This is a genomic window from Polyangiaceae bacterium, from assembly GCA_015075635.1.
In the GTDB taxonomy this organism is placed as follows: Bacteria; Myxococcota_A; Polyangia; order Polyangiales; family Polyangiaceae; genus JADJKB01.
In genome coordinates this window covers 852,278-908,182 of record JABTUA010000002.1, presented here as the reverse complement: position 1 = coordinate 908,182, position 55,905 = coordinate 852,278, and the positions used below count along the sequence as shown (strand labels likewise).

Here is a 55,905-nt window from a genome sequence, read left to right as displayed (position 1 = left end):
GAAACAGGACGCGACCTGCTTGCTCCAGGTCTCACCTGGCGCCTTGGCACCGTGGAGCTCGACTGCATACACGGCGTTTGCGGCTCCCTCCTTCACTGGTCCGTGCAAGGCGTGTTGCGCGTCGAAGAGCATGGCGTTGTAGGACACCGAGTGAACCGCGCCCTTCAGCCGGAGCTTCTTCCCGACTAGCTTGGCCTTGTCTTCCTTGCTCGTCTTCGAGAAGGCGGCCAGGTCCAGCTTCTCGACCGGGAGCTTCGCGTCGATGGTCGGGATCGGCTCGCCGGACTCCGGCGCGGCGCTCGGTGCTGCCACGGCGGGAGGCGCGAGCGCCGCGCCGGTCGCGGTGACGGCGGGCGCGCGCGAGGCGCTCGAGGACGAACCGGCCGCCTTGCCATCGGCGGCGGCGCGCTCGCACCCACCCAGCCCGATGGGCAGCATCGCAACGAGGACGGTGAGCACGAGCTTCGGCATGATTCTCCCTTTGGCGCGGCTTGATACGCCAGGCGCGGCAGGATCTACCCCGCTGACTGGGGTACGCTCGCGCTCAGGCATGACCACTCGCCTCGAGCTCGACCTCGAGCGCCCGGCGCCCGGCGAGGACTGGGAGCTGCCGCATTGGATGCTCGCCATCCTGCCGGAGCGACGCGCTGACGCCGGCCACTACTCGGGCCAGGACTCGCTTCCGGCGACGCTCCTCTTGCGGGTGGCGGGCGAGCCCGTCGCCATCGCCGAGCCGTTCACGTACCAACTGACGAACGAGTACTGCTACGACAGCGAGTACTACCTCGTGCTGCGCGCCAGCGAGATCGTCGACGCGGCGGCATGGTCCGAGCTGCCCTTCGGGCACCTGGCAGAAGGCGACGTGTTCGCGGCCTGGGATCGCTTTCACGGCCACGAGTACCTGCGCACGCCCGAATCGGAGGAGCGCTCGATGAGCTACGGCGGCGACTGGGCCGACCTGCAGCTCCTGGTCGACGACCAGCACCCGCGCGCCGTCGGGCCGCGCCCGACGCGGCGGGTTTCGCCGGCCTCGCTGCTCAGAGCGGTGCGCGCCGGGGACGTGGAGCGCGTGCGCGCGCTCTTGACCAGAGGTGCGGACCCCAACGCGGGACGCGACGCGCCCGATGCTGCGCTGCGCGGGGTCTCGGTCGATCGCAACAGCACCGCGCTCTTTGAAGCCGTGCTCCAGGACTCGCCTCCTCTGGTCGAAGCCCTGCTCGCGGCGGGCGCGAGCGTGGCGGCGCCCTGGCCGGACGCGATGCCCCCGCTCGCGTGCGCGCTCGTGAACCGGAAGCTCGCCGTGATCCCCGTGTTGCTGGCGTTCGGAGCGGACCCGGACGAAGGCTTCCGCGGCGAGACCGCGCGCCGGCTGGCGGATGAGCTCGGCTTGTCGGAGCTCTTGAACGCGGCGCGCGCGTGACGCATGAAGCGCCGGCCGCACCGGTTCCCGCACCGCCGGTTGCACCGCTAGGCCGCTTGCGAGGCCGCGAACGCCGCGATGAACGCGTGCGCCGGCGCGAAGTAGTGGGCGAACGCTGCGAGCGATGGCGCCGGCATGACGGTGGCTCGAAACGTCATCGCGGATGAACGGCGTCTCCGAGCGTCTCGCGCATTCTCACCGCGACGACGACCCCGGACGCGAAGGTCAACGCCGCCACGAGCCACATTGCCGCAGGGAGCCCCAGCGCGTCGGCCGTCGCGCCCGCGAGCAGCGCGCCGATGGCGTAGCCGAGATCACGCCAGAGCCGGTACACCCCGACCGAGGACGCCCGCCAGGAAGGATGCGCGACGTCCCCGATCGCCGCGAGCAAGGTCGGGTAGACCATCGCGGTGCCGATGCCGAGCAGCACGGCACCTGCGGCGAAGCCGGCGAAGCCGTGGGCGAGGACGACGCACGCGATGCCCGCCGCCTGGACCCACATGCCCGAGGCGATGAGCCACTTGCGCCCGACGCGATCCGACCAGGCACCCGTGAAGAGCTGCGCCGCGCCCCAGGTCGCCGGGTAGATGGCGGCCAGCGTGCCAATCGAGCGGAGGTCCATGCGCGCGGCGGCGAAGAACAGGGGGAAGAGACCCCAGGCCATGCCGTCGTTCAGGTTGTTCACCAGTCCCGCTTGGCTGACGCTGGACAGGTTCCGGTCGAGCAGCGTCGTGTTCCAGAAGATCGCGCGCTGGGTGGGAAGCTCACCGGGCGGCAGCTCGGCGTGGAGTCGGGACTCGGCGGCGACGTGGTGCTTGGTCTCACGCACCGCGAGCGCGGAGAGCAAGAGCCCGAAGGCGACGAAGGCGACGCCGAGGTAAAACGGCTCCGGGCGCAGCCCGTAGCGCGCCGCGACGAAGCCGGTCGCGACCGCGCTCCCAGCCACCGCGAAGTAGCCGGCGAACTCGTTGAGCCCCATCGCCAGACCGCGCTTGTCGGGTCCGGCCAGGTCGATCTTCATGATGACCGTCGTCGACCAGGTCAGCCCCTGGCTCACCCCGAGCAGCGCGTTGGCGAAGAGCACCCATGACCAGCTCGGGGCCCACATCAAGAGGAACGGCACCGGGGCCGCGACGAGCCAGCCTCCGATCAGCACGTGCTTGCGCCCGAACCGATCCGAGAGGCGCCCAGCCAGGTAGTTCGTCAGCGCTTTCGTCACACCGAAGACGACGATGAACGAGAGCACCGCGGTCTTTGCGGAGAGATCGAAGTCCTGCTCGGCGATCGGCGGCAAGATGGTGCGTTCCATCCCGACCATCGCGCCGACGAAGGCGTTGACGAGCACCAGCAGCGAGAACTGCGCGAGGTTCTTGCGAATGCCGAGGCGGACGTCACTCACGGTCTTGCACCCGCCCGGCCGCGTCGATCACCGGGTCCTCCCTGCGCGCACGACCTCGACGCGCCAGCCGCGGGCGCGCCAATCGACGACCCCCTGCTCCAGGCGCCGGGCGCGGAAGCCTCTCTTGCGCAGCAGCTCGACCGCCTCCACCGCCATCACGCAGTAGGGGCCGCGGCAGTAGGCCACGATCTCGCGCCGTCGTGGCAGCTCCTTCAGGCGGGCCTCGAGCTCGCCGACGGGCACGGAGATGGCGCCGGGGATGTGCCCCGCGCGATACTCCTCGACGGGGCGCACGTCGAGCACCGTCACGCCGCCGCTCCTCACCCGCCGGAGCAGCTCGTCGCCTGCGACGGCTTCCAGGGCGCCCCGCCGCTCGAAGAAGGCGCGGGTGACCTGCTCGACCTCGGCCAGGCGCGACTCGGCGAGCCGCCTGAGCGCGAGGTAGAACTGGCAGACCTCGTCGCCCGCCAGTCGGTACTCGACGTACAGGCCCTTCTTCTCGGACTCCACCAGGCGAGAGGCGCGGAGCACCTGAAGGTGCTGCGATGCATTCGCGACGGAGATGCCCGCTTGCTCCGCCAGAACCTCGACGGTCCGCGGGCCCTGGCACAGGAGGTCGAGGAGCTCGAGCCGCTTCGGCGCCGAGATCGCCTTTCCGACACGGGAAAACTGCTCGTAGACGCTGTCCTTGAAGCGACGGTGGGGGCTCATCGACTCAATTATTCAAGCGTATACTTGATTAGTCGAGCGGCGCCAAGATCACCTCGACCGGCGGCCCGCGGTCCCGGGGCACCTTGCAGCAAGCCGTCCGGGATTCCGCTGAGACCTCCTGGAGCCAGCTTCGAGACTTGAACTCGAGACCTACGGTTTACGAAACCGTTGCCCCATTGCCCGCTCGCCGCGGACGCGGGATCCTCCGGCGGGCGCCCGGGCGTCGGCATGTCCCTTCTCACCGTCACCCTCGCTCTCGCCGCTCCGCTCCTCCTCGCGTGGGCGGTGCTGAGCCGGCGCTCGGTGCGGCGGCGGCGCGTTTGGCGGCGGCTCGTGCGGCGGGCGGACGCGCTGCGGCGGCGGCGCTTGCTCGCGGGCGTGCCGCTCAGGGGCAGCGGCGCGGAGCTCGACGTGGGCCCGGCGGTGCTGCGGGGGGTGCTGATTAGTCGGGAGCAGCGCTTCCGCGGGTGGGTGCTCACCGGCGAGGGCCGGCTGCGGCGCGCCTCGCCGCTCGCGGGGCATCCGGTCGCGGCCTCGATGGGCGAGCTCCGGGAGGACCTTCTGCTCGAGCTCGAGGACGGAACTCGAGTCGCGCTCGCTCCACCCCTGCGCACGGTGGTCGGCTCGGAGCAGACGTTCACCAGCTTGGCGCTGCGCTGGCTCTACACCGGCGACGCCGTGCTCGCGCGGGGCGTGCTCCAAGCGGAGCATCGCGCGAAGGACTACCGGAGCTCGGCCGAGCAGGCGTGGACGCTCGTCGCTTCGAGCGACGTAGTGGAGCTGGCGACGGTGGAGCCGTCCGGCGCGGAGGAAGGTCTGGACGCGACGTTGGGGCTCTCTGCGGCGTGTGCGCTGTGGGGCGCGCCGCGCTGGGTGCTCTACGGGATGCTGGTGGCCACCGCTGGCGTGGCTCTGCTCGGCGGCGTGGGGCTCCTGGAGCGCTCGCGCGAGCAGCGCTGCGCCGCAGCGGTCGAGTGCGCCAGCGCGGGACTGTGTGGTGCGGTCTGGCGGGGCGGTGTGCTCGTGTGCGGTGCCGGCGAGGACGCACACTGCGCGGCATCCGCCGTGTGTCGGGAAGAGAATCGCTGTCGCGCGCGTGACGGCGAGTGCCAGCCGTCGGATTGCACGGCGAGCTGCGCGGCGAGCGGCCAGTGTGCTCCCGCCGGCACGACGTGTCTCGCCACCTCGGACCGGGACTGCCAACAGTCCGCCGCCTGTCGCGAGCGGGGTCTGTGCACGGAGCGGCATGGTCGATGCACGCTCACGGCGGATGGCAAGCGCGATTGCTCGCGGGACGTCGCCTGCAAGAGTCACGGTCACTGCACCTCGACCCCTCGGGGTTGCCTGGCGGTGACGCACTCTGACTGCGCCGGCTCCGCCGACTGCGCGGTCCGCGGGCGCTGCGCCCCGGACGGCCAAGGGCTGTGTCGCGCTTTCGCCGACGCGCACTGCAAAGACAGCGAGGTCTGTCGCCGGTTTGGCTTCTGCACCGCGGTCGCCGGCGGCTGTGCGCTCGACCGGCAGGACACCTGTGGCGCCTTCACGGAGTGCGACTATCGGGGGAAGTGCGCCAAGCGTGGCGACTCGTGCGTGCCGACGCGAGACGAGCACTGCGCGCTCTCGCTCGCGTGTGTGACCCACGAGCAGTGCAGGGTCGAGGGGCAGGAGTGTGTGAAGTAGGGCGTCACAGGCGCGCGATGAGCGCCCGCGCGAACGCGTAAGCGTCCCCCGGCCAGCGCGCGGAGACGTAGTGGCCGTCTTGGACCACGAAGGCGCCGGTGTCGTCTTCCCGGGTCCCGCGCGTCACGAAGGTGAGAGGTCCCCTCTCGAACTGCCGCCGCGGGTCGGCGAGCGCGGCGCGCACCTCCGCTTCGACGTACTCAGGGTAGGTGCGGTAGTAGCGGCCGCGCTTCCAGAAGGTGAGCCCGTACGCCAGTCCCTCCATGTAGGCCGGCAGACACGTGGTCCGGCTCTTGTTGAGCACGCTCAGGCCGCTCTCGGGGTCCTTGGCGCGCGCCACGGCCAGCACGCCATGGCAGATGGCCGCGACCGGGACCTGGCGCTTCCAGAGTGCCGCGATCTGCCGGGCCAAGGGCTCGGAGTCCAGGTACTGGCGCATGCCCTGGGCGTGGCCCCCGGGCAGGAGCAACGCGTCGATGCCGTCGAGCGCGAGCTCGTTCCAGCGGCCGGGGCGCTTGAAGGCGCTGGACGTCTCCAGCTCGCGATAGAAACGGATGGGCTCCTCGGCGGCCCCGAGCTTGCCGAAGACCACGCCGTCGATGAGCAAGGGATCACAGCGCGGCTCGGCGCCCTGCTCCGTCGCGAACACCACGCGGTGGCCGGCTTCGGTCAGGAGCTTCCAGGGCACGGCGACCTCGGTCACGTCGAAGTCGCGGTCGGGCAGCGGGCACAGAATCGCCTTTGGGTTCATGCGCTCCTGCCTCGCCTCAAACCGCGGAGTTGCGCTTGACCTCGATCGTCCTCGCGCTGGCCAGATCGGTGTCGGCGTTGGTCCTGGGCTCGAACGCGTCGCCGTGCTCCTCCCACCAAGACCGAGCGTCGCGCTGCGTCCAGGGCGCGACGTCGCAGCGGGCGAGCGCGTCGCGGAACGCCGCGGCGCTCGCGGGCCGATCGCCGGGCGCCTTGGCCAGTCCCTGCATGATGATCGCCTCCAAGTCGGCAGGCACCGGCCGCCCCAGCCGCTCGTGAACGGGGACGGGCGGAGTGTGCAGGTGGTCGGCGCAGACCTCGATCACCGAGCTGCCGTCGAAGACGTGCTGGCCCGCCAGCATGTAGTAGCCGACGGCTGCGACCGCGTAGAGGTCGCTGGCTGGCCCGGCGCCGTCCGGCTCCGAGATCAGCTCCGGCGCCATGTACAAGGGAGTGCCGGTCAGCTCGTCGGCGCGCGACAGCGAGCTGGCCTGCACGTTCGTGACGGTCTTGACCAGGCCGAAGTCCAGCACCTTGACGTGATCGTAGGCCGCAGTGTGCCCGATGACCATGATGTTCGCGGGCTTGATGTCCCGATGCACGAGCCCCAGGGCGTGCGCCTCGTCCAGCGACGCGCAGACCTGCGAGAGAAGCCAGATCACTCGCCCGGGCGGGAGCGGGCCCTCGTGCTCGATCAGCTCGTCGATGGTCAGCCCGTCCAGGTACTCCATGGCGTAGTAGAAGACGCCCTCGGGGGTGCGACCGTAGTCGAAGATGGCCACCGTGTTCGGGTGGCGGAGGCGGGCCGTCGCCACGACCTCGCGCTCGAAGCGGCGCACCGACTGGGCGTCGATGCGGTCCGGCGGCAAGAGCTTCAGCGCGGTCTCGCGCCGGAGCATGCCGTGGGTCGCGCGGTACACGATGCCCATCCCGCCTTCGCCGATCTTCGCCCCCAGCGTGTATTGGCCGAGCTTCCGCGCCTCGCTGACCTCCCGACGCAGACCGAAGATGACCCGCGAGGCCAGGGTGGCCGTGGCCAACAGCGTGCCGAGCCACAAGACCAGGCTGATGAGCTGGAACGGCAGCGGCCAGTCCGCGGGTCCCGATTGACGCACGGGCCAGGCGGGGTGGAGCGCCGACAAGAAGAACACGATCAACGCGGACGCGCCGGCGATGGCGCCCAGCGTGAGCGTGCGACTTGCCGTGCTCGGGACGACCACGGCTCGGAGCACGGCCGCGACTCCCGTGGTCAGCGCCAGGTTGAACACGGCGACCGTTCGGATCGGGAACAGCGCGCCGTTGAAATGCAGGAGGACGGAGAGCACCAGGAGGCCAGCGGCGTCGATGGTCTCGAGCGTTCGCAGCCTGAGCGGCTTGGCGCGAAGCACGAGCCAGCAGCCTCCGGTGACCATCGTCGTCAGGATGTGGAACCAGCGCGAGGGCGAGCGGAGCTCGGTCAAGATTGTCCCGCCGATCAGCCCACGCACCACGACGACGCCGAGCAGGAACGCGACGCACAGCGCGAAGCCCACGCGGTACATCAGCGCCAGACGCTTCTGAAGGAAGCTCCGAGCGTGTGTGGAATGAGCGGCCGAGCTCACCGCCGCCCCATAGCACGGGGCGGGAGGGCCCGAGTTGATGCCTCGCGCGTCGAGGCCTACCATTCGGAGATGACCTCCTCTGCGCGCACGGCCGGCGCCTCGGTGCTGGCGCTCGGTCTGTCTTGGCTCGCGTGGTCTTGCGGCGCCGACGACGGAACGGCGGGACCCACCGGCAACGTGCTGGGCAACCCGGACGCGTCCACGGGAGGCAAGCCGGGCACCGGGGGCGCCGGTGGAACCGGGGGCTCGCTGATCGTCGACTCCGGGCCGCCGAGCGACGGCCCGGCGCCCGACGGCAAGCCCGTGGCGGTGAACCTGATCCCGAACGGTGACTTCTCTCAGGGCAACACGCTCTTCGGATCCGACTACGCGTACGCCACGAACAACACGGGCGAGGGACAGTACACCGTCGGGACGAACGCTCAGGCGTTCAACGGCCTGTTGATCACCAACGGGGATCACACCGCGGGCAACGGGCTCATGTTCATCGGCAACGGCAAGTCCACGCCCGATCGCGTCTGGTTCACGACGGCACCGATTCCCGTGCAGCCGAACACCAACTACTACTTCGAGGCCTTCGTGATGAACCTGTGCTGCGCCTCCGGGCTCGGCAACGGCATCGACCCGGTGGGCCCGTCCGAGCTCTCGTTCTACGCGAACAAGCAGCTCCTCGGCACGCGCACGTCGTCGAAGCTCGGTGTCTGGGAGGGCCTCAGCACGACCTGGAGCTCCGGGTCCGCCACCTCGGTCTCGCTCGAGCTCGTGAACGCGAACACCGTGGCCGCGGGCAACGACTTCGCGGCCGACGACATCTACCTGGGCATCGTGTCGACGGTTCAGCCGCCGAAGTGAGGTTGGCGCCACGTAGGCTCAACGCCAACTACCGCGACGACTGGAGCGAGGCTTCCATCGAGTCGCTGCGCGGGGGCCTGGCTGCTGCGGCCCGGGTCTGGGCCGATCGCGTGCGCGACGGCGCTGTCGTTCCGGTCGAGCCGTTCCACACCAAGATCCTGTCGCACCTGAAAGGCGGCACACCGTGCGGGAGCCGCTGCGTGCTAGGCAACGGCGAGCTCACGGTCACGCCGAGAGGTCGTCTGTATCCGTGCCCGCAGATGGTGGGTGAGGACGACTCCGACGAGCACGTCATCGGCGACCTCGACGACGGCGTCGATTTCGCGCGAGCCGCTGAGCTCCGCGCGCAGAAGGAGCGGAACCTGGAGACCTGCGCGTCGTGCGAGCTCCTCGAGCGCTGCCAGAACCAGTGCGGCTGCCGCCACGTCGCGGCGGGCGGGGAGCTCGGGAAGATAACGGCCGTCCTGTGTGAGCTGGAGGCCGCCAGCATCGAGGCGGCGGATCGCGTCGCGGAGGCGCTGGTCGAAGAGCGGGTCCCGGCCTTCGTCGACTACTACTACCGACGACCGTGGAGGCCTGCGCCGGGCGCCGCGCTGGTGCAGCTCTCACGACGCTCGTCCTGACTCGTCCCGTCCGGCCCGCCGGCTACTTCATGTTGCAGGTGGACACGCCGGGTGCGCGCCGGGTCCGAGGTGCTAGTCCGGCGTGCAAAGCCCGGGCGCCCCGCCGAGGCCTTGCGGCTTGCACTTGGCGGCGAAGGGCCCCCATCCGCCGAGGGCGCAGGCGGTCGGCGGGCATCCCAGCGTTTGCCATTCGGCGCTCAATTTGGCTAGCTCCGCGACCTCGGCGGTGTTGCTGCCTTCAGCGTAGGCGTAGTAGCCGCAGCCGGCGATGCTGGTGTCCACGGATTGGGTGCAGGTCGGCGACGTCGAGTCGAGCGAGCACTTCTTCGCGGCATTGAGCGAAGCCTTGAACTGCCCCTCGATGTTCGCGCACGCCGCGCCACCCGTCGCCCAACCGCCGGTTCCCCCCGAAGCGCCGGTCCCTGCGACACCCCCGCTCGCGGTTCCGGCCGCACCTCCGGTGCTGCTCCCTGCTGTGCCCCCGGTCACGCCCGGCATCCCCGCCGTGCCCCCGGTCGCCGACCCCTGGTCGGTGCGGCCTGCGCAGGAGAGAAGGAGCAGCAACGTCACGAACAAGGGCTTGGTCACGGTTCGCCTCCAAGGTCAAAGCGCGGCGTAGCACGGACCGTGCCCAGGCCGCTCCGCCCCTCCTGGCATGCGCCCGTCGTCTCGGCGCTGCCGGGCGCCCAGGCGGAGCGTGATCAGCTCACGGTGCCTCGACGACGTAGCGCAGCCATTCCCCTCTGTAGGTCGCGGTGATCTCCCAACACCCCGAGGGGAGATGGGTCGGGAAGTTGGCGATCATGAACCACCCGTCCGTCTCGGTGTGAGCGTTCGTGCCCGGCCCCGCTGAGATGATGGGAGCCTGCTCGGCGTCGAGTCGACGGGCGACGACGCGCACGTCGGGCCGCTGCTCGACCTGTCCGCCGCCGAAGCGGACGCTCCACCACACGCTCTTCCTCGGCCGGTACTCCCCCGTCGCGGGCAATACGGTCCAGAGCTCAGGTGTGCCGTACCACACGCCGGCGGGGTGCTCCTGGGGGCGGTCGCCCGGGACGCGCAGACCAGGCTTGGGTGGCACCGTCGGCGTGCAGCTTGGCGTCGACGTCGGCTTGGGCGTCGGCGTCGGCGTCGGAGGCCCGGGCGCCGTCGCCTCCTTCGCAGGTCGAGGCGTTGCGCCGCAGCCGGACGAGATGGCGCAGGCCAGCGCGAGGCACAGTGCCCGACAACTCCCGCAAAGGCCCAACCCCACCATCATCCGAGTATACCCCCGCTTCACCACCGGTCAGCCGTCGAGCTAGACGTTCCACCCGGCGAGCGTGTGCGCGTGCGCGGGCGAGGGCGTGAGCGTGAGCGTGAGCCCGGGCGCGGTCGAGCGCACCCAACCGTCACCCCCGAACTCTCCGGTGTCTCCGTGTGCGCGAAGTGCTACTCTCCAGAATGGCCGATTAGCGCGGGTGAGGCTGGGCGATGTCGAGGTTCTCGAGACGCTTGCTGCGGGCCGTGGAGTGGGGAGCCGTCCTTGCTCTGAGCTCGAGCTGTGGGCAAGCGGAGAGGGAGGGTGAGTCGGGTTCCGGCGGGTCGGGCGGCGCGACCGGCCTGCCCACCGAGCCGTATCCGACTCCGGCGGGCTGTTTCGGTCCTGTCTACGATGGTGGCTACTACGGCCAGTGTTGCGAGAAGGTGATCTGTACCCCCGCGACCGACGGCGCTTGCCCGCCGGTGCCGGACCCCAAGCCCGACGGCTGGCCCACGGGCTCAGGCGTGTGCAGCTGTTCTTCGACGGCCATGGGCCCGTATGCCCCGCAGAAGCCCACCGCTGGCCCGCCGTGTTGCTACATCTGGAGCACGATCGGGTGCGATGGGCGCCCGCTCATCGTTCGAGGTGAGCCGCGGCTCGCTCCGCTTCGGCGGAGAGCGGACTGGGCGTGCCCGCCGAGGGTGGGCTGACGAAACATGGGCGCGTTCGACTTCGCCCAGCTCGAAGTCTCGCTCCGCGGGCTCGACCGGTCGGCGTTCGACGCCTCCCTGCTGGCTCGCGCCGCGGAGGTCTGGGCCGTCCGCGCGCAGAACGAGCATGCGTCGGTGGCTTCGTTCGACCGCTTCAGCTTGGGCCTGCTCGCGGTGGCGGCGCCGCCGGAGCTGTTGGTGCTCGCCCACGAGGCGGCTCTGGACGAGATCGTGCACGCGCGCATGAGCTTCGCCATCGCGGGCGCCTACGCCGCGGACGCCATCGGACCTGGCCCGCTCGACCTTCGCGACGTGCCCGCAGCGAGCACGTCCCTGCCCGAGCTCGTCGAGTCGACGGTGATCGAGGGCTGCGTCGGCGAGACCCTGTCCGCGCTCGAGGCGCGCCTGGCCGCGGGCCTCGCCACCGAGCCCGCGGCGCGCCTGGCCTTGGACCGCATCGCCGAGGACGAGGCGCGCCACGCCGAGCTCGCGTGGGCCTTCGTGCGCTGGGCCTTCTGCGTCGATCGCGGCCTCGGCCCGCAAGTCCGTCGCGCGTTCGACGAGGCCGTGCCGCGAGCGCTCGCGCTCGACGCGCAGGCGCGCTGTGCGGACCCCGACCTGAACGCCTTCGGGATCCCGAGCATCGAGCAAGTCCGCGAGGAGCGGCGGCGAGGGGTGACGGAGATCGTGGAGGCAGCCGAGGCCACGCTCCGGGCTTGAGCGCGTGCGTGCCCGTGGTTTGCCGATCGCGGATTCGATCGTAGCCTTGTCGTCATGTGGGGTTGCTCGAGGACGGGAGCAGGGGTCATTTTCGCGCTGGCCGTGAGCGCTTGCGGCAGCGACGAGAAGAGCACGCGCGCAGCAGCCACCGGCGGCAGCGCGGGAACGGACGGTGGCGCGGGAAGCGGGGGAAGCGGGGGAAGCGCCGGCGAACCGGCGGCGCCGACGTTCGAGAAATTCGAGCTGACCAGCGAATTCCATTCCGAAGGTGCGTCCTACGGCGACTTCGACGGCGACGGGATCGGCGACGTGGTCGCCGGGCCGTTCGTCTACCGCGGACCGGATTTCAAGGCGACAATCCAGATTTATCCGCCGGTGTTCTTCGACCGCATCGGTTACTCGGACAACTTCTTCGCGTTTCCGCGCGATCTCGACGGGAACGGGACGCTCGACGTCTTGTTCGTGAACTTTCCCGGCAAGGACGCGTACTGGTACGAAAATCCCAAACAGGTCGGCGCCGCTTGGGTGCGGCATTCGGTGCTCGACGAAGTGAGCACCGAGTCCCCGAGGTTCACGGATCTGACCGGGGACGGCCTTCCGGAGCTCGTGTGCGCGAACGGCGGAAAGCTCGGCTGGGCCGAGCCCGGCGCCGATCCCGCCCAGCCGTGGCCGTTCCACCCCGCGAGCGAATTCAAAGACTACAAACCCTTCACGCACGGGCTCGGCGTCGGAGACATCGACGGCGACGGGAGGAAGGAGATCCTCGAGGCGCCGGGTTTCTGGACCCCACCGGCGTCACTCATCGGCGATCCGGTTTGGAGCTTCGAGGCCCATCAATTCGGCGGCGGAGGCGCCGACATGTTTGCCACCGATGTCGATGGTGATGGTGACGCCGACGTGATTGCCAGCTTGGCCGCGCACGGCTACGGCATCTCGTGGTTCGAGCAGGTAAAAGGCGCCAGCGGACGCGAGTTCGTCGAGCACCCAATCGCTGCGAAGGATCCGGCCAACCCCGGAGACCTCGAGGTGATTCACGAGCCGCACGCGCTCGCGCTGGCCGACGTGAACGGCGACGGTCTCTTGGACATCGTCACCGGCGAACGCTTCTGGGGTCACTACGACGGGTGGCCGAGCGAGCTCGCCAGTCCCGCCAAGCTCTACTGGTTCGAGCTCCGGCGCGACGCCGGCGGCACCCGTTACATCCCGCACTTGATCGACGACGCGTCGGGAGTCGGGACCCAAGTCGTCGCCGGCGACGTCAACGCTGATGGTCGCATCGACGTGGTGCTTTCGAACAAGAAGGGCGCCTTCGTATTCCTGCAACGAGCGCCGTGACGACGGCCCGTTCGGTAGTGCCCCGCCGCTCTTCCTTGGCTCGTTCCCGCGGAAGCAGCCGGTGCCGAAGTTCTGCTGACTCGGAAGGCACATCTTGAAGGAGGTGGCGCGGCACGCGAGCGGCTCGCCGCAGTCTTCGTCCGAATGGCAATGCAGCGGCACGTCCGCGTGCACCACGGGAAAAAACGCCGCGGCCACTCCGAGGCCCGCCGAGGCGGGATCAGCGAGGAAGTCCGCGAGCGCGTCCCGCACGGCCTGAGCCTTGCTCTCGCCTTCGGCGGTCTTCCAATCCATCGAGCCGGAAGTATCGAGCATGAGGAACACGACCAACGACGACTGCTCGGCCACCGCGTCGAGATCCACGCACTGCTCCGAGCGCAACCCGGTGCGAGCGCCGCAAGCTCCGGCGCCCACGATCAGCACCGCGGGGACGCCAGCAGCCGCTCGTGCGAACGCCCGCCACCTCCGCCCGGGACTCCCCACGCATCGAGTGTCCGCAGAACCCGCCCGGGCAAGGCTGTGTCTCGGCCCGCCCTGGAGCGGGAGTGTCTCCAATCCGGTCAGGCGACGCACGGGCGCCACAGCCGGCCTGTGACTGAACGGCGTCTCACGGCGAGAGCGTCTGGAAGATGGCCTTCAGATCCGCGACGGACTTCAGCGCCTCCGCCTGCGTGGGCGCGAAGGACGCCGAGCTCGGCCAGCCCGTGCCGAAGCACCAGGGCTTGGTGGCGACGAAGCACTCGCTGTGGACCGGCGGGTACTGCGCTTCGAAGCCGATGGGGCCGTTGCGCAGGAGCCAGGACAGGCGCAAGCGATCGCCCGAGCCCGTGATGGCTTTCCCCAGGGACGTGTTGGCGCCGAAGCCCGCCGTGACGGCGGCCTCGGTCAGCATCGCGGTGAGCGTCTTGCCCGGGAACACCTGGAGCGAGAGCTTCTCGACGCTCTCCAGCGTGCGATACGCCGCTTGCACGCCCGAGAGGCCGACCTGCCAGGCGTTGCCGGGGTCGGGACACACCTCGATGGGGCCGATGTGCTTGTCCGGCGGGATGCTGCAGTTGGAGTACGAGAGCGGGTTGTTGACGTCGAGCACGCCTTCCTTGAGCGCCCACCAGGTCACGTAGGCGCTCTTGTCGATGCGCTGCGCTGGGCTGCCCGGGACGAACGGCACCACGTGCTCCGCGATGTAGCGGACCCACAGCTCCTGCTCGGCGTCGAGCTGCACGCCGCGCACCGTCAGCGGGCTGGGCTTGGTGCAGCCCAGCGCGGCGTCGAGCGTGTACTTGGCGTCGGTGGGCAGGCCATCGGAGAAGCCGCTGGCGACCACGTTCGCGCCGGTAGCGTACAGCGCCAGGTGCTGGCGCTTCGAGGCCTGGAGGTACACTCCCACCGAGTCGGGCGAGCCGGGCGAGAGCGCGGAGACCGACAAGAGCGCGGTCGAGTGAGACTTCGTCCCGTCGTACACCGTCGTGCCCTGCTCGTCGTGCACGACGAGCACGGGGGTCCACGAGCCGGCGGTGCGCGTCAGCGTGAGATCGATGCCCACCCCCGCGGGCGCCATCAGCAGGTAGCGGTGGACGCCGTAGAGCCCGCTGGTGAAGGTCTCCTTGACGCTGGTCGCGCCGCACGCGCCCAGGGTCGGCGCAGTCCAGCAGCTCGCCTTCGCGCAGGGATCGTGTTGCTCGGTCGTCGGCCCCGGTTCGGAGTCCGCGCCGGCGTCGGGGATCGGGCTCGTGCCCGCCGAGCCTGCGGCGCCGCCGGTGCTCGAGCCGCCGCTGCTGGTCGCGCCACCACTGTTGTTCGCGCCGCCGCTGCTGGTCTCGCCGGGGTCGTCGTCGCTCGCACCGCAGCCGACCGCCCACGCCGTGCCGAGGAGCAGGCAGGTCGCGAGGAGCCGCATTCGGACAAGCTATCCGATTTCGAGCTCTGCGTCAGAAGCGCCCGCTCAGGCTGGCCGCGCCGCCTTGCCTCCGCGCGGAGAAGCCGAGCTGCCACGAGGCTCGTTCCGGAGCGCGCTCGCTCGGCGCGCCGAAGTGTAGGTATGCGGCGGCGCCCAGCGCGATCAGCCCGACGCCGAGAGACACGTCCGCGACGAGCTGCTCGCGTCGCACGGCGTCCACTTCGGCCTCGGGGCAGTGCCCTTTGCACGACTCCAGGTCATCGCGCTTCGCGTGACTGCTCAGCGCGAAGTAGGTGAAGCTGCCGAGCGCGACGGCGCCGACACCGAGGAGCGCGTAGACCGGGAGCCGGCTCGGCGCCGCCTGCGCGGGCGCGGGTGCGGGCTCGGCGTCGAAGTCCAGCTCGAGCAGGCGGTTCTTCTCGCCCGCGCGGATCACGACCTTCTGCTCGAGCGTGGCGCCGTCCGCGCGCTCGAAGCGAAACGTGCGTTGCCCCGGGTCCACCGGCAGCGCCGCCCCGTCCAGGGAGCTCGCGAGCTCCCGATCGTCGACCAGCACGCGCACGTCGGTCACCTCGGTCGCGCCGGCCCGGGCGGCCACCACCACGCTGGGCATCGCGGCATCCACTTCCCCCAGCCAGGTCGAGCAGTCGCGCCGCAGCACCTCGGGGCACTCCGCGCGGGCGCACACCAAGAGCTGGCGCTTCGCCTCGATGAGCTTGGACTCCAGGCGCAGGCGCTGAGCGCTCTCGTAGGGGCGCAGGCAAGCGTCGTCCGCAGCCGCGGGGGCGGCCCAGAACAGACCGAGCGCGAGCAGCCCGAGGCGAGACATCGCCAGCATGTTACGCGGAAAACCCGGCGGCGCGCTAAGATGGGGCGGCTTGTCCGACGTCACCGAGACCCGGCACGGTCCCCGCGAAAAGCACGAGAACCCGAGCGTGCTCGGGCTCGTGGTCGTCTTCACCGAGGGGCTGCCGCCCGCGCTCGTGCCCGTCGCGGTGCCCGGACCCTTGCGCATCGGGCGCGACGCGAGCGCGGACTTCCAGCTCCAGGACGGCCAGGCCTCGCGCATCCACGCCGAGATCTCGCCGTCGCTCGGGGGCGTCCTGGTCACCGATCTCGGGAGCCGCAACGGCACCTTCATCGACGGGCGCCGGGTCGTCGAGCCCAACGCGCCCGCACCTTTCGGGTCGGTCGTGCGCTGCGGCAAGAGCCTGCTCCGAGTCGTCGCCGACATCACGCCGTACACGGCGCTGGCGCGCACGCCCGCCGACCCGCTGGTGGGCGGCCCGCGCATCGCGGCGATCCGCCGCTTGGTCGAGAGCGTCGGTCCCTTGCCGGATGCGGTGTTGATCGAGGGCGAGACCGGCACCGGCAAGGAGAAGATCGCGGAGGCGCTCCACCGGCAGAGCGGGCGCCGGGGCGAGCTGGTTCCGGTCAACTGCGCCGCCATCCCGGCAGAGCTGGTGGAGTCCGAGCTGTTCGGTCACACCCGCGGTGCGTTCTCGGGATCGGAGCGCGTGCGTCAGGGACTGTTCCGGGCGGCGGAGGCCGGCACGCTCTTCCTCGACGAGATCGGCGATCTTCCGTTGGCGGTGCAGGCCAAGCTGTTGCGCGTGCTGGAGGGCGGAGAGGTGCGACCGGTGGGCGAAGATCGGCCCCAGCGCATCGACGTGCGCGTGGTCGCCGCCACCAACCTGAGCCTCGACGAGCTGGTGGCCGAAGGGCGCTTTCGCGCCGATCTCCTGCACCGCATCGCCGCCTGGCGCATCCGCGTGCCGCCGCTGCGCGAGCGACTGGACGACGTGCCGCTCCTGACGGAGCACTTCTACCCGAGCCAGACCACCAGCTTCAGCGTGGAAGCCATGGAGCGCCTGATGATTGCGGGCTGGCCGGGCAACGTGCGAGAGCTTCGCAACGTGGTGCGCACCGCGGCCGCCCGCGCCGTGAGCGCCGGCTCGCCTCGGGTGCTCTTGGAGCACCTGCCGCCGGAGCTGGGGCCGCCCGCGGCTCAGCCTGCGGCCGGGGAGGCCCGGGTCAGCGACGTCGAGGAGGCCGTGCTGCGCGCGCGAATCGAGACGGCGCTGGCGCTGCGCGAGGGGAACGTCGCGCAAGTTGCGCGGGACCTGGGCTTCGGTCGTCCCTGGCTCTACCAGACACTGCGGCGCTTCGGCATCGATCCCGACTCCTACCGGAAGCGCTAGATGACCCCCCGCCCGCGCCGCATCGGTCGCTACCTTCTGTTCGAGTCGTTCGCGCGCGGGGGCATGGCGACGGTGTGCTTCGGGCGGGCCACCGGCGCGGTGGGCTTCTCGCGCGTGGTCGCAATCAAGCGCATGCACGAGCCGATGGCGAAGGACCCCGACTTCGTCTCGATGATGGTGGACGAAGGGCGGCTCGCGGGGCGGGTCCGTCACCCGAGCGTGGTCCCGGTCATCGACGTCGTGCAGCAGCCGGGCGAGCTGCTCTTGGTGATGGAGTACGTGGACGGGCTGAGCCTGGCGAAGCTCTGGCGGCGCGCGCTGGATCAGGGCGAGCGGATCCCGCCCAGCGTCGCCGTCGCGATCATCGGCAACGTGCTCCAAGGCCTGCACGCCGCGCACGAGGTACGGGACGAGCGCGGCGAGCTGTGCGGGCTGGTGCACCGGGACGTGTCGCCGCAGAACGTCATCGTCGGGCGGGACGGCCTGGGAAGGGTGACGGACTTCGGCATCGCACTGGCCCGCGAGCGCCTTCAGTTCACGCGCACCGAGGAGATCAAGGGCAAGCTCGAGTACATGGCGCGGGAGCAGATCCGGCGCGAGCGCGTGGACCGGCGCACCGACGTGTACGCCGCTTCGCTGGTGCTGTGGGAGCTCGTCACCGGGACGCGGCCGTTCGCCGGCGACACGGACCAGAGCGTGATGCGGCGCATCTCGACGGCGGAGCTGCCGCGGGCGAGCACGCTCGCCCCGGAGGTGCCAACCGAGCTGGACGCGCTGATCGCACGGGGGCTGTCGCCGCACGCCTCCGAACGCTTCCCCACCGCCATCGACATGGCGGCCGAGCTGGAGCGCGCCGTGCCCCCGGCGTCTCAGATGGAGGTTGCCCGCTTCGTCGAGCGCGTCGCTGGCGACGAGCTGGGGGAACGCGCACGACGCGTCGCGGAGATTGAGGCATGGCGCGAGGAGACGGCGCCCGTCTCCAGTGAGGAGACGCTGGTCGGCGAGGTGGGCGACGACGGGGAGGGGCCCACGCTGGTCGTGCCGGAGCCGGTCGAGCCCGCGCTGCCTCCGCCGAGCGAACGCCTCGCGGGTGAGACGCGCACGAACGCGGTCAAGAACGTCGAGGACGGGCCGAAGCGCCGCGACAGGCTGGTGTGGGGGCTCCCGCTCCTGGCGTTCGCGCTCGGTGCGCTGCTCCTGGGTGTGGTCGCGGTGACCCGGCTCGGGCGTGAGCCGGACGCGATCGCGCCGGCACCGCCGAGCCCGAGCGCGCCGAACGCGCCGACCGCGAGCGCGCCCCCGCTGTCTCCGGAGGCGCCGGAGCTCCCGCCGAGCGCTGCGCCGGAGGGCTCCGCGCTGCCGTTGCCGCGCGCGCCCCGGGCGCCCAGGCCGAAGCCTCCCAAGCCGGCCTGCGACCCGCCCTACACGGTGGACGCTCACGGCGTGCGCGTGCCGAAGCGCGAGTGCTTCGCGAAGTAGTTCAGGCTGCGTCGCCGCCCTTCACCCACAGGGCCAGCACGCCGGAGTGGCGTCGCTCCTCGAGCTCCAGGCGGTACGAGCTCGGCATCACCCCGCCGAAGCCGTGGTAGGTGGCCACCCGTGTGCCCGCGCGGGCCCGGTGCAAGAGGCGCTCGGCCCGCGCGATGTCCGTCAGGTAGCGATCCTCCGACAGCTCCACGGAGTGATCGATCTGATCGTGCGGGTACCAGATGTTCTCTTCGAACGGGTTGAAGAAGTAGAGCGCGTCGAAGGCGGAGACGTCCACGCGATCGAAGTTGTCGTGGATGAAGCTCACGCTTTCGAGGCCGAGCGCGCGCGCCGAGGCGCTGGCCGCGCGCACGAAGCGCTCGCGGTGCTCGACCCCGGTGAAGCTGGCGCCGGTCGCCGCGGCGCCGACCAGGCAGAACTTGCCCGCGCCCGAGCCGACGTCGAGCACGCGTGTCGAGGGCCCCTGGACCAAGAGCTCCGCCGCGCGCACCGCCACGGAGACCGGCGTCCAGAAGAAGGCGGACACGCGCTGGAGCTCCTCGGAGTAGACGCGGTCGAACTCGAAGTCGTAGACCCCGCGTCGTTCGCGCAGTCGCGTGAGCACGTCCGAGTACAACGCGCCCCGATCAAAGCACGTCTTCGCCCTCGCTTCGAGGGCGTGGCGGCGGCAGCGGCCGGCTGGGCGCCGGCTCGTCGGGCTCCGGCGCGCTGACGGTCACGTCCCGGAGCGGCGCGTCGCTCGACGCATCGACCTCCATCACGCGCGCCCCGCCCGGGCCCACGCCCGCGAAGACCGGGCGGTAGACCCGCCCTGGTTCGGCCACGAAGCGCGCTCGCCCGAGCGGCCGCGCGCTGTCGGCGAGGTCGGCGATCGCCAGACTGTGCGGACCGGGCAGCATCTCCACGTGCAAGCGGGCGTCCTCCGCCACGCGCGTGCGCACGGGCTCGCCGTCCAGGCTGATGAGCACGACGTTCCCGTCGCCGTTCACCCGCAAGACGGCGATGCTGTCCGGGTCGCGCACCGGTCCGGAGTATTGCTGCACGATGAAGGTGGGGCCTCCGCAGGCCGCGAGCGCGCACGCGAACGCGAGGCTCGCTCCCCGTGCGAGGCGGCCGACGCTGGTCATGCCGGGCATCATGCGCCGCGGGGCGGGTCCGAGCCAGTCAGTCGTCGCCGCTGATCTCGAACCTGCGGAACTTGCCGGTGTCCGGCGAGAACTCGACGTTGAAGAAGCAGTCGCCGCCGTGGTCGGGCAAGACGACCTTGTTGCGCCACTTGTCACTCCCGGGGCGGCCGGGGTTCGCGCACATGAAGTTGCCCCAGATGAAGCGCGCTCCGCCCGCTTCGACGAAGGGCACGTACTGGCGCTTGTAGTCCTTGACCCGCTCCCAGAGCGGCGGGGAAATCGCGGCCTGACCGCGCAGCTCTTCGCGGATCATCCCGGGCAGCGCGCTCTCGAGCTTCTCGATCTCGGCCCGTGTCGGCTCGAAGTACGAGCCGGGCTTGTCCGCTCCCTTCTTCACGCGGAAGTACTCGGCGACCTGATCCTTGGGCAAGAGAACGCGAAGCTCGTCGTTCTCCATCGGCGGTGATTCTGGTCTGGACTCGCTCGCTGAGCCCTCCGGAGCCGCGGAGGACGAGACACTCGGCGCCGCAGCGGGTGGGCTCTTGCCTCCGCAGGCGACCACGAGGAGCGAGACCCAGGCGAGTGACGCGGCGCGCATGTCCGTTCCAGGCTACTACAGCTCGGCGCACGCCCCGCGAAGGCTCCGGTTCGAACCCGCGGCGTTCGGGAGTATGCTGGCCGCCGGAGGGCTCCCATGAGGCTTCGTCCATTCGCAGCGCCGATCGTCGTTCTGGCTGTGTCTTGTGGTGGCGACGACGACTCGGGAGGTGGCGGCGGAGCGGGCGGCTCGGCCGGCTCGGGCGCTCAGTCGAGCGGCGGCGCGCCGAGCGGAGGCGGCGCGCCGAGCGGAGGCGGCGCGCCGAGCGGAGGCGGCGCGCCGAGCGGAGGCGGCGCGCCGAGCGGAGGCGGCGCTGGAGGCACTGGCGGGTCCTCGCCGGGGAGCCCCGTGCTCGGCGGCTGCGCGATGTTCCCGCCCGGCGACGAGTGGAACCTGGACGTCTCGGGCGCCACGGTCGATGCCGCATGGACGCAGAAGCTGATGACCTTCGTGAACGGGAGCACGCTCAAGCTGCACCCCGACTTCGGCGGAGCGCAGTACGGTATCCCCATCAACATCGTGCCGGCGAACCAGGCCATGGTGCCGGTCTCGTTCGACTCGTACCCGACGGAGAGCGACCCGGGCCCTTACCCGTTTCCGGGCCCGGGGACCGCGAAGATCGAAGGCGGTACGCCGACGTCGTGCAGCGGGGACTGCCACCTGCTCACGCTGCTCCAGGGTACCTGCAAGCTGTACGAAGGCTTCGCCTGCCACTACACCACGAGCTGGCACTGCGCGAACGGCGCGGTGTGGGATCTGACGAAGCTCTCGTACGGCCAGCGCCCGAAGGGCTGGACCAGCGCCGATGCGGCGGGGCTCTCCGTCACTGCGGGCCTCTTGCGCTACGACGAGGTCATGGCACCACTCGGTGCAGCACGCGATTCGCTTCACCACTGCCTGCACCATCAACAAGTTCGTCAAACCCGCGACGCACAAAGCGGTGCCCGGCAGCTGCAACCCGAACGACCCGAACGCACCGCCCATGGGCCTGCGCGTGCGCATGAAGGCCAGCTTCAACGACGCCGCGCTCTCCGCCGAGGCCAAGGCGGTGACGGCGGCGTTCAAGAAGTACGGCATGATCATCGCGGACAACGGCTCGAACTTCTACTTCCAGGGCGAGCTCAACGCGGCGTGGCCGAATTCGTTGATCAGCGAGCTCAAGTCGCTGCCTGCGAACGCCTTCGAGGTGGTGGCGGTGCCGCCGCTGGAGTGACGGGCAGTGCGGTTCTCGCGACTTGGCACGCCACGACGGCTGGACGGGGTCGGGGACAAGTGCCGAGTAGGCGCGGCCGCCGCGCGCGACGCGAGGACCTCCGCGAGTAGTAGCCGGTTGGGCCGTCACAGCCGCGGCCGTCAAGCGCATCATCCCTCACGGTGCGAGATGCCGAGTCGTGGGTACGCTGGCCTCGCACCCCAACAGGCGAGCCAATTCGACTTGCGTTCCGAGGCCAAGCTTCTTCATGGAGCGGGCGATGTCGCGAGACACGGTGGCCGGGCTCACGCCGAGCTCGAAGGCGATGACCTTCAGCGCGACGCCAGCCGCTCGGAGCTCCAACGCGCGACGCGATCGGTGTGAAAGCCGCTCGGTCGTGTCACGGCGTCGAGCCAGCACGAAGCTGCGCCCCTCGAGCTCGAAGCGGTCCACGACCGCGTACTCGCCGCGCTGGAAGGCGCGCCATGCACCCTCCGGGTTGGGCACACCGAGGTCAGCCACGAGGGCAGCCGCGATGGCTTGCAGGTTCAGCGCCGCGGACATGGCGTGCCTCCGACGACGACGTGGTGAACGAGCTCGGCGCGTGAGCTGACTCCGAGCTTCTTGAACAGCGCCGCGAGCTGATTGGCCACGGTGCGCACCGAGGTGCCGCGGCGCGCAGCGATCGCCGCGTTCGACTCCTCCGCCAACACTCCGCGCACGACGTCCGCCTCGGCGGGGGTGAAACCTTCCAGTAGGTCCAGCTCCCGTGTTTCGAAGCTCAACACCAGCCAGTCGACCGCTTCGAAGCGGAAGTTCATCGCGAGCAAGCCTCGCGGAGTGAGCCCATCCATCGCGTCCTCCTCGATGCGCGACGATGCAAGCGGGGTGCCACGGTAGCCATCGCGGCGGCCCTGGGCCTTGGTGCGCTTCCGCCCTGTGGAACCCGCCCGAGGAGTGAGCGGAGTCGGTCCCAATGCGGACACTGTGGACGAGACCGCGTGCCTCGCGGCGCGCGCGAGCCGTGTCCACGATGTCCGCAGTGTCACTTTCGTCGATCCGTGACACCGAGCTCGATGGTAGTCTCGGGAGCGATCGGGAGGATGGAGAGGCTGCGACCTGGGGACACCACAGCCCCGTCACGTGACCTGCGTGTCGGGGCGTCGGGCGTGGGCTCACTGGGCGTATGTTGGGTGTTTCCCACGGTGCAGCTGACACCGCTGGGGCGGAAGGCCGATCTCACCCTGGGCCGAGGGGAAGAGTGCGATGTCGTCCTGCCTGGCGTCGAGACCTCGCGCCAGCACGCACGCCTACGGCGCGATGGCCCCATATGGATTCTCCAGGATCTGGGGAGTACGAACGGCGTCTTCGTCGACGGGGAGCGCGTCAGCGAGGCTCCACTCGAGATCGGCAGCGTGCTCAGAGTGGGCGAATGGGTCGGGGTGCTCGAGTCCGCCGCGGACGCGAAGGACCTCGAGTCTCCGCGCGAGATTCGCCCCGGCTTGATCGCCGGCCCTGGCCTCGCGCCCGCCCTCGCCTCCGTGCGCCGCGCAGCCAAGACGGAGCTGTCGATCATCCTCGAAGGCGAGACCGGCACGGGGAAGGAGCACATCGCGAATGCGCTTCACGCGTTCAGCGCACGCACCGGAGCCTTCGTGGCGGTCAACTGCGCGGCGCTGCCGGAGTCCCTGGCCGAGGCCGAGCTCTTCGGCTACCGGCGCGGCGCGTTCACCGGCGCGTCGCGGGAGAGCGCGGGCTACTTCCGAGCCGCCCACTCGGGCACGCTGTTTCTGGACGAAGTCATCGAGCTGCCGCTGCCGATCCAAGCCAAGCTGCTCAGGGCCATCGAGCAGCGAGAGGTGACACCCCTCGGGGAGACCCGCCCCGTGCCGGTGGACGTGCGCTTGGTCGTCGCTGCGCAGGAACCGCTGCCTGCTGCGGTCGAGGCGGGCCGCTTCCGCCGCGACCTGTATGCTCGGCTGGATGGCGTGACGATCGACCTGCCGCCCTTGCGCCAGCGGCGCAGCGACGCCGCTGCGATCTTCCAGGCGGTGCTCCGTGCCCAGTCCGGGGGCTCGCCGCCGAAGCTGGACCCGAAGCTCGTTGAGCGCGTGTGCACGCACGAATGGCCCTACAACGTGAGGGAGCTGGTTCAGACGACTCGCCGCCTTTTGGCCCTGCACGGGAGCGAGCCCCGGCTCGGGCTGGAGCACCTGCCTGCCAGGATGCAGCACCGGAGCGCGCCCCGCGCGGTACCACGGGCGCCCGCGCAGAAGCTCGCGACGAGTCGCCGCGAGCGGCGCGCCAACGAGCTGTTCGGCCGCCTCGCCTCCGCTCTCCAAGCCAACAAGGGCAACGTGTCGAAGGCCTGTGCGTCGGTGGGGATCTCGCGGCAACAGGCCTACCGGGTGCTCGAGAAGCGTAACTTCGATCTGGACGCGCTGCGCTTTCCGGAAGACCCGGATGACCGGTCCGACGCATGAAGCCCGCAGCCGACGCCACCACCAGGCTCGACGACCCTGATGCGCGGCACGACGCGCGCGTCGGGCGCACGGTGCTCGGTCAATACGAGGTGGTCCGGGTGCTCGGCCAGGGCGGCATGGGCACGGTGTACGAGGCCCGACACACCCGCCTCGGGCGTCGGGTCGCGGTGAAGTTCGTCAGAGCAGGGACGGTCGCGAGCGCGAAGCTGTTGGCACGCTTCGAGCAAGAGGCGCTCAGCGCGGGAGCGCTCGAGAGCGAGCACATTCCGACCGTGATCGACTTCGCCCCCGACGAAGACGGAACCCCGTGCCTGGTCATGGAATTCCTCGACGGTCAAAACCTGGCGGCGCTGCTCGACGCAGAAGGGCCGCTTCCGGTGGCGCGCGCCGTGGGGATCGTGCAGCAGGCGTGCCGCGGCCTGGCCGTGGCGCACCACGCAGGCGTCGTGCACCGCGACATCAAGCCGTCGAATCTGATCGTGTGCCGGAGCAGCGACGGCCGCGATCTGGTCAAGATCGTCGATTTCGGGATCGCGAAGGTCATCAAGCCCCGAGCCGAGAACGGCGGAACGACTACCGGCTCCGCCGTCGGCACTCCGTATTACATGTCGCCGGAGCAGGCTCGCGGCGAGAGGCGCATCGACACCCGCGCGGATCTCTATGCGCTCGGTGTGATCCTGTACGAGCTCCTGACGGCACAGAAACCTCACCCCGGCGACACCTACAACGCCATCATCTATCACATCCTCTCCAAGGCCCCGGTCCCGATCCGAGAGCTCCGCGCCGAGGTTCCGGAAGGCCTCGCGAGGATCATCCACGACGCGATGGACCCCGATCCCGAAGTACGACCGGCGTCGGCCGAGCGGATGGAGCGAGCGCTCGCCGCCTACGGTCCTTTCGGCACGCAACAGCTGGGCGCAGCGGACGACACCGTGCGCTCCGGCGCCGCTGCCGCCATCGGCCTCGCGCCGGCGCGAGCGGGCTGGCGCCCCGCGCTTTTGGCGTTCGTCGCGGGAAGCACGCTGGCGGGCGGTCTCGCCTGGTCGCTGCGCCCGAGTCCAGTGGTGGCGGGACCGGAGCCTGCGCCTCCGGTTGCGGGCCGGCCCGAGCAGCTTCCAGTGTTGGAAGCGCCGAGCTCGGCGGCGGCGTCGCAAGCACCCCTGACGGAGTCGGCTCCGCCGCCAAGCGCCGCCGCGCCACCGCGCCGCCGCCCGCCGCGTCCGACGGCGACGCCCGCCGCCGCCGCGCGCGCTGCCCCGAGCGCGAGCCAACGCTTCGACCTGCAGAACCCCTACCAATGAGCCGACCCGCAACAGCGACCGTGGGCGTGCGACTGGCGTGGGCCGTGGGCCTGTGCGCAATGCTGGCAACCAGCGCGGCGCGCGGCGACACACAGCGGCACGAGGCGCGAGCGCACTTCGACCGCGCCGTAGTCTTGCTCGAGCAGAAGAAGTACCCGGGTGCGCTCGAGGAGCTCGAAGCAGCCTACGCGCTGCATCCCCACCCGGCGGTTCTCTACAACATCGGCATGGCTCACGTCGCCATGGGCAGCTCGGTAGCGGCCGCGAAGAGCCTGGAGCGCTATCTGAGGGAAGCAGGTAGCTCCGTGACACCCGAACGCCGCGCCGAGACGCAGCGCGTCCTCGACGAGCTCGCGCCGCGCCTGGCGACGTTGGTGCTCGACCTGGAGCCCAGGGGGGCGCGTGTGACCCTGAACGGTGTCGTCGTCGCCGCCGCGGAGCCGATCACCGTGGCGGCGGGCAAGCACGAGCTCGTGATCACGCACGCCGGTCATCGTACGGATCGCCGGTCGCTCGAGCTGAAGGGTCGCACCGTGACGTCACTGCAAGTCAGGCTCGACCCGGCGAAGTCGGCCAGCCGCGAGCGCGTGCATCTAGGCATCGACTGCCCAGTTCCCGACGCCACCGTATACCTCGACGACGTGGCGGTGGCGCGCACTCCACTGAGCTCGATGCTGATCTCTCCGGGTCCCCATCGCGTCGCGTTTCGGCGAGCGGGGTACGCCGCGTCCGAGCACTCGGTGCTCGCGGCGAAAGGCGTGGAGTCGGTGGCGCGCTGTCAGCTCGTGGCCAAGGGCTCGGGGAAGATGGGCCGCGTCGTGCTCGTCGGTCCGGCGGCCTCAGGGCGAGCCTGGGTGGACGGAAGGGAGCTACCCGCCGGCGGACGCGTCGCGCCCGGGCGGCACCGAGTGAAGCTGACGGCAGCCGGGCACAGGCCCTGGGAAGGCGACGTGTCGGTCGCCGCCGGGAGGACGCTGACGCTCGGCGAGGGACTCGTCCCGACCGAAGAGACGTTGCGCGCGCGTGCGACCCAACGAACCTGGGCCTGGGCGCTCGGGGCGCAGGGGCTCGGGCTGGCGGTCGCAGGAGCGAGCATCTACTACTGGAACAGCAACCGGTATCAGACCTGGAAGGAGAGGCAGGCGCGCATGGACGAAGCCTGGGCCAAGCCACCGTACCGCGATCCGGCGCTCATGAAGCGACAGGTCCAGAACGACGACTTGCGCGACTCCATCAAGCAATTCGACCTACTCAGCGCCGTCTTGGCCGTGGGCGGAGCGGTGCTGCTCACGACCGGCACCGCGCTGTACCTCACCGGTGAGAGCCCGCACGCGACGACCGAGCCGGCGATCACGGCAACCCCAAGCGGGATACGAGGGCAGTGGTCCGCGCGCTGGTGAGCGGGGTCCTCGCCGCCTCATTGGGGGCAGCGCTCCTGTTCAGCTGCAGGGCGGGTGACGCGCGGGGCACAGCGGCCCTGGAGGACGCCCTCCTCACCTGCTGGTACAGCGGCGACGAGAAGCTCTGCTTCTACGTCTACAAAGGGGGGAATCAACGCTGCGCAGGCGATGGCTGCTACTCAGGAACCCTGTTCGGCGAAGGGACATTCTCGAGAGAGACGGCCTCGCTGATTTCGCTGGCCAGCGATGATGGAGGCACCCCCGAAACCGTTCAGACCGAGCGCACGGAGGACGGCGGGCTCGTCCTGCACTGGCGGCAGGACGGTGTCTGTCACTCGCTCGAGCTCACGGCGGGGCCATGACGGCTCGTCGTGCATTCCTCGTGCTGCTTGCCGCCGCGCTCTCGCTCGGTTGCCACTCGGGTGAGCCAAGAGGCGACGATCCCGTAGTGGGTGCTTGGGTCCGGCGGGGGGATGCCGAACCGAGCGAGCGCACCTACTTTCACCTGTCTGGAGCGCTCGATGACCAGGAGACGTGCCTGTTCCCGATCGACCCGCACGCCTGGAGCCGCTTGTCGGACACGACCCTCCGGCTCGGGCCGCGCGCAGGAGGCGAAGGACCAACCCTCGACGTCTCAGTGCGCGAGGTGTCCGCCGAGGAGATCGAGCTCTCCTGGACCGGCGGGGAGGTCACGCTGAAGCGCGTGCCTTATCGCGTCGTGCCGGGAGGCGATGCCGGCTCCTGCTTCTGACCTGTGACGCATCACTGCGCGATGAGCATTCGCAACAAGTGACCAAGCGCTTTGGAAGCGGTGACCATTCTCCACCTCGCGGCCGCTCCGTACGCTCGCTGGAATGGGAACCGTACGATCGACACACGTCGTCGCGTGGACACGCGCCGGCGTCGTTGGCGCGCTCGGCGCGCTCGCCGGGGCGTTCGTGGGCATGGACCTCTGGGCGCGGGGCGCGAGCGGTCCGCCCGAGCCAGGCGCGCTCGCGGCGCGACTGGCCGTAGGCGCCGCCCTGGGCGCCGCGTCGTTGGTCGCGCTGCGATTCGTCGCGCGGACCCTGGTCGGGCGGCTCTCGCCCGGCGCGCTCCTTCCGGACTCGCCTTACCAACGACTCGAGGTCGCCAGCTACTCCCCGTTCCTCCTGCCGCTGGCCGGTGTCGCCGGCGTCCACGTCTCGATCCCGGTGGCCTACGCGATGCTGCTCGCGTTCGCGGCGGGCCAAGTGGCACTGGTGCTGCGAGCTCGGCCTCGCGCACATCATGTGGCGACAGCGGACACGCACCTGGCGTTGCTCTTCGCGCTCTCGGGGATGGCGGCCCTCGTCTACGAGATCGTGTGGCAGCGTGTCTTGTTCGCAGCCTACGGCGTCAACATCGAGTCCGTGACGCTCGTCGTGGCCGTGTTCATGCTCGGGCTCGGATTGGGCGCGCTCGTGGGAGCGCGGGTCTCGGAGCGCTTCCCGAAGCGACTGCCGGAGCTGTTCGCGGGGGCCGAGCTCGCCATTGGCGTGTTCGGCGCCGTCAGCATCCCTCTGATCGAGGCGATCGCGGCGCGGACGCTCCACCTGTCCATGGCGGGCGTCGCAGCGGCGGTGTTTGGCTCGCTGCTTCTGCCGACGCTGCTCATGGGAGCCACGCTTCCCGTTCTGGTCGCCCACGTCACGCGGCACGACGCGCACGTCGGCGCTACCGTCGGGCGGCTCTATGGGCTCAACACGCTGGGTGCGGCGCTCGCGAGCCTCCTGACGGTCGACGTTCTGTTCGTGATGCTCGGCCGCCAGGCCGTCGTCTGGGTCGCGGTGCTCCTGAACTGCGCGGTCGCGGTGCTCGTCCTGCGCATCGCGGCGCGGGTCCGGGCCCTGCGCGGCACCGAGCGCCAGCGCGAAGCGGAGCTCACGGACGAGCGCGAGAAGTCGCCCCGGCCCGCCCGCTCTTTGCCACCCGCGTGGGTGCTCGTCGTGGCGGCCCTGGTGGGCTTCGTCTCGCTCAGCCAGGAGATCCTGTGGGTACGAGTCATCGGCTTCGCCATGCTCGGCATCCCGCAGGTGTTCGGCCACGTGCTCGGCGTCTTCCTGATCGGTGTTGCGCTCGGGGCGCGTGACGCGAAAGCCCTCTGTGGTCTGCCGGGAGCTGACGTCGTTCGAGCGCTCGCGCGTCGCCTGCTCGTGGCGGGGGTGGCGGCCTACGTGGCGATCCCGCTCGTCGGTCAGGTCATGTCATGGAGCAAGTCCGCCGGCCTGCCGGTCGCGTACCTCGCGGTCGGGGCCGGGGCGTACCTGCTCGGAGCAGTGCTCCCTGTCCTCTCGCACGTGGCGGCCGCACGCGGCGCCGCGGCCGGCGTCTCGGTCGCCTGGATCTACGTCGCGAACGTCGCCGGCTGCACCGCAGGCCCGCTCGTCACCGCGTTCGTGCTATTCGACCACTTCACCCTGGAGCAGTGCTCGCTGGGTCTCTCGCTCGCGACCCTCGCCGGCGCGGGGACCCTGTCGATCACGGCCGCTCGGCCCGGTCGCGACCCGGCGCGGGCGGCGGTCCTGTATGCCGCTGCGGTGCTGGCGTTGGCGATCCCGTTGGTCCACGACCGCCTGTACGCGGAACTCTTCGAGAAGCTGCTGTACGGGGCCAGCTTCGAATCGAGGAAGCCCTTCCGGCGCGTGGTGCAGAACCGCAGCGGGGTGCTCGCTGTGGAAGCACACCCGGCGGGGGACGTGATCTACGGCGGCGGGAACTACGACGGGCGCTTCACCATCGACCCAGTCACGGGCGCCAACGCCATCGAGCGCGCCTACATGCTCGCCAGCCTGCACCGCAAGCCGCGACGAGTTCTGGTCATCGGTCTGTCTAGTGGCTCGTGGGTGCGTGTGGTTGCGTCGCACCGGAGCGTCGAACAGATCACGGTGGTCGAGCTCAACCCGGGTTACTCGAGGCTCATCCGCGAGTACGCCGGGCAAGCTGGGATACTCGACGACTCGCGCATCGAATACGCGTGGGACGACGGTCGCCGGTGGCTGCGCCGAAACCCTGATGCGCGCTTCGACTTCATCCTCATGAACACTGTGCAGCACTATCGAAGCAACGCGACGAATCTGTTGTCGCGGGAGTTCCTCGAGCTCTGCCGGAGTCATCTCGAGCCAGGCGGGGTGATTTACTACAACACGACTGGCTCGCCCGATGCCGCGTACACCGCTGCGACAGCCTTCAGGTACGTCGTGAGGTTCTCGAACTTCGTGGCCGCCAGCGCGTCGCCGATCGATCTGACCCGGGACGAGCGACGCAAGAACCTGGAGCTCTTCCTCGAGGGCGGGCGCCGCTTGCTGAATGCCGAGACCACGGAGCGCCTGGCGTCGTCGTCGCTGCACGACCGCGGTGAGGAGCTGAGGGCCAGCGCCGACCTTCAGACAATCACGGACGACAACATGCTGACCGAGTTCAAGCGCGCACACACGGACCTCCTGATCCCACGCCTGTACGGCTGGCACGATCCGTCGCGGGCTTGGGGACGGGTGATGGCGAGGTAGGCCCCGGGGACTACCGGCTCGAGCGTCGCCTCTCCCGCGTCGCCGATCCCCGCGACGACGGTCGCGCGGGGGTGTGCGCCCGGGTGTCCCGCGCGGTCGCCCGGGTCTCGCCGGCGGAGTCGCCCGCGGGCTCGTCGCTCGAGTCGGGCTCGCGGTCGGCCAGCGCCTCGTCGAGCGCGGCCTCGAAGACGGCGCTCCAGAACGCCTCGCTCGGGACGAGGCGATCCTCTACGGTGACGCACAACGTCCCGGGCGCTTCGCCGCCGGGTGTGCAGCGGTCCCCGCGGCGCGACGAGAACCCCGGACAGGCCGCCAGGCAGAGGTGAGGGTTGTCGCCGTCGTAGCTGGACTGCCGGCAAGCGTCGACGCAGGCACGCACGCCCTCCGCCTCGGTCTCCGAGGCGAAGTGGGCGCGGTACGCGGTCGGACCCGTGGCACAACCGCTCGTGATCAGGAACAGGAGCATTCCCCAGTGCTTCATGCGCCGGACGCCAGCAACCTCCATGCCGGCCAGAACTTCCGAGAATTCAGCGAGGCGTGCGGACCACGGACGTCGGGTGTGGTGGAGCGGGCACGCCCGGCGGTTCACGGTTGGTGAGTAATTCCACCGCGCTCGCCTCACCCTCCCGCCGGAGCGCCGCTGCCGCCAGGAGGCAGAGCACCGGCGTCACCACCAGGTGATAGCGGTCGTCGCCGAAGAACACGGCGTGGGTGAGCGCGGTGGCGGCGAGCAGGCAGTAGAGGTAGCGCCCGACCGGGCCGTGGCGCGGGCGACCCGGCAGCGGCAGGAGCGCGGCGAGCGGCAGGAGCGCGGGCAGCCAGAAGAACGGGTGGCGGATGTCGGCGAAGCCGTAGGTCGTGCCGGCGACGACCAGCAGGAACAGACCCCACTGCGCGTATTGCTTCTTGCTCTCGCGGCTCCTGACGCTGACGTTGGTCACGACCGAGAGGGCGGCGGCCACCAAGAGCAAGCGGTGGAACAGGGTGAGCAAACCTCGGCCCGCGACGCGACGCGCCTCGGGCCAGGACGCCGGGTCCGCCTCGCGCAGGTACTCGATGGCGAAGGACTCGTGGTCGAAGGTGTGGCCGAGCTTCTTGGGAATGAGCCCCAGCCAGCGCACGGGATCGGCCTTGATGCGCGCGCGGCCGACGGCGGCCCAGCAGCGATCTTGCTGCACCTGGCCCGTCACGATGGGGCAGCCGTCGCTGGCGCGCAGCGTGTCGAAGCGTCCCGTGTCGCTGATGGCGCCGATGGCCAGGTTCCAGCCGCCGTTGGTGCTGACCAGGGCGCAGCCGTCCATGACCCGGCAGTTGCGCAGCGTCCACGGCGAGACGACCACGAGCGCCAAGCCGGTGGCGATGGCCGCACGAGCGAGCGCCTTCCACCACGGGCGCGGCCCCATCACCGCGATGAGCGGCGCCGCGAGCAAGGTCGAGGGCCGGACCAGGGTGGCGAGCCCGAGCACGAGCCCCGCGGCCACCGCGCCGAGCCAACGCGGTCCGAACAGCGCGGCGACCAGCGCGGCGCTGGCCAGAAGGAGCGCGGCCAAGGGCTCCGTCATCACCACCGCGGAGTAGGCGATGAGACCGGGGTGGAGCGCGGCCAGGGTGGCGGCGACGCGCGCGCGGCGCTCGCTCAGGTACTGGCGCGCGAGGCGGTGCACCACGGCGACGAGCAGCGCGCCGAGCACGGCGTTGACGACCGGCGCGACGCCGATGCCGGTGCCGAAGACCTTGTAGACGAGGCCGAGAAAGCCGGAGAGGCCCACCGGGTAGTGACACCAGGGCTTCCACACGGCCTGACCCGCGATCAGCACGTCTTCGGAGTAGCCCAGGCCAGACGCGATGCGCGTGGCGCCGAAGTGGTAGTAGTGACCGTCCCAGACCGGCTCCCGCGCCCACGCGATGGCGACGAACAGCCGCGGCAGGAGCGCGACCAAGGCCACGGCGAGCGTGAAGATCAGGTCGCCGCGGTCGGCACGGGAAGAGCGCATCGGTCGGTCGCCGGGATGCTAGGCGTTGGTCTCGCCGCCGCTCGTCGCGCCCCACTGGCGCATGCGGCGGAGGTAGGTGCGGCAGACCTGGGCCGGGTCGAGCTTCAGGTACTTGGCCACTTGTTGCACGAAGCCCCGGGTGTAGACCAGCGCCGGCAGATCCGCGAAGGCCTCGGCCTCGATGGCGCGCAGGTGGGCGGCGCTGATCTTGGTGTGATCGGCGATCTCCTCGATCTCGACCCCCTGCGACTCGCGCACCTTGGCGATCAGGCGTCCGGTGAACTCGGTCTCGGCGTTGATCTCGCGGCCCAGCTCCTGGCGCAGCATCGCGCGCTCGGCCTCGAGGGCGCTGTCGAGGATCGCGGGCCGCGCCACGCGCTCCTCGCTGGACTCCGGGAAGACCGACACGTCGTAGGCGCGACGTCGGATGGGATCGAGCAGCGTGTCGTGCGCCTCCTCGATTCGCGCTTGCTCCACGCGGAGCGCCGCCTCGTTCAAGAGCGAGGTCAGGGGCAGGCTGCCGGGCTGGTACAGCTCGCGCTGCCGCTTGTACGCCCGGCGTACCTCTTCGTCCGTCGCACCTCGGTGCGTCCAGAGCACGTCGTACAGGCTCGGCTCCTTGGGCACCAGCGGGATCGGCGTGGCTTCCCGGACCTGCTCGCGCGTCGTGGAGACGGCCAGCACGCGGCGCGCGATGCGCTCGATGTTGCGCGCGCTCTTGCTGGTGGGGCTGTCGATGAGCACCGGGCGGCGTCGCACCACGGAGAGCCAGACGCCGTCGTCCTGCTCGATGTGGCCGACGTAGTCGAAGTGTACGCCCAGGTAGCGCTCGGCCATGTCGCACATGGCCTGGCCCAGGTCGGAGTCGGTGCGCAGGCGGACGCCGTTCACCGCGATGCGCAGCTGGAGCTTCGCCAACTCGCTCGCCGCCAGCTCCCCCACGCCGACGTCGTAGCGGGCGATGTTGCGCACCAGATCCTGCGGCGCCGGCAGCGGGGGCAGCTCGGACTGCGCGCGCTCGACCAGCCGCATCTTGAAGCGGTCCTTGATCAGCGTGCGGCGGATCTGGCGCTGGAACAGCGCGCGCGCGAAGCGGTAGGTCGCCTCGACGCTGGGCGGCTCCGGCGCGGTGACGCACAGGCCGGTGTCGGCGCCCAGGAACAGATCCAGCGTGGCCGGCCCGGTGCCGGCGCCGAGATCGAGCAGCACGTAGTCCACGTCGAGCTGGCGCAGGCGGCGCGCCCAGCGCGGCTTGCGCCCCGGGCGGATCGGCACGGTCGAGCCGGGGGTGTAGAGCTGCGGCAGGAGCAAGAGCCCCGGCACCGGCGTCGGGACCGGAGTGAGATCGTCGTCGGCAGACTCCTCGCGCGTGCTCGGGAACCCGAGCGGGACGTCCACCCCCAGCATGGTGTGCAGCTCCGCGCCCGCCGGGTCGGCGTCCACCAGGAGCACCGAGCGGCCCAGCTGCGCCAGGTACACGCCGAGGTTCACGGCGAGCACGCTCTTGCCCACGCCGCCACGTCCCCCGCCCACCGCGATCACGTGGCGGACGTTGCGTGGGGGAGGCACGCTCGGCGGGATGCTGTCGGGCGGGATGGAATCCGCCATGGCCAGGGATCTACCTCACTTTGGGCCGGGAGCGGCGTTCTGCCGTCGATCTAGAGCCGGCTCGCGACCGATGATATAGCCCCGCCATGCTGAGCCTGCGCCTGCTGGGAGCCGTCATGGTGCTCTCGCTGCTCCAATTCAAGCTGAGCACCTGCCGCTCGCCGGGCGAGGGGGGCAAGGGACCGGGCAGCGGGGACTCCGGCAGCTTGGTCGAGCTGCCGGGCGTGGACACCGCTCAGCTGACCTCCCGCGAGAAGCACGACTGGTCGAGCGCGGTGAGCGAGCTTCTGGCCCCGTGCGCGGATCAGGCCGTCAGCCTCGCGCAGTGCGTGAAGGAGGCGCGCCCCTGCAAGGCCTGCACGCCGGGCGCGCAGTTTCTGGCCAGGCACGTGCGCAAAGGCAAGACGCGAGCGCAGCTCGACGCGGCGTACAAGAAGCGCTTCGCCGCCGATCAGGTCAAGGAGATCCCGATCGCCGGCTCGCCCACCAAGGGGCCCGACGACGCGGTCGTCACCATCATCGAGTTCGCGGACTTCGAGTGCCCCGGCTGCGGCAAGGCCCATCCGGTGATCGCCAAGCTCCTGGCGAAGTACCCGTCGCACATTCGCCTGGTGTTCAAGAACTACCCGCTCAGCATCCACAAGCACGCGGAGAAGGCCGCGCGCGCCGCCTTGGCCGCTGGCCGTCAAGGAAAGTTCTGGGAGATGCACGCGCGGCTGTTCGAGATGCAGCCGAACCCGCCGGACGACGCGGCGCTGGAGAAGCTGGCCAAAGAGCTCGGCCTCGACATGAAGAAGTTCGCCGACGACGTCGCGAGCGAGGCCATCGCCGACGAGGTGTCGCGCGACCGCAAGCACGGCGACGCGGTGGACCTGGAGTCCACGCCGCTGCTCTTCATCAACGGCCGCCATTACGACCTGGATCACTTCGACTTCGCCGAAGACCTCGACGACTGGATCGCGCTCGAGCTCGAGCTCAAGACCGGCAAGAAGGTCGAGCCGAAGGCCGTGAAGGACGACGGCCCGGGCGAAAAGCCGGTGGTCGAGAAGGACATCAAGCCGCCGGCCTCGGCCGTGCCCGCTCCGTCGGCGGCGCCGCCGCCCAGCGGCAACGCCACCCGCGCCAAGACCGACCCGAGCGCCAAGGGCAAATGAAGCAGGGCGCAGACGGCGGCGGCTGCTTCCCCACCGGGCGTCACTACCCCGGCATCGCACACCTCTTGCGCGCCGTGGCGGTGGGCGTCGCCGAGGAGCTCGGCGCGGAGCGCGCGATCGCGGAGCTGCCGCTGGTGGCCATCGACACGGAGACGACCGGGCGCGACGCCGCGCTCGACCGCATCGTCGAGATCGCCTGCGTGCGCTTCGAACGCGGCGCCGTCGCCTGGCGCAAGAGCTGGCTGGTGAACCCGGGCATCCCGATCCCGAAGGAGGCCTTCGACGTGCACGGCATCGGGGACGACGACGTGCGTGACAAGCCGCGCTTCTCGGAGATCGCCCGGGAGGTCCTCGACGCCCTCGCCGGGGCGGTGCCCCTTGCGTACAACGCCGAGTTCGATCGGGCCTTCCTCCTGGCCGAGCTCGAGCGCGCAGGCGCCAGCGACGGCTCCGCGCCCGCCTGTCGGCGCGGCGTGGACTGGATCGATCCGCTGGTCTGGGCCCGCGAGCTGCAGAAGTTCGAGAAGGGCAAGACGCTGGGCGAGGTGGCGGGCCGGCTCGGCATCGAGATCAGCCAGGCTCACCGCGCCAGCGACGACGCCGAGGCGGCGGTGCGGGTCTTGCACGCCTTCTCGAGCGACGCGCGGGTGCCCAAGAGCTACGCGGCGTTCGTGCAGGAGCAACGCCGTCTGGCGCGCATCTTCGAGGAAGAGCGCGCCAAGTGGCGGGGCGCGCGGAGCTGAGGGAGGGCGCGGGGGTCGCGCGGCTCAGCGGCGGTTCGTGCGCGGACGGGTGCCGGAGCCGAAGCGGACGACTCTCTGGGGACCTCGGTGCCGCGGCGGTGAGGACCCGCCGCCCAGTCCTCGACGAAGGCGCCAGCTCAGGACGCAGCAATCGGGAGCGCGCCGTGCGGCACTCCAGCGGTTCGAGCCGCCTTGCATAGAAGCACAGTCGAGAATATGTTTTAGCATAATGCGTACCTCGATCGACATCCCCGACGGCCTCTTTCAGCGCGCCAAGAAGCTCGCGCGCGAGCGCAAGACCTCGCTCCGAGCGCTCTTGCTCGAGGGCCTGAGCGAGGTGCTCCGGCGCGAGCGGCCGGGTCGCGAGCGCTACCAGATGAAGGACTGCTCGTTCGGAAGCGGGGGGCTGGTCGAGGGGCTCGAGTGGACCGACGGCGATCGACTGCGCGATCTGACCTACGAAGGCCGCGGCGGGTGATCGCCCTCGACACGAACATCCTGGTGTACTCGCACCGGAGCGACTCCCCCTTCCACGCTCGCGCGCAGCGTGTCGTCCGCCAGCTGGTCGAGGGCGGGACGCGCTGGGCGCTGCCCTGGCCGTGCGTCCACGAGTTCGTGGCCAACGTCACCAACGCCAGGATCTACAGGTCCCCGACGCCGCTCGCCCTCGCGATCGAGCAAGCGAGTCAGTGGCTCGGTTCGCCCGCCGTCCGACTTCTTGCCGAAGAGGACGGATACTGGGACGTCCTGGCGGGGCTGCTCCATTCGTCGCAGGTCACCGGAGCCAAGGTCCATGATGCCCGCATCGCGGCGCTGTGCATCCTGCATGGGGTGACCGAGCTCTGGACCGCGGACCGCGACTTCAACCGCTTCGCCGCGCTCGCGACGAAGAACCCGCTCGTCGAAAGCACCGAGCGCTGATCCGTCGCTCACGGCGTCTCGATACCGGCGTCCACCGCCGGCGGCAGCTCGCCGGCGTCCACCAGCGCTCTGCCTTCGATCCGCATCTTCACGTCGAGCAGCACGGTCTCTCCCGGGACGAGCGTGATGGTGCGCCGCTCGGTGGGCGCGTTCGGGTGCTCGAGCCGCACGTAGTGGGTGCCCGCGCCGAGCGGGATGGCGCGCGCGAAGGGTGTGGTGTCCACGCGCTGCCCGTCCACGACCACGTGGGCCCAGGGATCCGCGACGACGCGCAGGAACGCCGGCCGTTTCGGCGAGAGCGCCAGCTCCGCCGGCCCGCCGCGGGCCGCCGTGCGGCCCTCCTGCCGGGAGGCGAGCCAGTGCAGGCCCGCGCCAACGACGACGATGGCCGCGAGGCAGGCCAAAAAGCCCTTCAGCGCCCAGCTCACCGGCGGCGCCTCGGCTGGTTCGGCGAGCACCGCCGAGGTGTCGAGCACCGAGCGCGGTGCCTCTTCGGTGAGGCCCGACTGCACCAGCGCACGCGCGATCTCTCGGTGCGACGAGGTCACGCCGGCCTCGCCGAGAAAGCGCTCGAGCGCCAGGACCATCTCCTCCGTGCTCGCGAAGCGATCGCTCGGCATCTTCTCCAGGCAGCGCTGCGCGATGCGCTCCAGCGTCGCCGGCACCCCGGAGACGGAGCGCCCGAGCGGCGGAGCGGCGTCGTGTCGGATGCGCTGCGCCGCGGTGCGATCGTCCGGCGCGTCGAAGGGGCGCGCACCCGCGAGGAGCTCGTACAGCACCACGCCGAGCGAGAACAGATCGCTGCGCGGATCCGCCGGCTCGCCCAGGATTTGCTCCGGCGACAGATACAGCGGGCCGCCGAAGCTGGTCGCGCCATCGAGCAGCTCCGGCGCCGTTGGCAGCCGCCCATCCACCGCGACCGAGAAATTCAAGAGCTTCACGTGGCCCCGCTTCGAGACCATGACGTTCTTGGGCTGCACGTCCCGGTGTACGACGCCGTGCCGGTGGGCGTGCTCGAGCGCGCGGCCGACCTCCAGCACGATGGCCGCCGCGGTCAACGGCGGGAGCTTCTTCACCACGCGGAGCAGCTCGTCCAGGGCCCAGCCGTCCACGTATTCGAGCACCAGCCACATGCGGTCCTCGCGCCGCACGAAGTCGTGGACGTGCAGGATGTTCGGGTGGTGGAGCTCAGCGAGCACGCGCGCCTCGCGCTCCAGCGACGCGGCGAACGGGCTCGACGGCAAGATGCTCGACGACAACGCCTTCACCAGCACCGGCCGGCCGAGCGGCTGCTGGACCGCGTGATAAAGGTCCGCGACGGGTCCCGAGCGGAGCTTCTCGAGCACCTGGCAGCCGTCGAAGACCGGGAGGTCCGGCATCGCGAGCGACTCTACTCAGTTGCCGGCGCGCACACACGCGCTACCGTCCGGGAATGGCGAAGCGCTCGACTTGGGTTCTCGGGGTTCTGATCTCGCTCGGTCTCACGCTGTCCGCGTGCGGCGAAGACGGCGAGGATGGGGGCGGGACCGGAGGTGCCACGACCGGTGGTACGGGTGGGGGCGGAACTGGCGGTGGGACGAGCGGTGGCGCCGGCGGCGGCGCGGGCAGTGGGGGTGGCTCCGCGGGCGCGGGTGGCTCCGCGGGCGCGGGTGGCTCCGCGGGTGCAGGTGGAAGCTCGGGTGCAGGTGGAACCTCGGGTGCAGGTGGCTCCGCGGGTGCAGGTGGCTCCGCGGGTGCAGGTGGCTCCGCGGGCAGCGGCGGCACCGACGGTGGCGCCGGCACGGGTGGAGCGGACGCCGGGGGTGACGCTGGCGCGGCCAAGATCGTGCCGACCATCACGGGCAGCCAGCTCTACATCAACTGCATGCCCATCGTCGGGCCCGATCCGGTCAACGGCTCGTTCCAGGTCTCCTATGACAACACCGCCGGGACCGCGGCGGGACAGACCAAGGTCACGAGCGTCGTCCTGTCGCTGAGCAAGGGGCCGAGCAACCTCGACTGGACCTTCAAGGTCACGCCGGACGGCAGCGGCACCGTCAACGCCGGGGCCACGTCCGTGGTGCAGCACCAAAAGACCGCCGGGAGCGGCACCGGCAGCGGGGGCAGCGGAGCTCCCTGCACTTTCTGCGGTGGTTCCGCGACGCTGAAGGTGCAGTGGGACAATGGCACCTCGGACAGCGAGAAGCTGGCAAACATCACCTGCGCGATGTGAGCGCCTCGAGACCAAGCTATAGTCTTCACCTTGCTGCGGAGGTGAGCCGATGGCGCTCGTCGTACGAAAACGCTTGTTCTTGGGCATCGGTGTCGCGGCCTTCGCGCTCGCGCAGGCGTGCAGCTGCAGCGACGAAGGCGAAGAAGCCTCGAACGTGCCCGGCACCGGCGGTACCGGTGGCGGCGCCGGCGACTCCAGCAGCGACTCGCTGATCTTCCCCGACGGCAACGGCGGCGAGACCAGCAACACCTGTCCGGGCGGCTGCCCTGAAGGGCAGATCTGCATCAACGGCTTCTGTGTCACGCAGACCGCGTGCAACACCGACGACGACTGCCAGAACGACACGTACTGCGAGCCGGGCACTGGCTGCGTGCCCTGGGGCACCCCGCCGGGCAAGAACAACGATCCGAACTGCCAGGTCGGTCTGCCTCCCGGCAACTTCGCGCCCGCCATCAAGTGCGAGTTCTCGACGGCCCCCGCGGGCGATCCGTTCCCCAATCACCTCGATGTGCAGGCCACGCCGGTAGTGGTGAACTTCAACAAGCCGGGTCAAGGCGTGCCCAGCATCGTGGCGCCGTTCACGGCGACGGTGCCGGCGAGCTACACCGAGAACCAGGGCGTGATCCGCGTGCTGCGCGGCGACACCTGCCAGCTCGAGGCGAACCTCGGTGGTGGCCAGTCCGGCTACAGCGGCTGGCTCATCTCGTCAGCGTCGGTGGCGGCCGGCGATCTCGACGGCGACGGCTCGCCGGAGATCGTCGCCAAGGGTGCAGACGGGCTGCTCGTCGCCTTCACGCGCAAGGCCGGCAACTGGGGCGTGCTCTGGCAGTCGGCGGCGGCCATCGCCGGCGGCAACTGGGCGGGGCCGAGCATCCACGATCTGGACGACGACGGCGTGCCGGAGGTGATCCGCGAGGGCACCGTGGTGGACGGCTTGACCGGCGCGATCAAGGGCGCTTCACCGGCGGGCTACGCGAGCTACAGCCAGGGGCTCGATCCGGTGCTGGCCGATCTCGACCAAGATCCCGCCATCGAGCTGACCAACGGCCAGACCGTGTGGCAGTGGACGAGCGGGGGCTGGCAGGTGGAGACGTATTTCGCCGGGCCCGGCCCGGGCTTCCCTGCGGTGGCCGATTTTGGCGCGTACGGCGCCAGCCTGCCGGCGACGAACCCCGAGCTGGCGGTGATCCGCGGTGGCACCGCGGCCATCTACGCCATGGACGGCACGGCCGTGCTCGGACCGCTTGCCGTGCCGGGCGGTGGCGGCGGCGCGCCGACCATCGCGGACTACGACGGTGACGGGCTGCCCGAGCTGGGAGTCGCGGGCCAGGCGTTCCTGACCGTCTACGACATCGACTGCACGACGTCGCCGCGGCCGAACGGCAAGTGCCAGAACACGAACGGCTGCGACGACGCGAACGCGGTTCCGGGTGCCTGCCCGGCGGGCATCCTGTGGTCGCGCCGCACGCAGGACATCTCCAGCAACATCACCGGCTCCAGCGTGTTCGACTTCGAGGACGACGGAAAAGCCGAGGTGGTCTACGCCGACGAGTGCTTCGTGCGCGTGTACGACGGTCAGACCGGCAAGGTGCTGTTCAGCCAGTTCCGCTCGAGCTGCACCTGGTACGAGAACCCGGTCGTCGCCGACACCGACGGGAACTTCCGCGCGGATCTGGTCACGCCGTCGAACCTGGCCTGCTCCGCCGGCGGCGCGGGCATCGCCTGCAACGCGCCGCTGATCAACGCCGACGGCGTGGACGCGACCTTCGCCGGCTCCGGCTGCCTGGTGAACGCCGACTGCGCCAGCAACAACTGCGATCAGGGCTACTGCCGCTGCACCACGACCGGGCAGTGCTGCGCCGCCGGGACGGATCAAGCCTGCACGGATCAGGGCTACAAGTGTGCTGCGCCGCCGGCCGGAACCCCCGGCACCGGCAACACCTGCCGCGCCGCCCACCCGAAGGGCGTGCAAGGCATCCGCGTCTACCAGGACGCGACCGATCGCTGGGTGCGCTCCCGCACCATCTGGAACCAGCACGCCTATGCCGTGACCCACGTGAACGAAGACGGCACCGTGCCCAAGACCAGCGCCTGGAAGAAGAACTGGCTCGACCCCACGCTGAACAACTTCCGCCAGAACGTGCCCGGCGACGCCAGCGGCCAGGACATCCCGGACATGACCACCGGCATTGCCGGCTTCCAGTGCGGCTCCAGCGGCGCGCTGCTCTCGGCGCCGGTCTGCAACCGCGGCACCGCGCCCATCGGCTCCGGCGTGAAGGTCGGCTTCTACGACGGCACCACCAAGGTGTGCGAGACGGCGACCACCAAGGCGCTGAACCCCGGCGAGTGCGAGACCGTGAGCTGCGTCTGGGCCACGCCCCCCACCTCGGTCGGCACGGACATCAAGGTCATCTCCGACGACGACGGCAGCAAGACCGAGTGCAAAGAGAAGAACAACGAGGGCAGTGTGCTCGGCGTGAAGTGCAAGCCGCCGGCATGACGTGGTAGGAGGGGGCGTGCGTCTCCTCCACCTCGCTCTCGTCTCGCTCTCCCTCGCGCTCACCGGCTGCGGCAACAGCACCGCCAAGCCCGGGGAGTCGCCCCGCGGCGGCTGCCAGAACGGGGTGCTCCCGGCCGGCCACTGGATCGGCGAGTGGCAGACCTACGCGCTCGCGCGCCCGGAGCTGGTGCGCTCCGGTACGCTGGACGTGGTGATCGCCGCGAGCGGCAAGCTCACCGGCCAGAGCGCGGAGTCCGACAATCCGGACCTCGGCACGCTCTCCGGCACGGTGAAGGCCACGGGCGAGTTCAGCGTCGACAGCGTGGTGATGCGCGGCGAGCACCAGCGCAAGTACCAGCTCAGCGGCACGCTCGCCTGCGCGGGCAGCGCGCTTGACGGGGCCGGCACCAGCAGCTGGGGCCCGGGCGAAGGCGACAAGGGCAACCTGAAGTTCCGTTTGCAGCGCGCGGATTGAGCGAGCTCACTCCGCGCACGGTACGACCGTCGAGCCGACGTCGTCGGCGACCTCCCGCACGAGGAGCACGAAGGCGTCCGTCAGATCTCGCTTCGCCTTCAGGGCGATCTGATCGATGCGCGGCATTGGCCGGCGGCTGAGCTCGCCGTTCAGGGTGACGACCTTGCCGTGCAGCACACTGAATTTGGCTCGTCGTCGGCCAGGATGCAGGCGCCTGCCGCGGGCGGTGGGCGCGCTCACGCCCCGTCCTTCCAGGCGAAGTACATCCCCTGCGACACGATGCGCGCGAGGTTCTCGCTCGACACCCAGGGGAGCTGCTCTGCCACCAGCGCCTTTGCCTCGGCGGGGACGCTCGGATCGTTCAGGCCGCGCTCGAGGGCGAGGTTCTGCACGATGGAGTGCCCCGTGTTCATCGCGTCCCGAGCGATGTCGTCGTAGCGGTCGAGCTCGTCCTGGCAGAGCTCGGGGCGCAGCAGGGCGAGGCGACCCTGGGTGGGCTGGAGGAAGTCCGGGCCCCAGGCCAGCGCGAGATCGAGCGCCAGGTTCATGAGCTCGGGGTCCACTTCACCCCCCGCCCAGCACCTTCGCCAAATACCTCCCCGTCGCCGAGCCCTTCACCTTCGCCACCTGCTCCGGCGTCCCTTGTGCGATGAGCCTGCCCCCACCGGGGCCGCCCTCTGGGCCCAGGTCGATGACGTGATCGGCGGTCTTGATCACGTCCAGGTTGTGCTCGATGACGATGACCGTGTTGCCCGACTCGACCAGGCGCGAGAGCACGCCGAGCAGCTTCTTCACGTCGTCGAAGTGCAGGCCCGTGGTGGGCTCGTCCAGGATGTAGACGGTCTTGCCGGTGGCGCGGCGCGAGAGCTCTCGGGCCAGCTTGATGCGCTGCGCTTCACCGCCGGAGAGCGTGGGTGACGACTGGCCGAGGTGCAGGTAGTCCACGCCCACCTCCGCCAGGAGCTTCAGCGGCTCGCGGACCTTCGGGTGCGCCGCGAACAGCTCGATGGCCTCGCTGACGGTGAGCTCGAGCACGTCGGCGATGCTCTTGCCTTTGTAGCGCACGGCGAGCGTGGCGGCGTTGAAGCGCCGGCCCTCGCACTCCTCGCACTTCACGTAGACGTCGGCGAGGAAGTGCATTTCGATCTGGCGCACGCCGTCGCCTTCGCAGGCCTCGCAGCGCCCGCCCTTCACGTTGAACGAGAAGCGCCCGGGCTCGAAGCCGTGCATGCGGGCCTCGGGCAGCTCGGCGAAGAAGCCGCGGATCTCGTCGAAGACCTTGATGTACGTCGCTGGGTTGCTGCGCGGTGTGCGACCGATGGGCTTCTGGTCGATGTCGATGACCTTGTCGATCGGCTCGACGCCCTCCAGCGCGCGGAACGCGCCGGGCTTCTGCTCTGCCCCGTGCAGGCGCTCGGCCAGGGCGGGGTAGAGGATGTCGGTGACCAAGGAGCTCTTGCCGGCGCCGCTCACGCCGGTGACGCAGGTGAGGACGCCGAGCGGGAACTCGACGTCGAGCTCTTTCAGGTTGTTGGCGCTCGCGCCGCGGAGCGTGAGAGTGCCGGTCGGTTTGCGGCGTGCCTGTGGGACCTCGATGCGCGCGCGGCCGGACAGGTACGCGCCGGTCAGCGACGCCTTGCTCTTCTCGAGCGCCTTCGGCGTGCCGGAGAACACCACCTTGCCGCCGCGCACGCCGGCGCCGGGGCCGAAGTCGATGACGTGGTCGGCGGCGCGGATGGTGTCCTCGTCGTGCTCGACCACGACCACCGTGTTGCCGATGTCGCGCAGCCGTTCGAGTGTGTCGAGCAGGCGGCGGTTGTCGCGCTGGTGCAGGCCGATGCTGGGCTCGTCCAGGATGTAGATCACGCCGGTCAGGTCGCTGCCGACCTGGCTGGCCAGTCGGATGCGCTGCGACTCGCCGCCGCTCAGCGTGGGGCCGGCGCGGTCGAGGGACAGGTAGCCCAGCCCAACCGACTCGAGGAACCCGAGGCGGCTCCGGATCTCCTTGAGCACCTCGGCGGCGATCTCGGCGGCGGCGCCGCGCAGGTCCAACGCTTCGAAGAAGCGCGCCGCGTCGGCGACGGTCTTGGCGGAGACGTCCACGATGCTCTGCCCGGCCACGCGCACCGCGGCGCTCTCCGCGCGCACGCGGGCGCCCTGGCAGGAGGGGCACACGGCGTCGCCCATGAACTGCGCGTACCAGCGCTTCGACCAGTCGCTCTGGGTGCTGGAGAAGCGGCGCATCATGCGCGGGATCACGCCCTCCCAGCTGACGTCCAGTGTGCCCTTGCCGGAGCGGCTCTTCCAGCCGACGCGGTACTTGGCCTCTCCGCTGCCGAAGAGGACCATCTGGCGCTGTTTCGGCGTGAGCTTCTTCCACGGCTTGTCGCAGTCGATGCCGATGGCCTTCAAGATCTGCGCGATGAAGCCGTGGGACCAGCCGGTCTTCTGCGAGACGCCGGCGCCCCAGGGCACCACTGCGCCGTCGTCGATGCTCTTCGACTCGTCCGGGACGATGCGCGCGGGATCGATGGCGACCCGGGTGCCGAGGCCGTTGCAGTCGGGGCACATGCCTTGCGGGCTGTTGAAGCTGAAGGCCTGCGGCGTGAGCTCGGGGAACGAGATGCCGCACTTCGGGCAGGCGGCCTTCTCCGAAAAGGTGTGATCGCCGTCGGGCAAGAGCGCGATAAGCGTGCCTTCGCCGACCCGGAGTGCCTGCTCGACCGAGCCGGTGAGCCGGCTCTCCAGGCCGGGGCCCACGACCACGCGGTCCACCACCGCCTCGACGTCGTGTTTCTTGCGCTTCTCGAGGTGCGTCAGCTTCTCGCTCTCGACGACCTCGCCGTCCACGCGCAGGCGTACGTAACCCGAGCGGCGCGCGTCCTCGAGCAGCTCGCGGTGCTCGCCTTTGCGGTTCGTCAGCAGCGGCGCGAGCAGCACGATGCGGGTGCCCTTGGGCCGCGCGAGCAAGGACTTGGCGATGCGCTCGGGGGTCTGCGCCTGCACCGTGGAGCCGCAGCGGTGGCAGTGCTGCACCCCGACTCGGGCGTAGAGCACGCGCAAGTAGTCGGAGATCTCCGTGATGGTGCCGACCGTGGAGCGCGGGTTCGTGTTGGTCGTCTTCTGCTCGATGCTGACCGCCGGCGACAGCCCGCGGATCGAGTCGAAGCGCGGCTTCTCCATGCGGCCCAGGAACTGCCGCGCGTAGGCCGAGAGCGACTCGACGTAGCGACGCTGACCTTCGGCGTACAAGGTGTCGAAGGCCAGGCTGGACTTCCCTGAGCCCGAGACGCCGGTGAGCACCACCAGCTTCTTCTTGGGGATGCGGACGTCCACGTGCTGCAGGTTGTGCTCCCGCGCACCAGTGATCTGGATGTGGTCGAGCTCCATTTGGGCTCAGCTCTTCTTCTGGTGGAGCCCGCACTCCTTGTCGCTCGCGCGCTCCCACCACCAGCGCCCCTCGCGCTCGTGCTGGCCGGGCAGGATCGGGCGGGTACAGGGCTCGCAGCCGATGCTCACCATCCCTCGGGCGTGGAGCTCGTTGTGGGGCACCCCGAAGCCCTGGATGCTCGCCCACACGTAGTCGAGCGTCACGTCCGCGAGGGGGTTGTACTTGACGAGCGGGGCGCCGCCCTTGCCGCGGAAGGTCGGATCGGTCTGCACCACCGGCAGGTCGGCGCGGGTCGGGCTCTGGTCCTTGCGCTGGCCGGTGATCCAGGCCCCCAGCGTGGCGAGCTGCCGCCGGAGCGGCTCGACCTTGCGCAGGTTGCAGCACTCGGTGTGGCCGTCCTCGTAGAACGAGAAGAGGCCTCTCTTGCGGACCAGCTCCTGGATCAGGGCGCCCTCCGGGAAGCAGTACTCGATGCGGAGGCCGTAGTGCTTCTCGACTTGGTCGAAGAAGCGGTAGGTCTCCGGGTGCAGCCTCCCCGTGTCCAGGCTGAACACCCGGAACGGGAGCTCCGCCTGCTTGGCGAGCTCGATCAGGAGCACGTCCTCCGCGCCGCTGAAACTGATGGCGACGTCCGCACCATGCTCTTCGAGCGCTCGCTTCACGATGGCCCCCGGCGAGGCACCGGAAACGGCGTTCAGGAGCGCGGCGACGTCGACCATGGCCATGGGGCGAATTCGTAGCACCGGGGGGTCCCCGTCGCGAGCCCCCGCCGTTCTGTGTATGCTCGATGCTGGTGGACTCCCGGAACGCGACCACGCGCATCGAAGAGCTCGAGGAGCAGGTGCGCCGCCTGGAGGCACGCCGAGCCGAGCTGGAGGCTCAGATCTCCGCGACGCGCTTCGCCGAGGTCCTCTTGCGCTCGATCCTGGACACCGTCCCCGACTTCGTCGTCAAGCTCAGCCCCGACGGCATCATCCACTTCATCAACCGCGTCGCCCCTGGCCTCGGAGTGACGGATGTCGCCGGCGAGAGCATCTACTCGTTCATCGCCCCGGCCTACCAGGAGACCGCCCGCGCGACCATCGAGCGCGTGGTGAAGACGGGTCAGCCGGACTCCTACGAGACGGTTGCCGTGGGCGCCTACGAGAAACCGGCGCGCTACCTGACGCGCCTCGCCCCGCTCAAGCGCGGTGACGAGGTCGAGTCGCTGGTGATGATCGCCACGGACATCACGGCGCTGATGGACGCGCAGGAGGGGCTGCTCGAAAACCGCGAGAAGCTCGAGCTCGCCATCTCGGCCTCCGGTGTGGGGCTCTGGAGCTGGCAGCGCGAGGGCGACGCCCTGCACTGGGACGCGGCGACCTGCGCCATCTTCGGCGTGGACCAGCCTCCGGCGTCCTTCGGCGCCTACCTCGAGCTGATCCATCCCGCCGACCGCGAGCGGGTCGAGGCGACCGTTGGCCGCGCCGTCGGCGGCGGTCAGTTCGACGACATGGAGCATCGGCTGGTGCGGCCGAGCGGCGAGGTGCGCTGGGTCATGTGCAAGGGCCGCGTGGAGCTCGACATCCACGGCCAGCCGGCGAGGCTCCAAGGCGGCGTGCTCGACGTCACCGACCGGCACCTGTTGCAGGAACAGCTCCTTCAGGCGCAGAAGATGGAGGCGGTCGGCCAGCTCGCCGCAGGCATCGCCCACAACTTCAACAACATGCTGACGGTGATGCTGTCCAGCATGGAGCTCGCGGCCAAGAAGAGCAGCGGAGACATCGAGACCGTGCTGCGCGACGGGCAGCAGTCGGCGCTCAAAGCCGCGCAAATGGTGCGACAGCTCATGGTCTTCTCCGGGCGCACCCGGGACACCAGCCGCCACATCGAGGACGTCGGCGGCGTCGTGCAGCGCACCGTGGAGATGAGCCGCACGACCTTCGGCAACGAGCTCACCCTCGAGGTGCACATCGAGCCGGATCTGCCGGCCGTCCGCTGCGACGCCGGGCAGATCGAGCAGGCAGTGCTCAACGTCCTGATCAACTCGAGGGATGCCTTCGAGTCGGTCGAGGGACGGTCCGCCGAGATCCACGTCGCCGTGGAGAGCTCGCGAGGCGACACTGAAGGCCGGCGTGAGGTGCGCATCTCGATCGCCGACAACGGCTGCGGTATGACGGAAGAGGTTCGGCGCCGGGTGTTCGAGCCGTTCTTCACGACGAAAGAGCCCGGCAAGGGCACGGGTCTCGGCCTCGCCACCACCTACGCCATCGTGCGCGAGCACGGCGGCAGAGTGGAGGTGCAGTCCACCTCTGGCATGGGCACGCGCGTCCACCTGTTCTTGCCCGCCGAGCCGGAGACCAGGCCGAGCCGCGGCTCGGCGCTCAGCGTGCCGCCGCGCAGCGGGCGTGGCGAGCGTGTGCTGGTCGTGGACGACGAGCCCATGATCCGCGAGCTGATGACGCACATGCTGGGCGCCGCGGGGTACCTCGTGGACACGGCGGCCGACGGCATCGACGCCATCGAGCGCGTGCGCGAGGACATCGGTCGCTATCGCGTGGTGCTGCTCGACCAGTCCATGCCGAGGCTCGCGGGCCGCGCTGCGCTGCGGGCGCTCCGGGGGCTCGCCCCCGAGCTCAAGATCATCTGCTTCAGCGGCTACCCGTCGAACCTCGAAGGAGCGGACGCGGTGCTCGAGAAGCCGGTGCCCGAGCAGCGCCTGCTCGAGACCCTCGACGCGGTGCTCGGGCGCTGACGATTTCCGCGGGCCCCTGCCCGTGCTCGCTGTGGCGTCCGAGCGCGGTTCGGTGTAATCGATGCGGCCGTGATCGCGAGCCGAAGCATCTTCGCGCCGGGCCTGTTCGCGGGCCAGGTCGCCATCGTCACCGGCGGCGGCACCGGCATCGGGCTCGAGGTCGCCAAGGAGCTCGCCTACCTGGGCGCCAAGGTCGCCATCGGCAGCCGCAAGCAGGACAACCTGGACGCGGGCCTCGCCGAGCTCCGCGACGCTGGGGCGGAGGCCATCGGCTTCCCCCTCGACGTGCGCGATGCGGAGGCCTGCGAGGCGTTCGTGAAGAACGTGCTCGACGCCTTCGGTCGAGTGGACGTCCTGGTCAACAACGCCGGCGGTCAGTTCCCGAGCCCGGCGCAGAATCTGAGCGCCCGCGGCTTCGAGGCCGTGATCAAGAACAACCTGAACGGCCTATTCTACATGACGCTGGCCACGGCGAACGCCGCGATGATTCCCAAGGAGCGCGGGCGCATCGTCAACGTCATCGCCAACATCGCCCGGGGCTTCCCCGGCATGGTGCACACCGGCGCCGCCCGGGCCGGCGTCGAGAACATGACCAAGACCCTGGCCGTGGAGTGGGCGCGCTTCGGCATCCGGGTGAATGCTTGCGCGCCGGGCACCATCCGCTCGAGCGGCACGCGCCAGTACGGGGAAGAGACCCTCGAGCTCGCGCGCCGCGCCACGCCGCTCAAGCGCCTCGGCACCGTCGAGGAGGTGAGCCGCGTGGTGGTGTTCCTGGCGAGCGACGCCAACGACTTCGTTACCGGCTCCACGTACTACATCGACGGCGGGAGCTCGCTCTGGGGCGACGTGTGGCCGATCGAGGACCCGAAGAAATCCTGAGCGAGGCCTCGCCCGTGGAGCCGCCCGCGGCTCCGCCGGCCCTCGCGCCCGAGCCGCGACCAGCCTGGTGGCGGCGCGCGCCCGCGTGGATCGTTCGCTACTTCCGCGAGCAAGATCCGACCTTCTGGATCGCGTTCACGCCGGCGCTCGCGGTGTCGGCGCTCCTGTTCGTGCGCAGCCCCGCTTCGAACTACATCTTCGACGAACAAGAGGCGCTGCTCGCCAACCCCTACGTCAACGGCAACAAGATCCCGTTCTGGGACGTGTGGAAGCGCGACTTCTGGGGCCTGACGCCGGAGCGCACGATCGGCTCGTATCGACCCATCCCCAACATCATCTGGCGGCTGCTCTGGCACCTGAGCAAGCTGCCGTGGCTGCACCACTGGGTGAACGTGGTCTTGCACGCCGTCAACGGCGCCGTGCTCGCGAGCCTGTGCTTCGCCCTGACGCGCAAGCGCGACGTTTCGTGGCTCGTGGGCGGAGCCTTCGTGGCGAGCGCCGTGATCACCGAGGCGGTGACCGGCGTGGTCGGCATCGCGGACGTGCTCGGGGGTCTCGGTGTGCTGCTCGCGCTCGCCGCGTTGCGCTTGCCGCTCTGGCTGATGCCACTCGGGGTGTTCGGCGCGGTGAGCCTGGGCTTGTTCAGCAAGGAGAGCGTGATCGTCGCGGTGCCGCTGGTCGCGTTCGCAGCGCTGGTCTGGGCGCCGGCGTTCCACCCGGGGCGCCCGTGGCGCTTCGCGCGCGGTCTCGGCGCGCTCGCCGCCGCCGCCGGGGCGCTGGTCGCGTATACCTATTTCCGTCGCAAGTTCTTCCCGATCACCCTGCCGGCGGATCTGGCCGAGCCGTTGGCCGCCACGGAGCCCTTCGGGAAACGCGCGCTCCACGGCTTCATGCGCTGGTTCCAGCAACCGCGCATGCCGAAGGATCCCATCAACAATCCGCTGGTGAACGCCGACTTCCCGCACCGCGTCGCCGGCGCGTTGCGCGTGTACTTCCGCGGGCTCGGGCAGGTCGTCTTCCCTTGGACGCTCTCCGGCGACTACTCGTTCCCGCAGGAGCCGGTGCCGCCCAAGGTGGTGTTTCCCCAGAGCGTGCTGGGAGGGCTCGGGATGGTGGCTCCGCCCCTCGCCGCGGCGGTGCTGTGGCTCCGCGCGTGGTGGAAGGAGCGGCGCGCGCGGCGCGAAGGCGCCGAGCTCCCCACCGCGGCGCTCTGGCCCAGCCTGCTCCTCGCCGTCGGCCTGATGTGGGTGCCGATCGCCTATTTCCCGCACTCCAACATCCCCGTGCTCCTGCCGACGGTGCGCGCGGAGCGCTTCTGGTACTTGCCGGTGGTCGGCACGTCGCTGGTCATCGGCGCGACGTTCGCGCTCGCGCTCGCCCGACCCGCCTGGCGCCGCGCGGTCGTCATCTTCATCGCGTGCTTCTTCGGCTTCCAGGCGGTCAAGGCCCGCTGGCACGCCCTCGACTACACCAGCGATCTGACCTTCTGGCGCGCGACTCAGCGCTCCGTTCCGAACAGCGCCAAGGCGCACCTGAACTACTCCGTCATGGTCGGCGCTCACAATGGTGACTTGCCGAAGCGCCTGGCCATCAACAGCGAGGCCAAGCGCCTGGCTCCGCAGTGGCCGATGGCCCACGTGTACTACGGCGACACGCTGTGCCGGATGAACCGGGCCGAAGAGGCCTGGCCGCACTACAAGGTCGGCTTCGAGCTCGGGCCCAACGATCCGAACCTGCTCGCGCTCGGCTTGCAGTGCCTCTGGGACCACAAGGCGATCGAGAGCCGCCACGACGAGCTGCTGGAAATGGCCGAGGCGCACCCGGGCTCGTGGCTCGCCTACTTCGCCACCGAGATCGTGCAGCGCGGCGCCGAGCACGGCGGCATCGAGAAGAAGTACCGCCCGCGCGGCTACGACGAAGGGCCGAAGAAGGACTGACTCGGCCTTCGCTGCTCCGCCACACTCGCGGGTCAACGACAGCAGAGCACGCCGCCGGACGCCGCACCGGCCTTCGTCACCGTGATGCTCTCCATGACCGCCCCGTTGCATACCCACGGGGCGGGCAGCGAAGCGCAGTCGTTGTTGGAGAACCGATTGAGTCCGGCGCAGTTCGCCGCCGCCCCGACCGTGCCGCAGCCGAAGAAGTCGTTGTTCAACGTCGGGTCCTCCAGGCAATTTCCCGTGCAGGTGTTCGGTCCGCACCCGGTCGTGACCGTGCCGGAGAGCAGCGCACACTGGCCGCATCCGGTGCCAGACACCGAGGCGGCGAAGAAGGAGCCCGCCGGCAAGCCGCCGGACGCGCACCCGGCGTTGTTCGTGCGCGGCAGGATGTCGCCGCCGCGGCACACGTGCCAGCCCGGAGCGCAGAGATCCACGGAGGAGCAGCCGGTCCCACCGGGGTTGCTCGTGGAGTCGTCGCCGTTTCCGACGCAGGCCGAGGCACCCGAGTGCAGTGGGGGCGGGAAAATCCCAGGGAGCGTCCACCCACCCGCGCAGGCTGCGATGTCAGGGTAAGCCGTGGTGTCGGTGAATCCCTCGCGCTGTCCGTCCGCGCAACCGGCGTTCGAAGTGCCGACCAACGGCACGCACGCACCGCCGCTGCAAGCCGTCTCGGCAGCGCAAGCGTTGTTGCAGGCGCCGCAGTGCGCGTTGTCGATGCCTAGCAGCACGCACTTTCCAGCGCACAGCGTGGTGCCCGTGGGGCAAGACGTCTTGCACGCGCCGGCGACGCAGACGTTACCGCTCGGACAAGCGTTGCCGCAGGCGCCGCAGTTCGCGGGGTCCGAGTTGAGCGACACGCACGCGCCGGAGCACAACGCGGTCCCGAGGGGACACGCGCACGTGCCATTGGCACAAACGCCTCCCGCCATGCACGCAGTGCCACAGGAGCCGCAGTTCGCGACGTTCACCGACGGATTGGTCTCGCAGCCGTTGGATGCCGTCTGGTCGCAGTCGAGGTGGGTCGAATCGCACGAGAAGCCGCACTGGCCCGCGGCGCAGGTAGGGGACGCGGCGTTGGCCGGAACCGAGCAGGCGTTCCCGCAAGCGCCACAGTTGGCGGTGTCGTCGGCCGGCTGGACCTCACAGCCGTTGGATGCGGTCTGGTCGCAGTCGAGGTGGGTCGAATCGCACAGGAAGCCGCACTGGCCCGCGGCGCAGGTGGCGGAGGCGGCGTTGGCCGGAACCGAGCAGGCGTTCCCACAAGCGCCGCAGTGCGCGACGTCGGTCTGTGGGTCGGCGCAGACGCCGCCGCAGCACGTGAGCCCGTTGCTGCACGCGCCCCCGTCGCCGCAGGTCTCGACGCACTTGTTCGCCGTGCACTTCTGGCCTGCGCTGCAGTGCGAGTCGGCCGTACACTCGACGCAGGCGTGGGCCGAGACGTCGCAGTGCTTGCCCGTCTGGCCAGCGCAGCCCTCGTCGCTCTTGCAGCCCGACACGCACTTCGAGGTCGCGGAGTCGCAGTGCTCGGAGGCGGGGCAGACGTCGTTGCCGGGGAGGCACTCCACGCACTTGCCGGTCGCGACGTCGCAGATCGTCGTGCCGGCGTTTCCCGCGCAATCCTGGTTGCCCGTACAGCCCTGCGGCGCGTCGCTGCCGGTGTCCGACGTCGAGGCATCCGGCCCCGGGGGCTTGTTCGAGCCCTCGCCCGAGTCGCTCGAGCCGCAGCTCGTCAGCCAGCACCAGCCCACCAGCAACGAAGCAATGGTCCACCGCGAAACCTGCATGTCGTTCCCTTTCACTCGCGACCCGACACGCCAGAGTGCCAAACGGACGACTGAATTGTCAATCGCGTGATGCTCGACCGACGCCGCGACGAGGTGCTCGGAGCCCAGCTCTCGGAGCTGATGGTCTGACGCCGGACTCTCTGCGCAACGCCGACCTCTTGGACCTGCGGCACGAGTGCCGGATCCGCTCTCGACGCGGCGAGCTGCACAGCGCGGGCTACGCCGCCGCACCTGGTCGTGGCGTCGGCGCCGCTCTCACCCGAGGCCCGCCGGGAGGTCGAGCGTGCGCTGGTCACCAAGCTCGGCGCGGGCTAACCCGCCTTCTCGCCCACCATCAGCTGCTGTCGAGCAGCGGCTCTGGCGCATGATGGGGCTCCTGCCGTGGCTCCCGGCGCGGGTCGGGCGAAGACCGAAGGCGCGCGTCGAGAGGGGCTCGTTGCGCATACGTTACGAGTGTATCCTGACGGACATGGGGCTCAGGGCGTCGGGTCGGGGTCTCGCGGCGGCCGCGGTCGCGGTTGCGGTCGCGGTCGCCTGTGACAGCGACGACTCGTCGGCGGGCGGCGGCGCGGGAGGTGCGGGCGGCGGAGACGCAGCCGTCGAGGCTGGATGGGGCACCAGCGCGTGCGGCACCTGCGTGGCGAGCTCGTGCAGCAGCGAGCGCACCACTTGCATGAGCGAGCCGACGTGCGCGACCTATCTCTCCTGTCTCGATGCGTGCCCCGCGGACGCGTCGGGCAACCTGGACTCGACCTGCGTTTCCGCCTGTCCGGCGCCCGCGGACTCCGCCGCGGCGAAGGCCAAGGACGCCTTCGAGGCGTGCCGCCAGTTCGGTCCGGGCGCGAGCTGTGCGGGCTGCGGCGCGAGCGACGCTGGCTCCGGCAACCCCTTCGAAGGGCAGGTCTGCGCGCCGTCCACGGATCCCAACCCCTGCCACCAGTGCTACGACGAACACTGCTGCGACGCGGACCAGGGCTGCTACGGGAGCGCCGAGTGCATGAAGTACGTGGACTGCATCGGCCCGTGCGGCGGCGCCCCAGCCTGCCTGGCACAATGCGCGATCGACTTCCGAGACGGAGCCGAGGAATTCCTCTGGAGCATCACCTGCGACACGGTCTACTGCCCCAACTGCCCGAGCCCCGACCCGTGCGCGGAGTGCGAGGTCACCAAGTGCCAGAGCACGTACATCGCGTGCACGGCCGACGTGGACTGCTTCCTGTTCAAGGCGTGCCAATACGGGTGCAAGATCGGCGACACCGCTTGCACGAGCGCTTGCGAGGCCTCGGTCCCCGCGGCCGCGGTGGCCAAGGCCAATGCCTACACCTTCTGTCGCCAGTACTACTGTGGCCCGGAGTGTTGAGCTCGGCGTGGCTCTGGCGACCGTCGTCGGAGCGATGAGCGGCGGTTGCTCGACCGACGCTCCGGCGCGCGGGCAGTGGGTCGTGGAGGTCGACACCAACGCGCCTCTGGTGGGTCAGCTCGCCGGCGAGCCGCACTGGTCGGACGTCGCCGTGGACACGCTGCGGGTGGACATCGACGGCGTCGAGTCCGAGGAGTTCGTGCTACCCGACACGCCGAACTGGCCGGTCAGCTTCGGCGTGCTTCCCCCGAGCGACGGCACGCGGCCGACCGTTCGCCTGCGCGCGTTCAGGGCGGCGCGGGCGACTCCAGAACCCGGCCAGTCCGTGTCGAATCCGATTCGGAGCTTGGCCATCGATCGGCTGCTGGAGTTGCCCCCGATCGACGCCGTGACCCGGGTGCGCGTCGTGCTCGACCTTGGGTGCATCGGAGTGCTCAGCCAGTTCGGCAGCGCGCCGGCGACCTGCTTGGATGCCGAGCACCCGAGCGTGAGCCCAGCCGCCAGCGGGCAGATCGTGGATGGACCGCGGCAGGGCACACTGGCTGGGACGTCTCCCTTTCTGGAGGTCGCCCCGTGCCAGAAGGCAGCGTCGCCCGACCGCGTGTGTATTCCTGGAGGGCTCAGCGTCGTCGGCGACCCAGCCCTGTCGGGCGTCGGCAACGCCACGATCCTGGCGTCCCCCGCGCCGCCGCGGGCCCTGCGCTTTCGTCCGTTCTGGATCGATCGAACCGAAGTCACGGTTGGACGCTTCAAGACCATCGCGGGGAAGGTCTCAGAGCTGCCAGATACTCCGGGTGGCGGCCTCTTGAAGCACTGCACCTGGCTCGGGTCGAGCGACGCCTCGCACGACGATTGGCCATTGAACTGCGTTTCCCGCGCGGTCGCCGCCGAGGCGTGCGCGCTCTTTGGGGGCAAGCTACCGACGGAAGCCCAGTGGGAGCACGCTGCGCGGGGTCGCGGGCGGGGGTACCGGTACCCTTGGGGTGACGCTCAGCCGCTGTGTTGCCGCGCCAGCATGGACCGCTTGCAGGGAAACTGCGCGTCCGACGCCGGACCCGAGCCCGTCGGCTCTCACACCGGTGCCGATTGTGGTGGGCTAGGTGACGTGAGCGACGACGGCGTGCTCGATCTCGCGGGCAGTCTCACCGAGTTCGTGTTGGGGGACTTGCTGCCCTACGACGACGCCTGCTGGCCTTCGGGCACGCTGCCCCTCGATCCCGAGTGCAACACGGGTCTCGTGCCCGGCACCCGCGGCGGGGTGTGGTCTTCCAGGCTACAGTCCGCAGCGCTTGCTTTGCGCCTGATCGGTCAGGGCGGCGCCGTCACCGACGGGTTCCGCTGCGTGTACGAGGACGTGCCGTGAAGCGCTCGCCAGCGCTCGGCGCGGGCGCGCTGCTCGCCCTGGCCTGTGGCAGCACGGCGGAGCCGAGGCCCCAGTGGCTTGTGGAGGTCGTCACCGACGCTCCGCTCCCGCACTTCGCCGATCGGGTTCGGGTGGATCTCGTCGCGGAGTCCGGAGCCCCCGCCTGTGCCGGCTGCACGCGCCTGTTCGACGCAAGCCCCGGCAAGTTCCCACTGAGCTTCGGCGTGGCTCCGCCCGAGCTGCGCGTCCCGCTCTGGGTGCGCGCGCGCCTGTTCCGAGGCGCGACCATAGGGTCCGACGGTGCGCCTTCCGGTGGCGCGTTCATCGACATGACTGGGAAGCTTCCGAGCGACCCTGGAGAGGTCGGGCTCGAGCTCCCGATGGACTGCTTCGGCGTGATCGACGACGAACCGCTGACGAGCTGCGCCCCGACGACCCAGACGCTGGTGCCGGCGCCGGAGCTCGGCCCGCCTGCGGCCCCGGCGCTCGAGCCCGGAGCGTGGGCGGCGGCTTCAACCGTCCCGTGTGGGAGCGTTCCGGCGGACATGGTGTGCGTGCCGGGCGGTGCGTTCATCCTGGGCGAACCCAGCGG

The 55,905-nt window shown here is 70.3% G+C and carries 52 protein-coding genes (2 of these 52 only partly in view); 28 read left to right on the top strand and 24 right to left on the bottom strand.

Annotated elements, in window-relative coordinates:
* Positions 1–471 carry the 5' portion of a hypothetical protein gene (locus HS104_20440; GenBank protein ID MBE7482336.1) on the bottom strand. 141 nt of this gene lie to the left of the window's left edge, so 471 of the gene's 612 nt are visible here — the first part of the coding sequence; its start codon is at positions 469–471; its stop codon lies off the left edge, out of view.
* 79 nt (positions 472–550) lie between these two features.
* Here HS104_20440 and HS104_20435 point away from each other — a divergent pair, with 79 nt between their 5' ends.
* Entirely contained in the window at positions 551–1,420 is an 870-nt protein-coding gene (locus tag HS104_20435; protein MBE7482335.1) for an ankyrin repeat domain-containing protein, read from the top strand.
* A gap of 154 nt (positions 1,421–1,574) precedes the next feature.
* Here the strand turns inward: HS104_20435 and HS104_20430 are convergent, their stop codons facing one another.
* Complete coding sequence (locus tag HS104_20430) at positions 1,575–2,738, bottom strand: MFS transporter (protein MBE7482334.1); 1,164 nt, start codon at positions 2,736–2,738, stop codon at positions 1,575–1,577.
* Between the two features lie 108 nt (positions 2,739–2,846).
* Complete coding sequence (locus tag HS104_20425; protein MBE7482333.1) at positions 2,847–3,530, bottom strand: metalloregulator ArsR/SmtB family transcription factor; 684 nt, start codon at positions 3,528–3,530, stop codon at positions 2,847–2,849.
* Positions 3,531–3,758: 228 nt separating this feature from the next.
* Here HS104_20425 and HS104_20420 point away from each other — a divergent pair, with 228 nt between their 5' ends.
* Positions 3,759–5,210, top strand: coding sequence for a hypothetical protein (locus tag HS104_20420; GenBank protein ID MBE7482332.1), 1,452 nt, complete (start codon positions 3,759–3,761; stop codon positions 5,208–5,210).
* Between the two features lie 4 nt (positions 5,211–5,214).
* On the opposite strand, the gene HS104_20415 is transcribed toward HS104_20420, so the two are convergent.
* Together HS104_20415 and HS104_20410 are read right to left on the bottom strand one after the other, a co-directional pair.
* Positions 5,215–5,961 (bottom strand): DJ-1/PfpI family protein, encoded by a 747-nt coding sequence (locus tag HS104_20415; protein ID MBE7482331.1) that lies wholly within the window; start codon positions 5,959–5,961, stop codon positions 5,215–5,217.
* Between the two features lie 16 nt (positions 5,962–5,977).
* Positions 5,978–7,561, bottom strand: coding sequence for a serine/threonine protein kinase (locus HS104_20410; protein MBE7482330.1), 1,584 nt, complete (start codon positions 7,559–7,561; stop codon positions 5,978–5,980).
* A gap of 69 nt (positions 7,562–7,630) precedes the next feature.
* Between HS104_20410 and HS104_20405 the strand changes: the two genes are divergently transcribed.
* Positions 7,631–8,413 (top strand): hypothetical protein, encoded by a 783-nt coding sequence (locus HS104_20405; GenBank protein MBE7482329.1) that lies wholly within the window; start codon positions 7,631–7,633, stop codon positions 8,411–8,413.
* Positions 8,410–9,036, top strand: a complete 627-nt coding sequence (locus HS104_20400) for an SPASM domain-containing protein (GenBank protein ID MBE7482328.1) — start codon at positions 8,410–8,412, stop codon at positions 9,034–9,036. Before HS104_20405 ends, HS104_20400 begins: the two co-directional genes overlap by 4 nt.
* A gap of 72 nt (positions 9,037–9,108) precedes the next feature.
* Here the strand turns inward: HS104_20400 and HS104_20395 are convergent, their stop codons facing one another.
* Positions 9,109–9,624: a hypothetical protein gene (locus tag HS104_20395; GenBank protein MBE7482327.1), complete on the bottom strand. Its 516-nt coding sequence runs from the start codon at positions 9,622–9,624 to the stop codon at positions 9,109–9,111.
* Between the two features lie 118 nt (positions 9,625–9,742).
* The gene (locus HS104_20390; GenBank protein ID MBE7482326.1) at positions 9,743–10,117 is read right to left on the bottom strand and encodes a hypothetical protein; all 375 of its coding nucleotides are present in this window, start codon (positions 10,115–10,117) and stop codon (positions 9,743–9,745) included.
* An 875-nt stretch (positions 10,118–10,992) separates the two neighbouring features.
* On the opposite strand from HS104_20390, the gene HS104_20385 reads away from it, so the two are divergent.
* Complete coding sequence (locus HS104_20385) at positions 10,993–11,706, top strand: hypothetical protein (protein ID MBE7482325.1); 714 nt, start codon at positions 10,993–10,995, stop codon at positions 11,704–11,706.
* A gap of 54 nt (positions 11,707–11,760) precedes the next feature.
* A complete protein-coding gene (locus tag HS104_20380; GenBank protein ID MBE7482324.1) occupies positions 11,761–13,041 on the top strand; it encodes a VCBS repeat-containing protein in 1,281 nt (426 codons plus the stop codon).
* A 607-nt stretch (positions 13,042–13,648) separates the two neighbouring features.
* Here the strand turns inward: HS104_20380 and HS104_20375 are convergent.
* Entirely contained in the window at positions 13,649–14,938 is a 1,290-nt protein-coding gene (locus HS104_20375; GenBank protein ID MBE7482323.1) for a hypothetical protein, read from the bottom strand.
* A 31-nt stretch (positions 14,939–14,969) separates the two neighbouring features.
* Positions 14,970–15,767, bottom strand: coding sequence for a hypothetical protein (locus tag HS104_20370; GenBank protein ID MBE7482322.1), 798 nt, complete (start codon positions 15,765–15,767; stop codon positions 14,970–14,972).
* Positions 15,768–15,816: 49 nt separating this feature from the next.
* Here HS104_20370 and HS104_20365 point away from each other — a divergent pair, with 49 nt between their 5' ends.
* Positions 15,817–17,139, top strand: a complete 1,323-nt coding sequence (locus HS104_20365; GenBank protein ID MBE7482321.1) for a sigma 54-interacting transcriptional regulator — start codon at positions 15,817–15,819, stop codon at positions 17,137–17,139.
* Positions 17,140–18,618, top strand: a complete 1,479-nt coding sequence (locus HS104_20360; protein MBE7482320.1) for a serine/threonine protein kinase — start codon at positions 17,140–17,142, stop codon at positions 18,616–18,618. It begins immediately after the preceding gene.
* Between the two features lies 1 nt (position 18,619).
* On the opposite strand, the gene HS104_20355 is transcribed toward HS104_20360, so the two are convergent.
* From HS104_20355 to HS104_20340, 4 genes are all read right to left on the bottom strand, one after another.
* Complete coding sequence (locus HS104_20355) at positions 18,620–19,243, bottom strand: methyltransferase domain-containing protein (protein ID MBE7482319.1); 624 nt, start codon at positions 19,241–19,243, stop codon at positions 18,620–18,622.
* Between the two features lie 10 nt (positions 19,244–19,253).
* Positions 19,254–19,754, bottom strand: a complete 501-nt coding sequence (locus tag HS104_20350) for a hypothetical protein (GenBank protein MBE7482318.1) — start codon at positions 19,752–19,754, stop codon at positions 19,254–19,256.
* Between the two features lie 37 nt (positions 19,755–19,791).
* Complete coding sequence (locus tag HS104_20345) at positions 19,792–20,352, bottom strand: hypothetical protein (GenBank protein ID MBE7482317.1); 561 nt, start codon at positions 20,350–20,352, stop codon at positions 19,792–19,794.
* 206 nt (positions 20,353–20,558) lie between these two features.
* The gene (locus tag HS104_20340; GenBank protein MBE7482316.1) at positions 20,559–20,891 is read right to left on the bottom strand and encodes a hypothetical protein; all 333 of its coding nucleotides are present in this window, start codon (positions 20,889–20,891) and stop codon (positions 20,559–20,561) included.
* Between the two features lie 329 nt (positions 20,892–21,220).
* Here HS104_20340 and HS104_20335 point away from each other — a divergent pair, with 329 nt between their 5' ends.
* On the top strand, positions 21,221–21,565 hold the full coding sequence (locus HS104_20335) for a hypothetical protein (GenBank protein ID MBE7482315.1): 345 nt from the start codon (positions 21,221–21,223) through the stop codon (positions 21,563–21,565).
* Between the two features lie 156 nt (positions 21,566–21,721).
* On the opposite strand, the gene HS104_20330 is transcribed toward HS104_20335, so the two are convergent.
* Together HS104_20330 and HS104_20325 are read right to left on the bottom strand one after the other, a co-directional pair.
* Positions 21,722–22,108 (bottom strand): hypothetical protein, encoded by a 387-nt coding sequence (locus tag HS104_20330; protein ID MBE7482314.1) that lies wholly within the window; start codon positions 22,106–22,108, stop codon positions 21,722–21,724.
* Positions 22,093–22,398, bottom strand: coding sequence for a helix-turn-helix transcriptional regulator (locus tag HS104_20325; GenBank protein MBE7482313.1), 306 nt, complete (start codon positions 22,396–22,398; stop codon positions 22,093–22,095). Before HS104_20325 ends, HS104_20330 begins: the two co-directional genes overlap by 16 nt.
* Positions 22,399–22,749: 351 nt before the next feature.
* On the opposite strand from HS104_20325, the gene HS104_20320 reads away from it, so the two are divergent.
* From HS104_20320 to HS104_20295, 6 genes are all read left to right on the top strand, one after another.
* On the top strand, positions 22,750–24,027 hold the full coding sequence (locus HS104_20320) for a sigma 54-interacting transcriptional regulator (GenBank protein MBE7482312.1): 1,278 nt from the start codon (positions 22,750–22,752) through the stop codon (positions 24,025–24,027).
* Positions 24,024–25,328 carry a serine/threonine protein kinase gene (locus HS104_20315; GenBank protein MBE7482311.1) on the top strand — a complete coding sequence of 435 codons (1,305 nt, stop codon included), beginning with the start codon at positions 24,024–24,026 and terminating at the stop codon, positions 25,326–25,328. Before HS104_20320 ends, HS104_20315 begins: the two co-directional genes overlap by 4 nt.
* Positions 25,325–26,728 carry a PEGA domain-containing protein gene (locus tag HS104_20310; protein ID MBE7482310.1) on the top strand — a complete coding sequence of 468 codons (1,404 nt, stop codon included), beginning with the start codon at positions 25,325–25,327 and terminating at the stop codon, positions 26,726–26,728. Before HS104_20315 ends, HS104_20310 begins: the two co-directional genes overlap by 4 nt.
* Positions 26,710–27,090, top strand: a complete 381-nt coding sequence (locus HS104_20305; protein MBE7482309.1) for a hypothetical protein — start codon at positions 26,710–26,712, stop codon at positions 27,088–27,090. The genes HS104_20310 and HS104_20305 overlap by 19 nt, the downstream gene beginning before the upstream one ends.
* Positions 27,087–27,479, top strand: coding sequence for a hypothetical protein (locus HS104_20300; GenBank protein ID MBE7482308.1), 393 nt, complete (start codon positions 27,087–27,089; stop codon positions 27,477–27,479). The genes HS104_20305 and HS104_20300 overlap by 4 nt, the downstream gene beginning before the upstream one ends.
* A gap of 103 nt (positions 27,480–27,582) precedes the next feature.
* Complete coding sequence (locus HS104_20295; GenBank protein MBE7482307.1) at positions 27,583–30,255, top strand: fused MFS/spermidine synthase; 2,673 nt, start codon at positions 27,583–27,585, stop codon at positions 30,253–30,255.
* Between the two features lie 10 nt (positions 30,256–30,265).
* Here HS104_20295 and HS104_20290 read toward each other — a convergent pair whose 3' ends face one another.
* Genes HS104_20290 through HS104_20280 form a run of 3 tightly spaced genes read right to left on the bottom strand, consistent with a single transcriptional unit; the run spans position 30,266 to position 33,857 of the window.
* Entirely contained in the window at positions 30,266–30,760 is a 495-nt protein-coding gene (locus tag HS104_20290; protein ID MBE7482306.1) for a hypothetical protein, read from the bottom strand.
* A 22-nt stretch (positions 30,761–30,782) separates the two neighbouring features.
* Complete coding sequence (locus HS104_20285; GenBank protein ID MBE7482305.1) at positions 30,783–32,249, bottom strand: glycosyltransferase family 39 protein; 1,467 nt, start codon at positions 32,247–32,249, stop codon at positions 30,783–30,785.
* A gap of 18 nt (positions 32,250–32,267) precedes the next feature.
* Positions 32,268–33,857, bottom strand: coding sequence for a helix-turn-helix domain-containing protein (locus tag HS104_20280; GenBank protein ID MBE7482304.1), 1,590 nt, complete (start codon positions 33,855–33,857; stop codon positions 32,268–32,270).
* A gap of 86 nt (positions 33,858–33,943) precedes the next feature.
* Here HS104_20280 and HS104_20275 point away from each other — a divergent pair, with 86 nt between their 5' ends.
* From HS104_20275 to HS104_20260, 4 genes are all read left to right on the top strand, one after another.
* Positions 33,944–35,011, top strand: coding sequence for a thioredoxin domain-containing protein (locus HS104_20275; protein ID MBE7482303.1), 1,068 nt, complete (start codon positions 33,944–33,946; stop codon positions 35,009–35,011).
* Positions 35,008–35,754 (top strand): 3'-5' exonuclease, encoded by a 747-nt coding sequence (locus HS104_20270; GenBank protein MBE7482302.1) that lies wholly within the window; start codon positions 35,008–35,010, stop codon positions 35,752–35,754. Before HS104_20275 ends, HS104_20270 begins: the two co-directional genes overlap by 4 nt.
* 229 nt (positions 35,755–35,983) lie before the next feature.
* The gene (locus HS104_20265) at positions 35,984–36,232 is read left to right on the top strand and encodes a hypothetical protein (protein MBE7482301.1); all 249 of its coding nucleotides are present in this window, start codon (positions 35,984–35,986) and stop codon (positions 36,230–36,232) included.
* Positions 36,229–36,675 carry a PIN domain-containing protein gene (locus HS104_20260; protein MBE7482300.1) on the top strand — a complete coding sequence of 149 codons (447 nt, stop codon included), beginning with the start codon at positions 36,229–36,231 and terminating at the stop codon, positions 36,673–36,675. The genes HS104_20265 and HS104_20260 overlap by 4 nt, the downstream gene beginning before the upstream one ends.
* Positions 36,676–36,683: 8 nt before the next feature.
* Here the strand turns inward: HS104_20260 and HS104_20255 are convergent, their stop codons facing one another.
* Entirely contained in the window at positions 36,684–38,054 is a 1,371-nt protein-coding gene (locus HS104_20255; protein MBE7482299.1) for a serine/threonine protein kinase, read from the bottom strand.
* 53 nt (positions 38,055–38,107) lie between these two features.
* On the opposite strand from HS104_20255, the gene HS104_20250 reads away from it, so the two are divergent.
* The 3 genes from HS104_20250 to HS104_20240 are packed head-to-tail and all read left to right on the top strand — an operon-like array spanning position 38,108 to position 41,862.
* Positions 38,108–38,887 carry a hypothetical protein gene (locus tag HS104_20250; protein MBE7482298.1) on the top strand — a complete coding sequence of 260 codons (780 nt, stop codon included), beginning with the start codon at positions 38,108–38,110 and terminating at the stop codon, positions 38,885–38,887.
* A 49-nt stretch (positions 38,888–38,936) separates the two neighbouring features.
* A complete protein-coding gene (locus tag HS104_20245) occupies positions 38,937–41,387 on the top strand; it encodes a hypothetical protein (GenBank protein ID MBE7482297.1) in 2,451 nt (816 codons plus the stop codon).
* A gap of 16 nt (positions 41,388–41,403) precedes the next feature.
* The gene (locus HS104_20240; GenBank protein ID MBE7482296.1) at positions 41,404–41,862 is read left to right on the top strand and encodes a hypothetical protein; all 459 of its coding nucleotides are present in this window, start codon (positions 41,404–41,406) and stop codon (positions 41,860–41,862) included.
* 6 nt (positions 41,863–41,868) lie between these two features.
* On the opposite strand, the gene HS104_20235 is transcribed toward HS104_20240, so the two are convergent.
* The 4 genes from HS104_20235 to HS104_20220 are packed head-to-tail and all read right to left on the bottom strand — an operon-like array spanning position 41,869 to position 45,978.
* Positions 41,869–42,102 carry a hypothetical protein gene (locus HS104_20235; GenBank protein ID MBE7482295.1) on the bottom strand — a complete coding sequence of 78 codons (234 nt, stop codon included), beginning with the start codon at positions 42,100–42,102 and terminating at the stop codon, positions 41,869–41,871.
* Complete coding sequence (locus HS104_20230) at positions 42,099–42,425, bottom strand: hypothetical protein (protein MBE7482294.1); 327 nt, start codon at positions 42,423–42,425, stop codon at positions 42,099–42,101. The genes HS104_20235 and HS104_20230 overlap by 4 nt, the downstream gene beginning before the upstream one ends.
* Before the next feature lies 1 nt (position 42,426).
* Positions 42,427–45,252 (bottom strand): excinuclease ABC subunit UvrA, encoded by a 2,826-nt coding sequence (uvrA, locus tag HS104_20225; protein ID MBE7482293.1) that lies wholly within the window; start codon positions 45,250–45,252, stop codon positions 42,427–42,429.
* Positions 45,253–45,258: 6 nt separating this feature from the next.
* Entirely contained in the window at positions 45,259–45,978 is a 720-nt protein-coding gene (locus tag HS104_20220) for a phosphoadenylyl-sulfate reductase (GenBank protein ID MBE7482292.1), read from the bottom strand.
* 68 nt (positions 45,979–46,046) lie between these two features.
* Between HS104_20220 and HS104_20215 the strand changes: the two genes are divergently transcribed.
* From HS104_20215 to HS104_20205, 3 genes are all read left to right on the top strand, one after another.
* Positions 46,047–47,987 carry a PAS domain S-box protein gene (locus HS104_20215; GenBank protein ID MBE7482291.1) on the top strand — a complete coding sequence of 647 codons (1,941 nt, stop codon included), beginning with the start codon at positions 46,047–46,049 and terminating at the stop codon, positions 47,985–47,987.
* 69 nt (positions 47,988–48,056) lie between these two features.
* Positions 48,057–48,866: an SDR family oxidoreductase gene (locus HS104_20210; protein MBE7482290.1), complete on the top strand. Its 810-nt coding sequence runs from the start codon at positions 48,057–48,059 to the stop codon at positions 48,864–48,866.
* On the top strand, positions 48,824–50,803 hold the full coding sequence (locus HS104_20205) for a tetratricopeptide repeat protein (GenBank protein MBE7482289.1): 1,980 nt from the start codon (positions 48,824–48,826) through the stop codon (positions 50,801–50,803). The genes HS104_20210 and HS104_20205 overlap by 43 nt, the downstream gene beginning before the upstream one ends.
* A gap of 32 nt (positions 50,804–50,835) precedes the next feature.
* On the opposite strand, the gene HS104_20200 is transcribed toward HS104_20205, so the two are convergent.
* Entirely contained in the window at positions 50,836–52,590 is a 1,755-nt protein-coding gene (locus HS104_20200; GenBank protein MBE7482288.1) for a hypothetical protein, read from the bottom strand.
* A gap of 469 nt (positions 52,591–53,059) precedes the next feature.
* On the opposite strand from HS104_20200, the gene HS104_20195 reads away from it, so the two are divergent.
* The 3 genes in view from HS104_20195 to HS104_20185 are tightly spaced (at most 7 nt apart) and all read left to right on the top strand, a layout consistent with a single transcriptional unit that may run on beyond the window.
* Entirely contained in the window at positions 53,060–53,950 is an 891-nt protein-coding gene (locus HS104_20195; protein MBE7482287.1) for a hypothetical protein, read from the top strand.
* 7 nt (positions 53,951–53,957) lie between these two features.
* The gene (locus HS104_20190) at positions 53,958–55,313 is read left to right on the top strand and encodes an SUMF1/EgtB/PvdO family nonheme iron enzyme (protein MBE7482286.1); all 1,356 of its coding nucleotides are present in this window, start codon (positions 53,958–53,960) and stop codon (positions 55,311–55,313) included.
* On the top strand, positions 55,310–55,905 hold the 5' end (the start) of the coding sequence (locus tag HS104_20185; protein MBE7482285.1) for an SUMF1/EgtB/PvdO family nonheme iron enzyme. 727 nt of this gene lie beyond the right edge of the window; only the first 596 of its 1,323 coding nucleotides appear in the window; it begins with the start codon at positions 55,310–55,312; its stop codon lies beyond the right edge, outside the window. Before HS104_20190 ends, HS104_20185 begins: the two co-directional genes overlap by 4 nt.

What these genes read in the sequence shown, in the direction of transcription:
- HS104_20435 (MBE7482335.1), top strand. Translation starts at nt 551, where the DNA reads ATGACCACTCGCCTCGAGCTCGACCTCGAGCGCCCGGCGCCCGGCGAG.
- HS104_20430 (MBE7482334.1), bottom strand. Translation starts at nt 2,738, where the DNA reads ATGGTCGGGATGGAACGCACCATCTTGCCGCCGATCGCCGAGCAGGAC.
- HS104_20425 (MBE7482333.1), bottom strand. Translation starts at nt 3,530, where the DNA reads ATGAGCCCCCACCGTCGCTTCAAGGACAGCGTCTACGAGCAGTTTTCC.
- HS104_20420 (MBE7482332.1), top strand. Translation starts at nt 3,759, where the DNA reads ATGTCCCTTCTCACCGTCACCCTCGCTCTCGCCGCTCCGCTCCTCCTC.
- HS104_20415 (MBE7482331.1), bottom strand. Translation starts at nt 5,961, where the DNA reads ATGAACCCAAAGGCGATTCTGTGCCCGCTGCCCGACCGCGACTTCGAC.
- HS104_20405 (MBE7482329.1), top strand. Translation starts at nt 7,631, where the DNA reads ATGACCTCCTCTGCGCGCACGGCCGGCGCCTCGGTGCTGGCGCTCGGT.
- HS104_20385 (MBE7482325.1), top strand. Translation starts at nt 10,993, where the DNA reads ATGGGCGCGTTCGACTTCGCCCAGCTCGAAGTCTCGCTCCGCGGGCTC.
- HS104_20380 (MBE7482324.1), top strand. Translation starts at nt 11,761, where the DNA reads ATGTGGGGTTGCTCGAGGACGGGAGCAGGGGTCATTTTCGCGCTGGCC.
- HS104_20375 (MBE7482323.1), bottom strand. Translation starts at nt 14,938, where the DNA reads ATGCGGCTCCTCGCGACCTGCCTGCTCCTCGGCACGGCGTGGGCGGTC.
- HS104_20370 (MBE7482322.1), bottom strand. Translation starts at nt 15,767, where the DNA reads ATGTCTCGCCTCGGGCTGCTCGCGCTCGGTCTGTTCTGGGCCGCCCCC.
- HS104_20360 (MBE7482320.1), top strand. Translation starts at nt 17,140, where the DNA reads ATGACCCCCCGCCCGCGCCGCATCGGTCGCTACCTTCTGTTCGAGTCG.
- HS104_20350 (MBE7482318.1), bottom strand. Translation starts at nt 19,754, where the DNA reads ATGACCAGCGTCGGCCGCCTCGCACGGGGAGCGAGCCTCGCGTTCGCG.
- HS104_20345 (MBE7482317.1), bottom strand. Translation starts at nt 20,352, where the DNA reads ATGCGCGCCGCGTCACTCGCCTGGGTCTCGCTCCTCGTGGTCGCCTGC.
- HS104_20340 (MBE7482316.1), bottom strand. Translation starts at nt 20,891, where the DNA reads ATGGCCTGGTTCGCCGGCACGATGTTGATGGGGATACCGTACTGCGCT.
- HS104_20330 (MBE7482314.1), bottom strand. Translation starts at nt 22,108, where the DNA reads ATGTCCGCGGCGCTGAACCTGCAAGCCATCGCGGCTGCCCTCGTGGCT.
- HS104_20325 (MBE7482313.1), bottom strand. Translation starts at nt 22,398, where the DNA reads ATGGATGGGCTCACTCCGCGAGGCTTGCTCGCGATGAACTTCCGCTTC.
- HS104_20315 (MBE7482311.1), top strand. Translation starts at nt 24,024, where the DNA reads ATGAAGCCCGCAGCCGACGCCACCACCAGGCTCGACGACCCTGATGCG.
- HS104_20310 (MBE7482310.1), top strand. Translation starts at nt 25,325, where the DNA reads ATGAGCCGACCCGCAACAGCGACCGTGGGCGTGCGACTGGCGTGGGCC.
- HS104_20300 (MBE7482308.1), top strand. Translation starts at nt 27,087, where the DNA reads ATGACGGCTCGTCGTGCATTCCTCGTGCTGCTTGCCGCCGCGCTCTCG.
- HS104_20295 (MBE7482307.1), top strand. Translation starts at nt 27,583, where the DNA reads ATGGGAACCGTACGATCGACACACGTCGTCGCGTGGACACGCGCCGGC.
- HS104_20290 (MBE7482306.1), bottom strand. Translation starts at nt 30,760, where the DNA reads ATGGAGGTTGCTGGCGTCCGGCGCATGAAGCACTGGGGAATGCTCCTG.
- HS104_20285 (MBE7482305.1), bottom strand. Translation starts at nt 32,249, where the DNA reads ATGCGCTCTTCCCGTGCCGACCGCGGCGACCTGATCTTCACGCTCGCC.
- HS104_20280 (MBE7482304.1), bottom strand. Translation starts at nt 33,857, where the DNA reads ATGGCGGATTCCATCCCGCCCGACAGCATCCCGCCGAGCGTGCCTCCC.
- HS104_20275 (MBE7482303.1), top strand. Translation starts at nt 33,944, where the DNA reads ATGCTGAGCCTGCGCCTGCTGGGAGCCGTCATGGTGCTCTCGCTGCTC.
- HS104_20270 (MBE7482302.1), top strand. Translation starts at nt 35,008, where the DNA reads ATGAAGCAGGGCGCAGACGGCGGCGGCTGCTTCCCCACCGGGCGTCAC.
- HS104_20265 (MBE7482301.1), top strand. Translation starts at nt 35,984, where the DNA reads ATGCGTACCTCGATCGACATCCCCGACGGCCTCTTTCAGCGCGCCAAG.
- HS104_20255 (MBE7482299.1), bottom strand. Translation starts at nt 38,054, where the DNA reads ATGCCGGACCTCCCGGTCTTCGACGGCTGCCAGGTGCTCGAGAAGCTC.
- HS104_20250 (MBE7482298.1), top strand. Translation starts at nt 38,108, where the DNA reads ATGGCGAAGCGCTCGACTTGGGTTCTCGGGGTTCTGATCTCGCTCGGT.
- HS104_20245 (MBE7482297.1), top strand. Translation starts at nt 38,937, where the DNA reads ATGGCGCTCGTCGTACGAAAACGCTTGTTCTTGGGCATCGGTGTCGCG.
- uvrA (MBE7482293.1), bottom strand. Translation starts at nt 45,252, where the DNA reads ATGGAGCTCGACCACATCCAGATCACTGGTGCGCGGGAGCACAACCTG.
- HS104_20220 (MBE7482292.1), bottom strand. Translation starts at nt 45,978, where the DNA reads ATGGCCATGGTCGACGTCGCCGCGCTCCTGAACGCCGTTTCCGGTGCC.
- HS104_20200 (MBE7482288.1), bottom strand. Translation starts at nt 52,590, where the DNA reads ATGCAGGTTTCGCGGTGGACCATTGCTTCGTTGCTGGTGGGCTGGTGC.
- HS104_20195 (MBE7482287.1), top strand. Translation starts at nt 53,060, where the DNA reads ATGGGGCTCAGGGCGTCGGGTCGGGGTCTCGCGGCGGCCGCGGTCGCG.